This window comes from Agriterribacter sp., assembly GCF_035445465.1.
In the GTDB taxonomy this organism is placed as follows: domain Bacteria; phylum Bacteroidota; class Bacteroidia; order Chitinophagales; family Chitinophagaceae; genus Agriterribacter.
The window spans coordinates 57,672-109,837 of record NZ_DAOMQT010000015.1; the positions used below are offsets into that span (position 1 = coordinate 57,672).

General features: G+C 42.2%; 42 protein-coding genes, 1 tRNA gene and 1 riboswitch (1 of these 44 only partly in view). Of the genes, 20 read left to right on the forward strand and 23 right to left on the reverse strand.

What is annotated here, in order from left to right; all coding sequences use genetic code 11:
• Positions 1-675, reverse strand: the 5' portion of a protein-coding gene (locus PLE34_RS09975) for a hypothetical protein (RefSeq protein WP_324556394.1). The gene continues 1,515 nt to the left of window position 1, outside the view; the window shows 675 of its 2,190 coding nt (coding positions 1-675); it begins with the start codon at positions 673-675; its stop codon lies off the left edge, out of view.
• Positions 676-895: 220 nt separating this feature from the next.
• Here PLE34_RS09975 and PLE34_RS09980 point away from each other — a divergent pair, with 220 nt between their 5' ends.
• Positions 896-1,576, forward strand: coding sequence for a response regulator transcription factor (locus tag PLE34_RS09980; protein ID WP_324556396.1), 681 nt, complete (start codon positions 896-898; stop codon positions 1,574-1,576).
• Positions 1,577-1,718: 142 nt separating this feature from the next.
• Positions 1,719-2,768, forward strand: a complete 1,050-nt coding sequence (locus PLE34_RS09985) for a sensor histidine kinase (protein WP_324556397.1) — start codon at positions 1,719-1,721, stop codon at positions 2,766-2,768.
• Between the two features lie 246 nt (positions 2,769-3,014).
• Here the strand turns inward: PLE34_RS09985 and PLE34_RS09990 are convergent, their stop codons facing one another.
• The gene (locus PLE34_RS09990) at positions 3,015-3,644 is read right to left on the reverse strand and encodes a polysaccharide deacetylase family protein (protein ID WP_324556399.1); all 630 of its coding nucleotides are present in this window, start codon (positions 3,642-3,644) and stop codon (positions 3,015-3,017) included.
• A 152-nt stretch (positions 3,645-3,796) separates the two neighbouring features.
• Here PLE34_RS09990 and gltX point away from each other — a divergent pair, with 152 nt between their 5' ends.
• Positions 3,797-5,341 carry a glutamate--tRNA ligase gene (gltX, locus tag PLE34_RS09995; RefSeq protein WP_324556401.1) on the forward strand — a complete coding sequence of 515 codons (1,545 nt, stop codon included), beginning with the start codon at positions 3,797-3,799 and terminating at the stop codon, positions 5,339-5,341.
• A gap of 181 nt (positions 5,342-5,522) precedes the next feature.
• Here gltX and PLE34_RS10000 read toward each other — a convergent pair whose 3' ends face one another.
• The 3 genes from PLE34_RS10000 to tnpA form a co-directional block, all read right to left on the reverse strand.
• Complete coding sequence (locus PLE34_RS10000; protein WP_324556403.1) at positions 5,523-5,747, reverse strand: hypothetical protein; 225 nt, start codon at positions 5,745-5,747, stop codon at positions 5,523-5,525.
• Between the two features lie 27 nt (positions 5,748-5,774).
• Positions 5,775-6,092, reverse strand: a complete 318-nt coding sequence (locus PLE34_RS10005; protein WP_324556483.1) for a KilA-N domain-containing protein — start codon at positions 6,090-6,092, stop codon at positions 5,775-5,777.
• A 219-nt stretch (positions 6,093-6,311) separates the two neighbouring features.
• Complete coding sequence (gene tnpA / locus PLE34_RS10010) at positions 6,312-6,755, reverse strand: IS200/IS605 family transposase (protein ID WP_324556404.1); 444 nt, start codon at positions 6,753-6,755, stop codon at positions 6,312-6,314.
• A 614-nt stretch (positions 6,756-7,369) separates the two neighbouring features.
• Here tnpA and PLE34_RS10015 point away from each other — a divergent pair.
• The 5 genes from PLE34_RS10015 to PLE34_RS10035 all read left to right on the forward strand — a co-directional run bounded on the left by PLE34_RS10015 (position 7,370) and on the right by PLE34_RS10035 (position 17,238).
• Positions 7,370-11,920, forward strand: a complete 4,551-nt coding sequence (locus PLE34_RS10015; RefSeq protein WP_324556407.1) for a DEAD/DEAH box helicase — start codon at positions 7,370-7,372, stop codon at positions 11,918-11,920.
• The gene (locus tag PLE34_RS10020; RefSeq protein ID WP_324556410.1) at positions 11,917-12,786 is read left to right on the forward strand and encodes a hypothetical protein; all 870 of its coding nucleotides are present in this window, start codon (positions 11,917-11,919) and stop codon (positions 12,784-12,786) included. The genes PLE34_RS10015 and PLE34_RS10020 overlap by 4 nt, the downstream gene beginning before the upstream one ends.
• Before the next feature lie 27 nt (positions 12,787-12,813).
• Positions 12,814-13,935, forward strand: coding sequence for a hypothetical protein (locus PLE34_RS10025; RefSeq protein ID WP_324556413.1), 1,122 nt, complete (start codon positions 12,814-12,816; stop codon positions 13,933-13,935).
• 139 nt (positions 13,936-14,074) lie between these two features.
• The gene (locus PLE34_RS10030; protein ID WP_324556415.1) at positions 14,075-14,902 is read left to right on the forward strand and encodes a universal stress protein; all 828 of its coding nucleotides are present in this window, start codon (positions 14,075-14,077) and stop codon (positions 14,900-14,902) included.
• A gap of 389 nt (positions 14,903-15,291) precedes the next feature.
• A complete protein-coding gene (locus tag PLE34_RS10035) occupies positions 15,292-17,238 on the forward strand; it encodes a RecQ family ATP-dependent DNA helicase (RefSeq protein ID WP_324556417.1) in 1,947 nt (648 codons plus the stop codon).
• A 164-nt stretch (positions 17,239-17,402) separates the two neighbouring features.
• Here PLE34_RS10035 and PLE34_RS10040 read toward each other — a convergent pair whose 3' ends face one another.
• Positions 17,403-18,953 carry a helicase HerA-like domain-containing protein gene (locus PLE34_RS10040; protein ID WP_324556419.1) on the reverse strand — a complete coding sequence of 517 codons (1,551 nt, stop codon included), beginning with the start codon at positions 18,951-18,953 and terminating at the stop codon, positions 17,403-17,405.
• A 54-nt stretch (positions 18,954-19,007) separates the two neighbouring features.
• A complete protein-coding gene (locus PLE34_RS10045) occupies positions 19,008-19,379 on the reverse strand; it encodes a co-chaperone GroES (protein ID WP_324556422.1) in 372 nt (123 codons plus the stop codon).
• A 122-nt stretch (positions 19,380-19,501) separates the two neighbouring features.
• Between PLE34_RS10045 and PLE34_RS10050 the strand changes: the two genes are divergently transcribed.
• On the forward strand, positions 19,502-20,200 hold the full coding sequence (locus tag PLE34_RS10050; RefSeq protein ID WP_324556425.1) for a response regulator transcription factor: 699 nt from the start codon (positions 19,502-19,504) through the stop codon (positions 20,198-20,200).
• A gap of 102 nt (positions 20,201-20,302) precedes the next feature.
• On the forward strand, positions 20,303-20,512 hold the full coding sequence (locus PLE34_RS10055) for a hypothetical protein (protein ID WP_324556427.1): 210 nt from the start codon (positions 20,303-20,305) through the stop codon (positions 20,510-20,512).
• Positions 20,513-20,605: 93 nt separating this feature from the next.
• On the opposite strand, the gene mqnC is transcribed toward PLE34_RS10055, so the two are convergent.
• Complete coding sequence (gene mqnC / locus PLE34_RS10060; RefSeq protein ID WP_324556429.1) at positions 20,606-21,733, reverse strand: cyclic dehypoxanthinyl futalosine synthase; 1,128 nt, start codon at positions 21,731-21,733, stop codon at positions 20,606-20,608.
• Positions 21,734-21,883: 150 nt separating this feature from the next.
• Between mqnC and PLE34_RS10065 the strand changes: the two genes are divergently transcribed.
• The 3 genes from PLE34_RS10065 to PLE34_RS10075 all read left to right on the forward strand — a co-directional run bounded on the left by PLE34_RS10065 (position 21,884) and on the right by PLE34_RS10075 (position 25,690).
• The gene (locus PLE34_RS10065) at positions 21,884-23,083 is read left to right on the forward strand and encodes an aspartyl protease family protein (RefSeq protein ID WP_324556432.1); all 1,200 of its coding nucleotides are present in this window, start codon (positions 21,884-21,886) and stop codon (positions 23,081-23,083) included.
• Between the two features lie 68 nt (positions 23,084-23,151).
• On the forward strand, positions 23,152-24,390 hold the full coding sequence (locus PLE34_RS10070) for a M16 family metallopeptidase (protein WP_324556434.1): 1,239 nt from the start codon (positions 23,152-23,154) through the stop codon (positions 24,388-24,390).
• A 19-nt stretch (positions 24,391-24,409) separates the two neighbouring features.
• Positions 24,410-25,690 carry a M16 family metallopeptidase gene (locus PLE34_RS10075; RefSeq protein ID WP_324556436.1) on the forward strand — a complete coding sequence of 427 codons (1,281 nt, stop codon included), beginning with the start codon at positions 24,410-24,412 and terminating at the stop codon, positions 25,688-25,690.
• Positions 25,691-25,806: 116 nt separating this feature from the next.
• On the opposite strand, the gene PLE34_RS10080 is transcribed toward PLE34_RS10075, so the two are convergent.
• From PLE34_RS10080 to PLE34_RS10095, 4 genes are all read right to left on the reverse strand, one after another.
• Positions 25,807-26,715 (reverse strand): hypothetical protein, encoded by a 909-nt coding sequence (locus PLE34_RS10080; protein ID WP_324556438.1) that lies wholly within the window; start codon positions 26,713-26,715, stop codon positions 25,807-25,809.
• Between the two features lie 43 nt (positions 26,716-26,758).
• A complete protein-coding gene (locus PLE34_RS10085; protein WP_324556440.1) occupies positions 26,759-28,498 on the reverse strand; it encodes a SusD/RagB family nutrient-binding outer membrane lipoprotein in 1,740 nt (579 codons plus the stop codon).
• Positions 28,499-28,525: 27 nt separating this feature from the next.
• Positions 28,526-31,681, reverse strand: coding sequence for a SusC/RagA family TonB-linked outer membrane protein (locus tag PLE34_RS10090; RefSeq protein WP_324556442.1), 3,156 nt, complete (start codon positions 31,679-31,681; stop codon positions 28,526-28,528).
• A 322-nt stretch (positions 31,682-32,003) separates the two neighbouring features.
• Positions 32,004-34,349 (reverse strand): efflux RND transporter permease subunit, encoded by a 2,346-nt coding sequence (locus tag PLE34_RS10095; RefSeq protein WP_324556444.1) that lies wholly within the window; start codon positions 34,347-34,349, stop codon positions 32,004-32,006.
• Between the two features lie 106 nt (positions 34,350-34,455).
• Here PLE34_RS10095 and recO point away from each other — a divergent pair, with 106 nt between their 5' ends.
• Entirely contained in the window at positions 34,456-35,190 is a 735-nt protein-coding gene (gene recO / locus PLE34_RS10100; RefSeq protein WP_324556445.1) for a DNA repair protein RecO, read from the forward strand.
• A 206-nt stretch (positions 35,191-35,396) separates the two neighbouring features.
• Here recO and PLE34_RS10105 read toward each other — a convergent pair whose 3' ends face one another.
• The 7 genes from PLE34_RS10105 to bshA all read right to left on the reverse strand — a co-directional run bounded on the left by PLE34_RS10105 (position 35,397) and on the right by bshA (position 42,160).
• Positions 35,397-36,434, reverse strand: a complete 1,038-nt coding sequence (locus PLE34_RS10105) for a 2-oxoacid:ferredoxin oxidoreductase subunit beta (protein ID WP_324556446.1) — start codon at positions 36,432-36,434, stop codon at positions 35,397-35,399.
• Positions 36,435-36,574: 140 nt separating this feature from the next.
• Positions 36,575-37,282, reverse strand: coding sequence for a DUF4197 domain-containing protein (locus tag PLE34_RS10110; protein ID WP_324556448.1), 708 nt, complete (start codon positions 37,280-37,282; stop codon positions 36,575-36,577).
• Between the two features lie 44 nt (positions 37,283-37,326).
• On the reverse strand, positions 37,327-38,637 hold the full coding sequence (locus PLE34_RS10115) for a pyridoxal phosphate-dependent aminotransferase (RefSeq protein WP_324556451.1): 1,311 nt from the start codon (positions 38,635-38,637) through the stop codon (positions 37,327-37,329).
• Between the two features lie 335 nt (positions 38,638-38,972).
• Positions 38,973-39,059, reverse strand: a tRNA-Ser gene (locus PLE34_RS10120).
• Positions 39,060-39,118: 59 nt separating this feature from the next.
• Complete coding sequence (locus PLE34_RS10125) at positions 39,119-40,165, reverse strand: asparaginase (protein WP_324556454.1); 1,047 nt, start codon at positions 40,163-40,165, stop codon at positions 39,119-39,121.
• Between the two features lie 3 nt (positions 40,166-40,168).
• Positions 40,169-40,942: a TatD family hydrolase gene (locus PLE34_RS10130; protein ID WP_324556456.1), complete on the reverse strand. Its 774-nt coding sequence runs from the start codon at positions 40,940-40,942 to the stop codon at positions 40,169-40,171.
• Positions 40,943-40,987: 45 nt separating this feature from the next.
• Positions 40,988-42,160 carry an N-acetyl-alpha-D-glucosaminyl L-malate synthase BshA gene (bshA, locus tag PLE34_RS10135; RefSeq protein ID WP_324556459.1) on the reverse strand — a complete coding sequence of 391 codons (1,173 nt, stop codon included), beginning with the start codon at positions 42,158-42,160 and terminating at the stop codon, positions 40,988-40,990.
• A 78-nt stretch (positions 42,161-42,238) separates the two neighbouring features.
• On the opposite strand from bshA, the gene PLE34_RS10140 reads away from it, so the two are divergent.
• A complete protein-coding gene (locus PLE34_RS10140; RefSeq protein WP_324556462.1) occupies positions 42,239-42,631 on the forward strand; it encodes a hypothetical protein in 393 nt (130 codons plus the stop codon).
• A 13-nt stretch (positions 42,632-42,644) separates the two neighbouring features.
• On the opposite strand, the gene PLE34_RS10145 is transcribed toward PLE34_RS10140, so the two are convergent.
• Together PLE34_RS10145 and PLE34_RS10150 are read right to left on the reverse strand one after the other, a co-directional pair.
• The gene (locus tag PLE34_RS10145; RefSeq protein WP_324556463.1) at positions 42,645-43,364 is read right to left on the reverse strand and encodes an SAM-dependent methyltransferase; all 720 of its coding nucleotides are present in this window, start codon (positions 43,362-43,364) and stop codon (positions 42,645-42,647) included.
• A 66-nt stretch (positions 43,365-43,430) separates the two neighbouring features.
• Positions 43,431-44,192, reverse strand: coding sequence for an EI24 domain-containing protein (locus PLE34_RS10150; RefSeq protein WP_324556466.1), 762 nt, complete (start codon positions 44,190-44,192; stop codon positions 43,431-43,433).
• An 88-nt stretch (positions 44,193-44,280) separates the two neighbouring features.
• Here PLE34_RS10150 and PLE34_RS10155 point away from each other — a divergent pair, with 88 nt between their 5' ends.
• The 3 genes from PLE34_RS10155 (at position 44,281) to porT (ending at position 46,591) form a co-directional block, all read left to right on the forward strand.
• Positions 44,281-44,886, forward strand: a complete 606-nt coding sequence (locus tag PLE34_RS10155; RefSeq protein WP_324556468.1) for a DNA-3-methyladenine glycosylase — start codon at positions 44,281-44,283, stop codon at positions 44,884-44,886.
• A 245-nt stretch (positions 44,887-45,131) separates the two neighbouring features.
• Entirely contained in the window at positions 45,132-45,875 is a 744-nt protein-coding gene (gene ubiE, locus PLE34_RS10160; RefSeq protein ID WP_324556470.1) for a bifunctional demethylmenaquinone methyltransferase/2-methoxy-6-polyprenyl-1,4-benzoquinol methylase UbiE, read from the forward strand.
• Positions 45,848-46,591, forward strand: a complete 744-nt coding sequence (gene porT, locus PLE34_RS10165; protein ID WP_324556472.1) for a type IX secretion/gliding motility protein PorT/SprT — start codon at positions 45,848-45,850, stop codon at positions 46,589-46,591. Before ubiE ends, porT begins: the two co-directional genes overlap by 28 nt.
• Before the next feature lie 270 nt (positions 46,592-46,861).
• On the opposite strand, the gene PLE34_RS10170 is transcribed toward porT, so the two are convergent.
• Both PLE34_RS10170 and gyrB read right to left on the reverse strand, forming a co-directional pair.
• Positions 46,862-47,068 (reverse strand): hypothetical protein, encoded by a 207-nt coding sequence (locus PLE34_RS10170; RefSeq protein ID WP_324556474.1) that lies wholly within the window; start codon positions 47,066-47,068, stop codon positions 46,862-46,864.
• Positions 47,069-47,174: 106 nt separating this feature from the next.
• Positions 47,175-49,157: a DNA topoisomerase (ATP-hydrolyzing) subunit B gene (gyrB, locus tag PLE34_RS10175; protein WP_324556477.1), complete on the reverse strand. Its 1,983-nt coding sequence runs from the start codon at positions 49,155-49,157 to the stop codon at positions 47,175-47,177.
• 103 nt (positions 49,158-49,260) lie between these two features.
• On the opposite strand from gyrB, the gene PLE34_RS10180 reads away from it, so the two are divergent.
• Positions 49,261-50,217, forward strand: coding sequence for a helix-turn-helix domain-containing protein (locus PLE34_RS10180; protein ID WP_324556478.1), 957 nt, complete (start codon positions 49,261-49,263; stop codon positions 50,215-50,217).
• 96 nt (positions 50,218-50,313) lie between these two features.
• Positions 50,314-50,566, forward strand: a riboswitch (cobalamin riboswitch).
• A gap of 141 nt (positions 50,567-50,707) precedes the next feature.
• Positions 50,708-52,166: TonB-dependent receptor plug domain-containing protein (locus tag PLE34_RS10185; protein WP_324556480.1), on the forward strand; the 1,459-nt coding region annotated here is incomplete at its 3' end.

Consider the following 52,166-nt stretch of genomic DNA (forward strand, 5'->3'; position numbering starts at 1 on the left):
TGCGGCGTAATCGTACAGCTGGTTGGGATTCCGGTACGCTGCCACCCTTACAAGACTGTCTGCAAAAGGAACGCTATAGTACTGCTCCAGCATGGCCAGCGTTTTATCAGGATTTTTCTGACAGAACTTCCTGAACAAAATGACCCGCGACGCCTCAAATCCCTGGTTCTCATACATCGCGCTTCCGCTGCCATTAATATTGATGTTGCCTACTTCGTAAGAGGCGTTTTCAACAATAGAGCGGATATCCTGGTTTTTGATATCCGCCGCCATCAGGGCTTTATAGTTTTCCAGTAGCTCCTGTGCAAGTACGGCATTAAAGGTTTTGGTACGCCAGCCGGCATTGAATCCCCGGAGAAGATTTTCCAGTCCGCTCAGGTATTTAACTTTTAGCCTGTGATCGAGCCGGGTACCTGATTCTATGGAATCTTTCAAAATATTTACCTCTTTTATTAATGCATTGGTAACTAATGTATTAATAGCCTTATTGGCTGAAGCATTAACCCATTCACCGTTTCCGCCGTTAAAACGGAGGGCAAGCTGTTGCTCTTTCTCAATATTTTCATGATAACGAACCCGGGCTATATCAACTTTCTTTTTTAAAGTATCAATATGGGCGTTTGCAGCTTCAGAAAAGAGAAATAGTAATAGGAGTATAGATATCGTCTTATACATATAATATTGAACTGCTACAAAATTAAGGATAATAGCTGAAGGAGGCTTGTTGCCCTGGTTCCGAACAAAAAGCACTTATTTAAGGCCACCAGTACCTCTACCACCTAACGTTAACCAAGAGAATTTAGTGCCAAACCCCGGAAATGGATTAACAATTTCATAATCCGGGCTTTTAGGTGGGTATACCCGCCGGGATTATTTTTGCGTAAACATATTGTTAATGGATCAGAAAGGGAAGAAAATACTGATTGCTGATGATGAACCGGATATACTGGAAATTATCAGCTACAACCTGGGAAAGGAAGGATATGAAACCATTACGGCAAAGGACGGAGAGGAGTCCCTTCACAAAGCAAAGCTTTTTAAACCCGATTTGATTGTGCTGGATGTTATGATGCCCAATAAGAACGGCATGGAGGTTTGTAAAACACTGCGGTCATTACCCGCCTTCCATGATACCCTTATTATATTTCTTACGGCTTTAAATGATGAACTATCGCATATCAGGGGGCTGGAGTATGGCGCAGACGATTATATAAGCAAACCGGTAAGTCCTAAAGTATTGGTTTCCAAGGTAAACGCCCTGTTCAGAAGGGTTCAGAAACCTGAAAATGATAAAATTTTGCAGGTGGGAAATATTACTATTGATCCCGTAAAATTCATTGTTCTTGTTGATGAAAGGGAGGTAACATTAGCCAAAAAAGAATTCGAGCTGCTTCACCTGCTGGCTACCAAACCGGGAAGGGTATTCCTCCGCAATGAAATCTTAAGCCAGATATGGGGAACGGAAGTAATTGTAGGCGACAGAACAATTGATGTGCACATCAGGAAGATACGCCAGAAACTGGGCATAGATTGCATTACTACCGTAAAAGGAGTAGGGTATAAGATTGTAATTTAAAAAAGGTATAAACTGCCAACCCACCCCCGCCCCGGAACCGTATATTATTTTTTGCCGGCTGCACATAATAAGGTATATTAAGCAGCACCTCCGGAATAAAACGGGGGAATGCTGCCATCTGATACCATAATAATTATACAGTATGCTCACTACAAAAAATATATCTCCCCGCCAGTTGGCGGGTTTTACGGCTTTCTTTATCGCACTTCCGGTTGCCGCCGGCATATTTTTCCTGAAGCCCTTATGGTGGGTGTTTTTACTGGCTTTTGCCATCATTATGAGCGGAAGCTATGCGCTCATATTATATACGCTTCAGCGGTTCATTTACCGGAAAATAAAACTCATATATAAATTCATTTATCAAACAAAAGCCAGTAAAAGAGAGGAGTTCTATTACAAAAGCCTCCTTCCCCAAAAAAGCATAGATGAAGTAAGCGCGGATGTAGAAAAATGGGCCGAACAAAAGAAAAAGGAAATAGAGGTATTAAAAGCAAATGAAGCTTTCCGTAAGGAGTTTTTGCAAAATTTTTCGCATGAGTTAAAAACGCCCATTTTTGCCATACAGGGATATATAGAAACCTTATTGGCCGGCGCTATTGAAAACCCGGAGGTAAGCACAAAATTTCTTAGCAACGCATCCAAGAATACTACCCGGTTAGTAAACCTGCTGAGCGACCTGGACGCCATTACGAAATTAGAGAGTGGTGAGCAAATATTGTATAAAGAGAATTTTGTAGTGCAGGATCTGATACGTGAGGTGTTTGATTCACTTTCATTACTGGCTGCTAAAAGGGATGTTAAACTGGCCATAAAGAAAGGCTGCGAAACACCCATCACCGTTTTTGCCGATAAAGAAAAGATAAGACAGGTGTTTATTAATCTTACAGACAATGCTATCAAATATGGCAAATCAAGCGGTAATGTAACGGCCAGCGCCTATATAACAGATGAAAAGCACGTGCTGGTAGAGGTTAGTGATGACGGTATTGGCATCAGCGAAGAACATATTCCGCGTATAGCTGAAAGATTTTACCGGACAGATGCGGCCAGAAGCAGAAAGGAAGGAGGAAGCGGGCTGGGACTGGCTATTTGCAAACATATTATTGAAGCGCACGGACAAAGTATCCATATCCGGAGCAAACCGGATGTAGGTACTACTTTCGGTTTTACTTTGAATGCAAAAAAAGACTAATACCGGGAAAGAAAATCAAATCAGGTAAAAGAGCCATGTGAAATTACGTGCATTACCGTAAAAATACGGCGTAAAGGCTTGACAGGCCTCATTTTAAACATGAAAAATCTTGCAAAAATCAAAAAACATTGTAATTTAGTCCTAGTTTTCATAGGGTACGGATTAAAAACGGGCCAGGGTTTCCACCCAGGCCCAATTTAATAATATGTTTTTTTCTGATCTGTCTTTCTTCTGAAAACAAGGTTTTTACAAATTAATTTTCTCAAACCTGTATCCTTGTTCTGCAAAATGTATTAATACTTTCGGTAATGCATAGGCTAAGTTTGTCCATGCTTTTTCACTGTCGTGAAAAACAACAATGCTGCCCGGCTTAGCGCCCAATATTACATTTTTTAAACAGGTTTCGGGTGTAACCTGCGTATCAAAATCCGCGCTCAGTACCGACCACATAATTACCTGCATTTGAAAAGCATTCCTCACATGTTTGATCTGCCATTTGGATATTTTTCCATAGGGTGGTCTGAATAAAGAAGAATCAATATATTCCCTTGCGGCGGTAATATCTTTCAGATAAGCCAGGTCATTCGTTTTCCATCCGTTCTTATGATTAAATGTATGGTTTCCGGTGCTGTGTCCTTCATTTAAAATCCGTCGGTATATATCAGTATGCTCTGCCACATTTTTGCCAATGCAAAAAAAAGTGGCTTTTGCATTGTGCTTCTTTAATTCATCCAATACAAAAGGGGTGGCCTGCGGATGGGGACCGTCATCAAAAGTGAGGTATATTACCTTTTCATTTTTATTGGGCGGCATTTCCCATACACATGCCGGGTACAGCTTTTTCAACCACCACTGTGGTTTAATTAAATAAAACATCAGCTGATTTTTATAGAATTAATCCGTTTACTATCCATTTTGCCACAGTCTTACATCATTGATTTATCCATTGCTTTTTCTATAGCACTCAAAAGAAGGCTAAGGTAATTGTATTCCAGCAAGATTGATTTATCCGTCTTACTTTTGCGTTTATGCCAGCAACAAAAAAAGTACGGGTACGATTTGCGCCAAGTCCTACCGGGGGACTGCACCTGGGCGGTGTAAGAACTGTTTTGTATAACTACCTGTTTGCAAAGCAGCACCAGGGAGATTTTATACTGCGTATTGAAGATACCGACCAGAGCCGCTATGTGCCCGGAGCGGAGGAATATATTTTCAATTGTTTGAAATGGACAGGGCTGGAGCCTGATGAAAGCCCCATCCATGGCGGGGATTACGGGCCTTACCGGCAAAGTGAAAGAAAAACCCAATACAGGCAGTATGCCGAACAGTTAGTAAAGAACGGATATGCCTACTACGCATTTGACACGCCTGAAGCGCTGGAAAAAATGCGGATGGATTTTAAAACGGATCAGAATCCTTCCCCGCAATACGATCATACCGTACGGCCTGCCATGCGCAACTCCCTTACCCTGCCGGAAGGCGAAGTAAAAAAATTATTAGATGAAAATACCAGGCATGTGATACGCATTAAAATGCCGGAAAATGAAACGGTGAGCTTTACCGACATGATCCGTGGTGAAGTAAGTTTTAATACTTCGGTGGTGGATGATAAGGTATTGCTAAAAGCAGATGGCATGCCCACCTATCACCTGGCGGTGGTGGTGGACGATTACCTGATGCAGATCAGCCATGTTTTCAGGGGAGAAGAATGGCTGCCCAGCGCTCCCGTGCATATTTTGCTATGGAAATATTTATTTGGCCCGGATGCTATGCCGCAATGGGCGCACCTGCCGTTAATACTGGGGCCACACGGAAAGCTCAGTAAAAGGGATGGCGCTAAATATGGCTTCCCGGTTTTTGCCATGACCTGGAACGACCCCAAAACCAATGAGCTTACGGAAGGGTTTAAGGAAAAAGGATTTTTGCCCGAAGCGTTCATTAACCTGCTGGCTGTATTGGGCTGGAACGATGGCACGGAGCAGGAAATATTTACCAAAGCGGAACTGGTTGAAAAATTTTCTATAGAAAGAGTACACAGCGGCGGCGCGAAATTCGATTATGAAAAAGCGAAATGGTTCAATCATGAATGGATAAAGAAGTTACAGGTTACAGGTTACGAGTTACAGGTGAAGGAGCTATTGGAAAATAAGGGCATAGCCATAACAAACCAGGCGCAATTTATACAGGTATTGGAATTGGTGAAAGAACGCTGCGTTTTATTAACCGATTTTGTGGAGCAGGCTGGTTTCTTTTTTAAGGCGCCCGAAAAATATGATGTAGACGCCGTAAAACCAAAATGGAATGAAGCCAAACAGGTGTTCTTCGCTGAACTGATCCGCAGCTTTGAATTAAACAGCAACTGGAATGCGCATGACTTAGAAACCGGCTTTAAAGAAATGGCGGCAGCGCATCAGATCAAACCCGGCGAACTGCTGCTGCCGCTGCGTATTATGCTGGTAGGCGGCAAATTTGGACCGGGTGTGTTTCATATTGCTGAGCTGTTGGGCAAGGAAGAAACGGTTGCAAGGATAAAACATTTTCTGGCATTGTTAGGTGAGAAAAAGGAAGAATAGCAGATACCGGCCGATGAAAGGCACTGACTTTTAAGCTAAATAACAGGTTCGTGGGACATAGGGGCTGGTGGGACACAGAAGATGCGGAAAGTCGCCGGTGTTATCGGTGTCCCCCGATATGAGGGGCTACTGCTTAAAATAAACATGCTTCTAAATAATTTTAGACAGCATCTACACGCTGTCATTCGGTTCCGTAATGTTCACGTTGAATAGCAGCTACGATTTCCTTATCTGTAACCGTACTAAAATCAGCCTCAGCAGTTACGGATTTCCACTCTTCTTCCAATTCCTTTCTGAACAGTTTTATATAAGCCAACTTCAATTCTACTTCATCCATATAGCGGAGCTTATCCACAATCAGGGCAAAAACAGAAGGTTCCTGCCTGGCGGCCTGCTTCGTTTTCATACACAGCGTTTGTATTTAATATACAAATTAGTTACAGGGTTGTAATGCCGGAAGAAAAGCTGCAAGCATTGGTTTGTAGTAGTAATAATTCAAAAGCTTCAGCACAAAACCCGGCAGTCCACCGTTCATTTTAAAGTGGTCAAATTTGACCACTTTAAAACCGGGGTTATATAATTGCTCCCATGTGCCCAAAAATTCAAGCGTGGATCTGCCACGTATCCAGTTTTTAATAATATCCGCTGCCTGGGACTCACCCTCTCTGGTTTTGGCAATATCGGTTAAACAAATACAATCATCTTCTCCTGAAGTGATCACGGCAATATCAATGTCCTGTACTTTAATGATGGATGTTTTTTCATAGTGCTTTTTATAGTATTAGCAATTCGCATCTGAATATATAGAATCATTATTGCTTAACATATTTCCCGGCTAAAAAATGGACTAATGAATATTCTGAGGTTGCCGGAGCAAGCCCGAAGGGCTTACATTTGAATAGCCCCGGGTGTAACCCGGGGTAAAAGGCGGAGAAAATGCCACAACCCTGAAAGGGTTGAATGGAACAGTTTAAAGCAGGTATTTCTCATTAAATTCAACACCGTTTTCTATCAGCAACCTCCTGAATTCATCATGGAATGTTTCTTTTTTGTGATGCTCCTTTTGGTTTTTAATATAATTGATAACAGCATCTTTTTCTTTTATGGAGTAGGTAAAAGCACCATAGCTTTCCTGCCATCCCTCAAAACCCGGAAACAAACCACTATCCTTCATCCAGCCATTGCTTGCTATTTTTATATCCTTAATATAATCAGCAAGTGATGTTGAGGGATGGAGGTCTGAAAAAATATGAATGTGATCTTCTGCTCCATTAATACGGTAAAGTTTACATTTCTTATTCCGTATAATTCCCCAAATATATTTGTAAAGCTGTTCGCAATTTTGTTCAGCAATAGTCATTTTGCGGTGCTTTGTGCCAAAAACAATCTGGTAAAAAATCTGACGATAGCTCATGGTGTTTAATTCATTGGTTATAGTTATAGTACGTTGTAATATGAAGCTGTAATTTACATTAACCTTCCAACATTCAACCCCGCAAGCGGGGTTGTTTTAACCCGCTACTGTCACCCCCAACTTTGTTGGGGGCTAATCACATTCAAGCCCTTCGGGCTACAATACAATATCCGGCGCCTCAAATTATTAAGAGCCGGAAAATGCGGGCCTGATGCTTGAAGAAAAGCTGCAAGCATTGGTTTGTAGTAGTAATAATTCAAAAGCTTCAGCACAAAACCCGGCAGTCCACCGTTCATTTTAAAGTGGTCAAATTTGACAACTTTGAAACCGGGGTTATATTGTTGCTCTCCAAAGATTAGAAGTAGATATGCTCGCAATTTTTATATCTTTAAACAGTAATTGCTTACTATTTGCAAGAATACCAAGTCTTACAAATAGCGTAAGCCAATGAACAGATCGCCAACAACCCTATCGAATCAAAATATTCAAATTATTAGAGATAAAGGGCAGACAGTTTAACGCTTCAGTAAGTCGTATACCCGAATTTACACTTGACTTGCTTTTACCTGATAGTAGCGTGTCTCCTTATCTCTTTTGTTAAAAGCTTAAAAGCAATGCAGTTTAAAGCAGGATATATAGCCGACACTATTGCTAAAGTCATTACGACCTTCAAAAGTTCTTTAAACAAGCATTTACCTCAGGATAAAATCAAATTTGATCAAATAAACGGACTTCTCCAGCATGTTAGTGCTTTCGAGGTTGAATTTCCTTACCACCATAATCCTAACTTCAAAGGACTTCATCCTGTTTTAGTTACGCTCAACAACATAATAACAAGAGGTCTCCCAACTAGATCTCCAATTGTACTAGAGAATATTTTTGCTGAGATAGGATTAATTGACTTCAACACAGATGAATCTGTGATTAATTTTCCTGAATCTATAATCCCAATCAATTACAAAACCGTTTTTGAGTTGCTTCACATTATAGAACCGAAGCTGGAAATTAACCGTGCAAATTATGGTGGAAATCCCGGAAGCAATTTAGAATGGGAATTTATCGAAAAACATCCCTTTTTAAAGCAGATTCTTGAATCACAACGAGATTTCTCAACAATAAATGAAAGGTTAGTTGGCGGCAGAACTGTTGACTTTTGTTTTACCAGTCCTTATTTGCATTGGGTTGAAGCTAACAAATGTTATGAGAGAATTGGCCGGATATTTGAAATTGATGGGCACAATAATCATTTTATATCTGAGGGAAGATACTACGATGGATATAGGGATGCAATTGCGGAAAAAGAGAACTTTGAAACAATACGCTTTACGGTTGATACAATTACACAGCGTAATTCAGATTTTGAAGTGTTGATTGGAAGAGAAGTTTACCAGCATTTCAAGAATAATTTTGAAAGAGACATTTCAAAATGTCTTACAGAATATTCTTTGATTTTTATTCCGTTCGCTGTTGCGAGAATTCAAAAAGCAATTCTTGAATTTCTTTTGGTTCATCCTGAATTTTTCAAAAAGGAGAAAATAAAACTTGCAGTAGTTGAAAGAGATTTTCCTTGCGGAGCAGCAGCAATAAAATCATTGCAAGAGTTATTTGAAAACCTGAATGCTTTGCTAGATGAAAAGGACAAATTGCCTTTACCAGAAATTGAACTAACGATCTATGAAACCGAAAAATGGGTGATTGACAGAAAACTTCATTTCAATGCTAACATCCAGAATGAAAAATTCTTTTCCCAAAATTACTTTGACATTGTTGTTGACCATTCTATTTTAAGGCGCTCAAACATTTATAATGAAACAGATTTTCACCAACATAAGGAGAAAACTATTAAAATCCGTTCCGCACATTACTATGATACTTCGTTTGGAAGATCAAGAAGGACTTATTGCGCGGACCTACTTCATTACAAACAGTTAGTCAGGAAAAAGGCTGATGGCTCATACGAACCAGTTAAAAAGTATGGAAGTAACATCAATTTTTTTATTCAAAACATTTTCAGAAAGGTAAGTTTTAGAGAAGGACAACTACCTATCATTTCGAGAGCCTTAGAGCAAAAGCCAGTGATTGGTCTGTTGCCAACTGGAGGTGGAAAATCATTGACCTTTCAACTACCTGCATTTTTGCAGCCAGGGCTTTGCTTAGTAGTTGACCCGATTAAGTCTTTGATGGAAGATCAGGTAAGGGTTCTTAAGCAAAACTGGATTGACTGTTGTGATTTTATTAACTCAAATCTGAGGAGAGAGGATAAGGTCAAAAAGTTGGTAAATTTCAGATATGGAGAGACTATGTTTTTATTTATTTCTCCTGAAAGATTTGTAATGCAAGATTTCAGAAACATCATTCAATCTATTGATACATCGGAGTTTGGACTTGCTTTTTCTTACTGCGTAATTGATGAAGTTCATTGCGTTTCTGAATGGGGCCATGACTTCCGTTCAACATACTTGATGCTTGGCAAGAATGCCCAAAAATTTGCAAAGACAAGAAACGGCAAATCCGTTTCTCTCATTGGTCTAACAGCCACTGCCTCATTTGATGTGTTAGCAGATATAGAAAGAGAATTGAAAATTCGGCAAGAAGAAGCTAATGATGCGATTATTTCTATAGATAATACAATCAGACCAGAACTCTTTTTTAATATTATTGAAAATGAAAAGCAACCAACAACTTATCCTGTAGAATCGCAAGACCTCAAGAACCTAATAGGAGCATCGAAACAAGAATTATTGAACAACCTTTATGAAAATTTAATAGAGCATTTGAAATCAATAAATGAAGAGGTTGTACACTTAGGTCTTGAACAGCATTTTACTGACTTTGAAATTGATACGTCTACAGAAAAGGGAATAGAATTTTTTTTTAAAAGGATTACAAAATCTCATTCCTATGGTACGTTTTATAATCTCGTAACAATCATTTTTTGTCCGCATATAACAGGAAGCTTAGGAATTACCCAAGAAGCAAATAGCCATCCTAATGGTAGAGAGGTATTTGAAAACCTTATTGTTCCAGATGGATATAAGGGTTATTTTATGGGAGGTGATGACAGAATACCTAAAGCTGTTGTTGAAAAAATTCAAAATTACTTTTTAAACTTTCTTGAAGGGAAAGTCAATACAATGGTTTGTACAAAGGCCTTTGGCATGGGGATAGACAAAGAAAACATTAGGTCAGTCAACCACATAAACTTTTCATCTTCTCCTGAAAGCTATATTCAAGAAGCGGGGAGAGCCGGCAGAGATAAAGCTAAATCTATATGTACCATCTTTCTCGATAGCAAAAAATATTACACGACACGCCAAGATTTTTTTATCAGCCACAATCCAAAACTATTTCCAACGCGAAATATTCGAAAAAAAGCAAGGGAAATAATTGAGGCATATAGTGATTTTCTAAACCGCATACAAAAAAAATATTATCAAACAGAGCAAAGCTTGTTGAATGAATTTAATAAAATAGGAGTTCGAATTGAAAAAAAGGAAATCAGTGAATTTAACTTGGATAAATCAATCCACGATTATTTTCACAACAATAACTTTAAAGGAATTGATACTGAAATTTGTCAATTACATAGATTGTTTAATTACAATCAAGGCATCAATACATCTCAATTGAAACTAATTGTTGAAAAATACAATTTTGAAAATGATGATGCAATTAATCTAAATCTTACAATAGAAGGTCCGTATCAAGGGAATATGCTCGTCAACAGTTCAACAGGCGCAGCTATAGGAAAGATTAGAACTACTGTAAATCCACCTTTCTTTACTATAAATGGATTGCCTGCTAATCAAAGTCCTGATTCTGAAAAAGCAAAACATGTGCTATCTTTTATTATAAATGAGTGGCGAGAGTCTAATCAAGGATATGCTACACTTTTTGAATTTCTTACTGAAAATATCATTGAGGGCTTGAACAAAGGATTATCGCTAATTGAATTCTATAATAAATCCGATAGAGAACAGTTTGAATTTAAGGTGCCAACAAATTTTGAGCAATGTAACATAGAAGCAAGGATAGCCAGGGACATAAACCTTGGTCCGTTAGCACTTTTTAGTAATTATAATTCAACTGAGGACTTTTTAACCAGCGTATCAAATGCGTCATACAATTTTGAAGATTTCATTCTAAGAGTTGAAGAAATATGGGATGTGAATATTTTTGACACACCAGTATTCGCTAAGAATCGAAAGCTGTATAAAGAATTGTATTATTCTGATATTAAAATGTCGGATGTCTCCAGAATGCTGTATAGGTTTTATTCAGTGGGCTTTATAGATAATTATACAGTTGATTACAACTTGGGACTCTTTACCTTTAATATTCTCAAAAGAGAAAAGGCATACTTTATTGAAAAAACAGAAGAGCACATGCTAAAGTATCTTTCCCGGACTGAAACATTAAAAAAAATAGAAGAACTAATAAATGAGACTGCCGATTTGGATACATTTGAAACCATTAAAAAATGTATTCGAAAAGTTTTGGAATTTACATATGAAGACATTGTTCGTAAGAGAAAAGAAGGAATTGATGAATTGTTTTCTTTTATAACTAACTCTCAAAAGAAAGCTGCAGGAATAATAAACGAAACATCTTTTAGAAGTTTCTGGTATAACTACTTTTTTAAGGAAGAAATGTATTACTATTTCAATGCTAAATACTCAAGACCCGGGTTTAGGATTAACAATGAGCCTTATTCGCTTACAGATGATACTGATAAAGGGCGAACTTCAAGTTGGGAGGATTTTATTAAGTATGCCAAATTACTAGTTGATCAAAGCCGATTTATTGCAGAATGCAAGATGATGAGAGGCTCCTGCAAAAGGATTTGGCGAACTCTTGCAAAACAAGATTATGAACATGAATACACACTTAAAATTCTATATGCCTTTGCAACGTTTGGATTAAACAATAAGTTCTATTACAGCGAAGCAGAAGATTACTTAATAGAAGGTTTTTGTGCATTCTATAAAGAAACCAGTGATTATGATAGTTTGAAAAGAAACTTGCAGGATTTTGAAATATTAATTTTACGCGCTACAAATAATACAGAGTACAAATCATATTTGGATTCAGCTATGCACCATATAATGTTATTGGTGAATAGCGAGTATACAAAAAACACTATCAAAAAATTGGAAATCGCATGAGTTTAATTGACCGACAATCAGAGCTATTGGACAAAAGTCTTGGGGAACTTGAAAAGTTGAAGTCAGAAGTTGGACGACTTGAAGAAATCAGAAAGCAAATAGAAGAAGCAAAAAAGGGGGTTGATGATTTGCCTAAAGAATTTGAAGTGGCATTTAATAAAGTGGTAGAAATCTCTAAGCAAGTAACCGAAAGTTTAGGTCTTTCAACTAAAACATACTTAGACGGCAACAATACTTTGTTTACTGAGAAGCTAAAGGAACTTTCAACAAGGGCGAATGAACTGCAAAGGGAAATCTTAAGGCTTGCAAATACTGACCTCAATAAATTGTTTCACGACTTACAGAATACTTTCATTGAGCAATTAAGGAAGGATTTATCCGAAGAGCTTAAGAAAATTGACAGCAAATCACAGGAACTGCAAAGGAAAATTGACGAATTGAAACGGCAAGTAGAGAGACTTGAGAGTGTTGATCTTGACAAGTATTTCGACAAGCTACAAAAGACTCTCTCTGAAATTTTCGGAGCTATTAATGGAATCAATATTACTCTGGCTTCACTTACTCGCACTTTGACAGGTGTTGTTCAGATGCTTGGAACAATTCAAAATACCATTGACAGTAATCACAAAGAAGTAAAACAGGTAATTAGCTCATTCCGTGAGGAAACTTCAAGCCATTTGAGTAATCAGGACAACGAGGTAAAACGAAATGTTGAACTCCTAGAAAGCAAGACAAAACTATTGGCAGAGCAAAATGATTTGTTGAAGAAGGAAGTCAAAACAAACAGAACAATCCAAGTGGTCTTACTGGCAATAATTTTATCTATACTCATTTATGTAGCAGTAAAACAATATAATACAATATAATATCTTTTTCATTCATTAATCAGCCCCATGCCCACCCCCACCGAAATATCCAAAGCCATCGCCGCCATAGAGCGTACTTATCCGCCCGATGATCTGATTACTACCTATAAAGATTTTCTTAAAGTGCGGCATGTGCTGCCGTATTACTCGTATAATCCGAAAGTGCTGGTATCGCTTGTAGATTTGGCCTGCAGCCTGTGGTACAGTAAAGCGCGTGTGAACAGGTTGTTGCTGGTATCGGTTATCAAGCAGTATGGCTCTAAGGTAAAAGCGGTGAAAGATTATTATGGGCGCTCAAAGGCAGAGTTACATCCCTTTCCGGTGGAGGTAAATAAGAAAATTTGCTGGCTGTTTCAGCGAACCTTTGATATTGAGCTGCCCGTTAACCGCACGCAGGCGGAAACCATCAAAGTATTATGTAACAGCGTGTTGATCAACGCGGCATTGGGTGCCGGAGAAGAACAGTGGCTCTGCAGCAATATAGAAAAATCGTATATGCTGCTGAACAGGGTGCTGCGCTATCCCGTTGCATCGAAAGTGATTAGCCAGTGGGCAAAAGCCAATTACCTGAACAACGCTTACAGGGATCGCCGGGCGGAAATGGCAGGCTGGCTGCTGGATGAAGACCCGGACTTTATAGTAGATGAACAAACTCTTGCAGATGATTTTGAATACCTGAATAAAAAAGACAGGGAAGCGATAAGGCACTATAACGAAGAACTGCAGGCCAATACCATTATAGAAAACGAGCTGAGTGAGGTGCTGAATCCACAGCAGGACCAAGACCCGGAAACGATTGAATGGGAACTGCGGTTCGATCCTTTAGACAGGCACAGGGATTATGTGGTGAGTCCGCCGCAACTGCAGCTTACCAAACGTTTTTATCCTGTTCCCATTGACCCTTTATCATACCGGCAGTACAATATGGATCTGCCCGATTTCGAAAGCTTAACTAAGGAATTTTACGACAATATCTCCTATATGCAAAACACTACCATGCTCTGGGCGATCACTTACTCGCGGTTAGATATGCCGTGTAAGACAGCCCTGCTCAAAAAGCATTACAGCGAAGCAACCAGCAACAGCTTCTTTTATATTTGCCGGCGGTTGCAGTCGGTTGAGCTGTTGCAATGGCTAAGCAGGCAATAACAGTATACAGCATCCGGTTATGATGCCCGGTTGATATTACCACCTGATAACAATCACTTCATCTCCTCACATAAATCAGCGGCTGCAAGCGGGTATTTCGTATCTTCAAAATTACATTTGTTCATTAAACTACATATTCATGAAAAAGATCATTGCCCCGGTAGATTTTTCAGAACCTTCAGTAAACGCGGCGAAATACGCTGTTCAGTTGGCAGCAGACCTGCCCGACAGCACTGTTACCCTATATTATGTGTATGAAACGATTATTGCGGGCTCTGATGGCACCCCTTTGCTGATTGATCCGGATGCCAGGAAGAATGTGGCTATTATGGCTTTAAATAACCTCAAAAGGGAAATGGAAGCCATTTCAAAAGTTCCGGTTGATGTGGTAGCGGAAGAAGGCCGCCTGGCACCCTGCCTCGAAAAATATGTGAAACAAAATGAGGCCGACCTTATTGTAATGGGCATTACCGGTAGCAGCAAAATAGAACAATTGATTATCGGCAGCAATACGCTGAATGTGATCAGCAAGGATATTTGCCCGGTTTTTATTGTACCCGGCAACGCGTCTTACAAAAAAATAGATCGCGTTATCTTTACTTCCGACCTGAAAAATGTGGAATCTACCACCCCTTTACGGCCCCTAAAGAAAGTTTTGGATCTGCTTCAGCCGGAGCTGTATGTAGTGCATGTAACCGCAACCCACACAGCCGTACCCGAAGCAGAGCTGGAAGAAAAAAGAAAGCTGGAACCCCTGCTGAAAGATTATAACCCGCATTTCTTTTTTGTACTGGAAGAAAATTTTACAGCGGCAGTAGATAAGTTCGCAGAAGAGTATAGCGCGGATGTTATTATTACCGTTCCGCGTAAGCATACCTTCCTGTCGGGCCTGTTCAAAAGCAGCAATACTAAAAAGCTGGCCTACCACAGCAGCTTGCCCATACTGGCGCTGCATTCGTGGGAATAAGGGGATGCAGCGGATAGTACGCTAAGTTAAGAAACCCGAAGTCGAAAACCCGAAATCGGGAGGAGGCTGGCTTTCAGCGATTAGCTTTGAACTATGCGCTTTGGGCAGTAGAAAAAAGGAGTACTCATTCTATCGTTAGTAATAACTCCCCTGACCGATACCTGATTGCTAATTGCCGCAACGGATATTCCCTGAAACCTGCAACCTGTAACCCGCAAAAACACCAGGAACCAAATCACAAAAGCCAAACCTGTCCGTCGTGGTAGATACAAATGAACCCTTTCTTCCACTGCGGGCAGGCTGCTGCTAATGACAGATAAACTTTTATTTGTTTCTTGCCATTTGGCTTCTTGGTGCTTTTACTGATATTTGCCCTTTACAATTCATTTTTGGCAGATATACATTCTATACTACAATCCAACTGGGGTTATACTGCGTTCCGCCCGATGCAGGAAAGCATCATACAATCTGTATTAAACGGCAGGGATACCTTAGCCATTATGCCCACCGGCGGGGGTAAATCCATTTGCTTCCAGGTACCGGCCTTAGCTTCAAAAGGCATTTGCCTGGTTATAACGCCATTGATCGCATTAATGAAAGACCAGGTACAAAACCTGAAGGAAAAAGGGATACTGGCGCTTAGTATTCATTCGGGAATGCCGTTTGCCCAGGTGAAGAAAACCTTAGACAACGCATTATACGGCAATTATAAATTCCTGTATGTATCGCCCGAACGCCTGGAGACGGATTTCTTTAAAGATTATTTACCCGCTTTGCCCATTAACCTCATTGCGGTAGATGAAGCCCATTGTATTTCGCAATGGGGTTACGATTTTCGTCCTGCTTACCTCACTATTGCGGCCATACGTGAAGAAAAACCCGGCGTGCCCGTGCTGGCACTTACAGCGTCGGCAACCAAAACCGTGCAGGAAGATATTTGCGATAAGCTGCTGTTTAAGGAAAAGCAAATATTTCAGCAATCCTATGAAAGACCTAATCTTTCCTACAGCGTATTTAACACAGACGTAAAAATGAATAAGCTGCTCCAGGTCATTCAAAAGGTACCGGGCAGCGGAATTGTATATTGCCGGAGCCGCAAACGCACCAAAACAATAGCCGAATTGCTGCAACTGCACCATATTAGCGCCGATTATTACCACGCCGGCTTATCGCACGATGACAGGAATGAAAAACAGGAAAACTGGCTGAAGAACAAAACCCGCATTATGGTATGCACCAATGCCTTTGGAATGGGCATAGACAAACCCGATGTAAGAACAGTGGTGCATGCAGATATCCCCGATTGCATAGAAAGTTATTACCAGGAGGCCGGGCGGGCAGGCAGGGACGGACAAAAATCGTACGCTGTATTATTATACACTAACCAGGACATCGAGGATCTGCAAAAACAGCCTGATATCCGCTTCCCTTCTTTTGAAGACATTAAACATGTTTACCAGTGTCTGGTAAACTATCTCCAGTTACCGGCAGGTTCGGGCAGGGATATTTTTTTTGATTTTGATATGGAAGCGTTTACAACGCTTTTTAAGCTAAATGTACTGTCTGCTACTTATGCCATCAAAGCGTTGGAGCAGGAAAGCATCATTGAATACAACGAGCAGCTTTTTATTCCTTCAACAGTGGTTTTTTGCTGTGGAAAAGAAACCCTTCAGCAGGCAGAAAAAGATTACCCTGCGCTAACGCCCTGCATTAAGTATCTGCTTCGTTCCTATGGAGGTATTTTTGATATTGCTGTGCCGGTGAGCGAAAAACAAATAGCGAAAGGCTTGAAAAAAGACAGCAGTGAGATAAAAAACATCCTGTTGCAGCTTCAGTCCAGGGGACTCATTCAATACCAACCCCGGAAAGATGCTCCTCAGATCCGGTTCCGGAGTAACAGGGTAATAACCGACAACCTTACGATTAACACGGCCAATTATCAAAAAAGAAAGGCTGTTTTAATGCAGCAAACAGACGCCATTATCGGCTACGCTAAAGATATACAGCGTTGCCATGCGCAAATTATAGCCAATTATTTTAATGATCATTCCGCGAAGCCATGCGGAATTTGTGATAATTGTATCCAAAAGAAGAAGGCAAGGCTTTCTAACGATGCTTTTTCGCTATTGCAGGCGGATATCACAAGCGCGCTTATGCAGGGGCCTTTAAGTATCAACGAACTGATGCGGCGGCTCCGGATAACGGATGCACAAACAATATGGAAGGTAATTGAGCATTTACTGGCTGAAAACTACATAGAGATGAGCGAAGCGGGGTATGGCGGAAAAGTAAGTATAAAAAAAAAGGGCCAGGATAGAAATCCAGCCCGTTTTTAAAATCCAATATCCTATGAAAAACCGAGTCAAAGATAATGAGGATAGTTGTTCAAACAATACCCTTTTAGTGGTATGCACTTAATTTTTTCTACCAATTACCTGTAAGGTTTTCACCAAAAATGGAATATCTTTTTCCTTTTTTTAATAAAGATTTCTTAAAGCGTTCAGAACCAGCTTGTTTTCTTTTTTGAACTGCTCCTTCCTCCTAATCCAAGCGCTCCCAATAAGCTTCTGGTAATAATAGTAGCAGCGGTTCTTTGCACCTGCCTCGATACAGGATTATCTAAAACTTTTTCAATAACAGAAGGTTCGGGCTTTGAAGCAGGTTTTTGTATGGTTTTTTCGGCTGATTTTTTTTCCGCTTCGTCTAATTTAGCAGATAATATTTCATAAGCACTTTCACGGTCAATGGGTTGTTCATATTTTTTTACCAGTTTGGATTGCGCCGTTAAGGTATTGATCTCTGCATCGGTTAATACATCCATTCTCGACTGTGGCGAGATAAGTAAAGTATGGACCAGGGGGGTGGGTATTCCCTTTTCATTGAGCATGGTTACCAAAGCCTCGCCAATGCCCAGTTCTGTTATCAGATCATTTACCTTATAATAATTGGTCTCGGGATAGTTTTCCGCGGCCTGCTTAATGGTTTTGCGGTCGGCGGCAGTAAATGCCCGCAATGCATGCTGCACTTTTAAGCCTAACTGGCTTAAAACAGATGCGGGCACATCCTGTGGGTTTTGCGTACAAAAGAAAATACCCACTCCTTTGGAGCGTATCAGCTTAATGATGGTTTCTATCTGCTGAAGCAAAGCGCTCGTTGCCTCCTGGAATACTAAGTGGGCTTCATCAATAAATAATACCAGCTTAGGCTTATCTAAGTCGCCGGCCTCAGGTAAAACCGCATACAGTTCGGCAAGGAGCTGCAGCATAAAAGTAGAGAACAGCTTGGGGCGGTTCTGCATGTCTGTTACTCTAAGTATATTAATGATCCCTCTTCCGTCATCGCTGATACGCATTAAGTCATCCACTTCAAAAGAAGGCTCTCCGAAAAACACATCAGCGCCCTGCTGCTGCAGCTCTATGATCTTCCGCAATATAGTGCCTGTGCTTGTGGTAGATATTTTACCATATTGTTTTTCAATATCAGGCTTTCCTTCATTGCTGATATACTGAAGCATTTTAATAAAATCCTTCAGATCAAGCAGGGGTATCTTCTGGTCATCGCAATATTTAAAGATCAGTGCCACCAGTCCCTGTTGCGTATCGTTTAATCCGAGGATCTTTGAAATTAACACAGGGCCAAACTCACTAACGGTAGCCCGCAACCGAACACCTTTCTCCCCGCTAAGGCTCATCAGTTCAACCGGAAAAGATGCGGGAACATATTCCAGCGCCATTTTACCATACCGCTCTTTAATTTTATCGTTAAATGCACCGGCTTCTGCCAGTCCGCTTAAATCGCCCTTGATGTCCATCAGCAATACCGGCACACTGGCGTTGCTTAACCCTTCGGCAATTACCTGCAGGGTTTTGGTTTTTCCTGTTCCTGTAGCCCCTGCTATTAACCCGTGCCGGTTCATTGTTTTTAGCGGCAAATGAACAAGGGCTTCGCTCAGCACTTCACCGTTAAGCGTAGCGGCGCCTAATGCAAAGCTTTCGCCCCTGAATGTATAACCGGCATTAACGGATTGTATAAATGCATTTTTATCAGCCATGTTCAATAATTTTAGGGAAAGTTAAAGGATTAACGCAACCGGATAAACTTATTCTTATATATCCTCTTCTCTTTCCAGCATTAATATAGCGCTTTGCGGAACGATGAAATACTTTTCATCTTCATACATTACTTCTGTTGCCCCGCTCAGTAAAAAAATGGCCAAATCGCCTTCCCTTGCCTGGAGCGGAATATATTTTACCTGCTCTTCTTCGGTTTTCCAGGGTTCATTTTCAACGGGCATCGGAATAGCATAACCCGGGCCGTGCTTAATTACATATCCCTGCTGTACCCTTTCCTTTTCCTGCACGCCGGGCGGAAGATACAAGCCACTGGCGGTTTTTTGATTAGATTGCAGGGGTTTTATTAAAAGCCTGTCGCCTATTACGATCAGCTTTTTAAACTTGTTTTCCGGTGTTAACCGCATGATTGGTATATTTAACTGCAAATTTAAAGATTCGTATATTTAATAGCTTTAACAAAAGTTTATTCGCGTTTTATTATAAAGCGGAAACTAATTATATTTATTTGTCACTAAATGTTTGAATTATGGAAGCACAAAAGCACAAAATATTGTTATGCGAAGACGATCAGAACCTGGGGCTGGTATTGAAGAATTATCTTGAGCTCAATGATTATGATGTAACCTTAGAAAGAGACGGGCGCCTGGGCTTAGCTGCTTTTCAGCGCGAAAAGTTTGAGCTTTGTCTGCTGGATGTAATGATGCCTAACATGGATGGCTTTAAGCTGGCCGAGGAGATCAGGGATATTAACCCGGATATTCCCCTGTTTTTTCTTTCCGCGAAAACGATGAAGGAAGATATCATCCAGGGTTATAAATTAGGCGCCGACGACTATATAACCAAGCCTTTTGACAGTGAAGTACTGCTGCTGAAAATTAAAGCTATACTTAAACGCAATGACGATCTGAATAAGGATGCCGCCAACATAGAGTTTGATCTGGGTAACTATCATTTCAATCCTAAATTACGCGAGCTCATTATTGCAGGAAAAACACAAACCTTATCGCCCAAAGAAAATGAATTGCTGAAAATGCTGGCAGAATATAAAAACGACTTGCTGCCCAGGGAAATTGCATTAAAGCGCATATGGGGCAGCGATACCTACTTTAACGGAAGAAGCATGGATGTGTATATTGCCAAGCTCAGAAAATATCTTAGGGAAGATCCCAATCTTGAAATAGTGAATATACACGGCAATGGATTCCGGCTGGTGGTAAGTGAATGAGGATTAGTATAATTTTGATTTATCAATAGTTTTTATACAAACTGAATAAGTATGATAGCTTCGGGACGAAAAATGAGCCTGATAATCTAAAGTAAATATGGTATGCAAACAGTAACTATAGATATTCTTAATAATAAAGCTATAAAATTGCTGCAGGATTTAGAACTGCTGCAACTTATCCGCATGCGAAAAGATAAAACGCAATCCACAACTACAGTCAACTGGACTGCCAAATATAAAGGGGCGATGACTAAGCAGTCCCTGACCGATATTGACAATCAGTTAAATGAACTGCGTAACGAATGGGATTAAAATATTGTCAGACTGAAGATTATTAATCCGTGGGGTCTGTAAAAACGCTGAATATACAAGAGCTTTTTCTCACGTTTCACGTTTGACACAGCACTAATAATCAATCAACTGCTCCTCTATTAATTCAGGTATCTCGCGCCATTCATATTGCTGGTTCCGCAATTGGGGTTCGAAGCCTCCTTCCCGTATGGCATCCTGGATGGATTTGTAGGTAAACCGGTGAGGCGCACCCGCAGCGCTTACCACATTTTCTTCTATCATAATGCTGCCAAAATCATTGGCGCCTGCATGTAAACAAATTTGCGCTGTTTTTTTACCTACCGTAAGCCATGAAGCCTGTATATTTTTTATATTGGGAAGCATAATGCGGGAAAGCGCGATCATGCGAATATATTCTTCAGCAGTGGTAAGATTATGCACACCACGTATGCGGGTAAGCAAAGTATCCACATCCTGGAAAGTCCACGGAATGAATGCCAGAAACCCTTTCGCATCTTCCGGTTTCCTGCTTTGCACTTCACGGATCTTTACCAGGTGCTCAAATCTTTCCTGCAGGGTTTCTACATGCCCGAACATCATAGTGGCGCTGGTAGTAATATGCAGCTTATGTGCTTCATGCATGATATCGAGCCATTCCTGCGCACCGCATTTCCCTTTGCTGATCAGCCTTCTCACCCTGTCTGTTAATATTTCTGCACCGGCGCCCGGTAAAGAATCAAGTCCCGATTCCTTTAATGCTTTCAGCACATCGTGATGGCTCATTTTTTCAAGCTTGCAGATATGTGCTACTTCGGGAGGACCGAGCGCATGCAGTTTGATATCGGGGAATTCCGCTTTTATTGCACGAAAAGTGCCGGTATAAAAATCAAGCCCTAATTGCGGATGATGCCCGCCCTGCAGCAGCAGTTGATCGCCCCCGTATTTTATGGTTTCTTTTATCTTTTTGCGGTAGGCAGGCATATCCGTTATATATGCGTCCGCATGACCCGGGATACGGTAAAAATTACAAAATTTACAATTGGCGATACAAACGTTAGTGGTATTCACATTCCGGTCTATCTGCCAGGTAACTTTCCCATGGGGAACATGCTGCTTTCGCATCTCATCGGCTGCGTACATCAGCTCTGTTAACGCAGCGTTCTCATACAAAAATATCCCTTCCTCCACGGTAAGGAACCCGAATCCCATCGCTTTTTGTAAAACATCTCCAACATTCATCATAGTTAAGGCTTCTTCACATAAAAAATGAGCGTAGCACCATAATGTATCGTTTTAACAGATATACTATGCTGTATCTGCAAAAGTAATAAGATTATGAATGATGAGCGGGCGGATTTTCTATACAAAAAGAATTAAATTTATGAACTACATATGAAAATAATATTTGCCTGTTTTGCATTTATAGCTACAATAATGCCTCCGGCTGCAATCATGGCCAGCCACAGGATCGTTTCCGGCGAACCTGCAAAGCTGATCACGCAATTTAAATTTCAGCAGTTCAGCGGTGGCGTGGTCATCATTCAGGCCCGGGTGAATCATTACCCCGATACGTTGAATTTTATATTAGATACAGGAAGCGGCGGCATTTCACTTGATTCCGCTACTGTAAATGAATTGTCTATACCCACACAGCCATCTGAAAGAACCATCCGCGGCATAGCGGGTATACGCAAAGTGAATTTTTTATACAACGCCACGCTTCATTTACCCGGGCTTTCGTTAGACAGTCTTAATTTTCACGTGAATGATTATGAAATTCTTTCCAGCGTATACGGCGTTAAAATAGATGGTATAATAGGCTTTAGCTTTTTTAGCCGGTTTATTGTTCATTTTGATTATGACAACCTGCTGCTGTCGGTGTATTCACAGGGCGATTTTAAATATAAACGCGGCGGTTATATGTTAAAACCATTACTCACTTCCATCCCTATCATGCATGCAGATTTCAGGGATGACAGGCGGCTTAATTCACGATTCTATTTTGATTCCGGGGCGGGGTTATGCTTCCTGCTTTCCGATAGCTTTAGCAGAGACAGTGCTGTGCTTAATCCAAAGAAGAAGCCTGTGCTTACGCAGGCAGAGGGGCTGGGCGGCAAAATGGAAATGCGCTTAACCACGGTAAAGGAAGTGCGGATAGGTCCCTACCGTTTTCGTAATGTGCCTACCTATATTTTTGAAGATATCTATAACATTACAGCTTATCCTTACCTGGCAGGACTGGTAGGTAATGATTTGCTGCGGCGCTTTAATGTAACGCTTAATTATGCCAAACGCGAAATACATCTCGTACCCAATTCACATTACCGCTCTCCTTTCGATTACGCATACACGGGTTTAGGCATCTACGTTGTTGAAGGCAGGATACAGGTGGAGGATGTAATAGCCGGCTCGCCCGGTGAGGATGCAGGGTTTAAAACCGGCGATATTGTAGTAAGCGTAGGTAATAACATTTCGAATAATATTCAAACGTATAAAAACCTGCTGCAGGTACCCGGCCAACGAATAAAGATTATTGTAAACCGTAACGACAGCCTTATTGTGCTTACGCTAAAACCTGCCAGTATTCTCTGATTTAAAACGGTTTTCCATATATTCCTCCTAATTTTGCAATCCTTTCTAAGCTACAGGAATTTTTAACTATGATACCATTTGAACAGTTTGTTCTGCAAAACGGATTAAGGGTTGTGGTGCATGAAGATCATGCTACGCCTATGGCAGTTGTAAATGTAATGTATGATGTTGGGGCAAGGGATGAGGATCCTTCAAAAACAGGATTCGCACATTTATTTGAGCACCTGATGTTTGGCGGCTCTGTTAATATACCATCGTACGACGAACCGCTGCAGCGTGCGGGCGGAGAGAATAACGCCTATACCACCAATGACCTTACCAATTACTACTGCCAGTTGCCCGCAGAAAATATTGAAACCGCCTTCTGGTTAGAAAGCGACAGGATGCTGAGCCTCGCTTTTGGCGAAAAAAGTTTAGAAACACAACGCAAAGTAGTAAGCGAAGAGTTTAAAGAACATTACCTGAATAAGCCTTATGGCGATGTATGGCACAAAATGCGCAGCCTTGCCTATACAACGCATCCTTACCGGTGGATGACAATCGGAGCGGAGCTTAGCCATATTGAAAACGCAACGCTGGAAGATGTTAAACGTTTTTTCTTTAAGCACTACCGGCCGTCAAATGCCATACTTACAGTAGCCGGGCATGTTACCACAGCACAGGTAAGGCAGCTTGCCGAAAAATGGTTTGGCGATATTCCGTCGGGAGAGAAATACATTCGTCATCTTCCCCTGGAGCCCGTACAAACTGCTCCCCGCAAACTAGAAGTTCACGCCAATGTGCCCGCAGACGCATTTTATAAATGCTGGCATATTTGCTCACGCACAGACCGCCGGTATTACGCAACCGATCTGCTTACTGAAGTATTGAGCGGCGGTGGCTCCTCGCGGCTGTTTCAATCGCTGGTAAAAGAAAAACAGCTCTTCAGTAATATTGGCTGCTACCACTTCGGAAGCATAGATGCCGGACTGGCAGCCATTGAGGGCAAGCTGGTGAAGGGCGTGAAAATGGAAGATGCCGAAGCGGCGGTAGAGGCTGAGCTCCAAAAAATAAAAGGTACTTCTGTGGAAGAAAAAGAATTACGGAAAGTAAAAAACAAAACGGAAAGCCTGATTATTTTTGAAGATATGAGTTTGATGAACAGGGCAGGCAGCCTTTCTTTTTATACCTTATTGGGCAATACCAATATGATCAATGAAGAACTAGAGCGGTACCAGTTGGTTAGCGCTGAGGAACTGCGGCAGGAAGCCGAAATTATTTTTGACGCCAATAACAGCATTACCATGTATTATTTTGGTAATCATTAAAAAACAGAATGTATTGACCATGGTGAACAGGCAATTTGCTCCCGGAATTAAGGATGCCATAAATTATACACTTGAACTAAAGCCCTTCCGGAAGTTTATTTTAAGCAACGGGGTTGCCGTATATGCCATTGATGCGGGCGTTGAGGAAGTAGTGCAATTGGAACTGGTTTTTAACGCGGGTAACTGGTATGAACATCAGAATATGGTGGCTTCAACTACCAATCACATGCTCAAAAACGGCACTTCCCGGAAAAACGCGTTCAACATTAACGAACATTTTGAGTATTACGGTTCCTACCTTAACCGTGCCTGTTATAATGAAACGGCTATGCTTAGCTTACACAGCTTAACCAAGCACCTGCATGAGCTGTTGCCCGTTATACAGGAGCTGATCACCGAGTCTGCTATGCCGGAAGCGGAACTGGATATTTACAGGCAAAATATGAAACAAAAGCTTGAGGTGAACCTTAAGAAATGCGATTTTGTGTCTAACCGGTTAATTGATGAATATTTGTTCGGCATCAATCACCCCTATGGCAAGTACAGCTCTTCCATAGCTTATGACGCATTGCAGCCTGAGCAACTCCGCCGGTTTTTTGATCAGTATTATGTAAACGGGAACTGCACTATATTTATCGCAGGCAGGCTGCCAAATAATATTGAACTGCTATTGAATGAAAATTTCGGAAGCTTACCGTTAAACAAAGCGCAGTTACCGCATATCACGCATCCCGTAGAAGCGGCCGCAGAAAAAAAATACAGGATCATTAATGATAAGGAAGGTATCCAGGGCGCCATTCGTATAGCCAGTCATTTTCCCGGCAGGCATCACCCGCATTTTACCAAAGCGCAGGTACTGAATACGCTGTTTGGCGGTTATTTCGGTTCAAGGCTTATGAGCAATATAAGAGAAGATAAAGGATATACTTATGGTATACACAGCTATATGCAAAACCATGTGCAGCAAACGGCATGGATGATCAGTACCGAGGCCGGCAAAGAAGTTTGCGAAGCCACCATTGCGGAAGTATATAAAGAGATGCAGGCATTGCGTGAAAAAGCGGTACCGGAGGAAGAGTTGCTGCTGGTAAAGAATTATCTTATCGGAACCATACTGGGCGATCTTGACGGACCCTTTCATATTATAGGCAGGTGGAAGAACATTATATTGAATGAGCTGGGTGAAGATTACTTTTATACCGCTGTTGCCGATATAAAAAATGTTACCGCTAAGGAGATACAGGAACTGGCTAACCAATACCTTCATCCCAACAGGTTTTATGAGCTGGTGGTGGTGTAGGGAAATTTATTGTTCCTTTACCAGGGTCTGCGAAAAATTGTAAATAAGTTGTACAAATATTTAAGGGGCTGATAAATCAGCCCCTTAAATATTAAAAGTATAATATAACCAGTTACCTATAATTTAATTATAAAGTCGCCGCTTCCAAAGCTTCCCTGGTCAACTGTCCAGGTAAGGGTTAAATTTATTACGTTGTTACATGCATCTACTGTACCGGTTCCCTGTACAGCAAGGTTAGTATAGGAAAAGAACCAGGGTGCAGGATCTATTATCTGTTTATCTACAGTAGCTATGAACGATTTAAAATCAATTTTAATTTTCATAGACTCTGACGGCGTTTGATTCAGCCCTGTAACTTTCAATACATTGGGTTCTTCCAGTGTTATCGTTACAGGATAAGAATCTTCCCAGAAATAAGGATCATTAGCCGTGAAGCTGCCTACAAAATTTTCAATCTCTAACGGACAAACAGCATTGTAAATAATATTTGTTTTTGAATCGGGCCAGTTATTAACATCAGAAGATGCGGTAATGGGAGAGCTGCTTTTTGCAGGACTGCTCTTGTCTGGTAAGGCAACAAATCCCGGTATTACTGTTCCGTCTTTCAATGTAAAATCTGCCCTTATCTCGAACTTATAGCCCGGAACGATCTCTTCTATGGCTATATTGAACAAGTTAGCCAGATCCGCACCGGTAATATCAAAAGTTGCAGGGAAAGTAGTAACCCCCGTTTTAAACTTCCTGATATCTTTATAGTTATTATTCATTACTATGCTCACATCGGCTGATTGCGGAACGGTTTTTTGATCATCCGGAAAATACAAATCCAGCGTAAATTTACTTTTAAAATCCTCGGGTTGCTGAATAACAAGGTCTCCGGCCGGATCAAGTGCGAACTTGGGAACCGGGGCAATGTCCATTACCGGAAAATTCGGTATTTTATCCGGACCGTACTCCTTTTTACAACTGGTAAGCAGCAGGAGCGGCAGCGCAAGAACAATTAATATTGCATTTATATTTTTCATCTTATATATTCTTTAATATTTAAAATAGGTATTCCTGATTTTTTTAATTCATCCAGAACACTTTAAAGCTTGCAGGCGTTTTTTGCGCCGGAGCATTTTTGTTTAACTCCAGTTCGCGCTGGCTCCAGGGCAAAGTTACCGGGTACGATCTGCTGGTAATTACAGGTATGAGCGGCGCCTGGTCTAATTCAATATTTCCCGTGAGCGGGGGCTGAAAAAAGCGATCGGGCGCCATTTCAGGATTATTGGGATCAAAAATTACCGGATACTTTGTTCTCCTGTAATCATTGTAGCAATCCACTGAATTACCGCCAAAGTTGGATATCCATTTCTGGGTTAAAATGATTTCCATTTGCTTATCTGCACTGCTGCTTTCAAATAAAGCAACCACTGCATCAATAAAATCACTGGCTTCATCTGTTCCTGCAAGCTTTGGTACGGTTTGATTAACCGTTCCCGCTTTGGTCACTACGTAATCTACCTGTGCTATTGCGGCATTTAATGCGGCTTTTAACTTATCTTTTGCGGCTGCGGGTCCACCTGTTACTACACCAGCCTGTATCAGTTCAGCCTCAATAAATAACCGGTCTGCATAAGTAAGCATTCTGAAAGGCGCTGCCCCGGTACCGCTACCCGCTGTTACACCACTTCCTCCGCTACCCTCTCCGTCATCATAACGTCCGCCGGCAGGGTAAATACCCATCACCGTGGTAGATTTATCGTGCGACTTATCCCTGTTAGGACCAGTGGAACCAAAAACAATGCTGGAAAAGCCACCGTCGCGGTATTCTATTTGATTACCTTCTATATTACCCTCGTCGGGCTGTAACTGGTTAAAAAAGTAATAGGGAACCCGGGGATCTTCAATTCCGGAGAATACGTTAAAGTCTTTTGTCATTCCGTTAATATCTTTCATATTGTATCCCTTCATGATCTCATAAAACCAGGGGCTTATGTTAATAGACCGTTGTGTTGCATAATAATCAGCAAAAAACGGGCTTCTCTCGTTCGGTGAAGCGGCGGTACCATAAGGGAAAACAAAGGAGGTGGCAGTGGAGCCGATCAGCTTGCCGCCGGATAGCAATTCATTTACCGGGCCGGAAACATCCTGAACCAGCCTAACCTGGTTATACAACTTTAATTTGATCGTATTTGCTGCATTTATCCAGGCATTTACATTTCCACCATAAATCAGGTCATCACTTCCGGGTTTATTAGGATTTTCCGCTGTGGTATTGTTTAAGTCGGCAATACCTTCATCTATTAATGTAAACAACTGCGGGTAAATATCTTTTCCCTGGTCAAACGCCGGCGCACCAAAACCCGCACCCCCCTGGTAGTCGTTGGATTCGGAAAAAGGAATATCGCCAAAAACATCTACAAGCTGACTATATGCATAAGCATTCATGATTTTTGCAATACCGCTGTAGATTGTATTTTCCGACTCTTCAGCACTTTTAATGATCTCTTCGCAATTGCGGATCGCATCGGTGTAAATATTATTCCATGCTGTATTCAGGTTCACCCCTTCAGTTCCGTACTTATCCGGATATTCCCGCATAGTGATCTGATGCGTATAAACCGAAAGCATATAGCTAAATCCACCTGCGCCATCAACGCCAAAACCCAGATTATCGGCAAGCGCCTTTTGGGCATTTGGCAACAATTTAGCCTCAGCCATTTCTGTGGGATTGTTAGGATCCGTATTCACATCAAGATATCCTTTTGTGCAAGACAGGGAAAACAGGAGGATACCAGGTAATATATATTTTAAGTATTTCATGTTTCTAAATATTTTAGTTCATACAGATTAGAAAGTAATTTTCAGGTTAACTCCCATTCTCCTGGTTGTAGGTGCCGCTGAAAATTCAAATCCCTGAATTGAATTTGAATAGGTACTTACTTCAGGATCAAAGTTTGAAGACCGTGGAACGTTGGGAGCATAATGCCACAGGTTTCTTCCTGAAACACTTAACGTAGCGCTGCCGATGGGAAATTTGGCAAAAAGGCTTTTAGGCAAATTATATCCAAATGTAAGCTCCCGGAAATGATAAACAGTGGCATCATATATAGACCATTCATCCTGCCCGTTGATGGCAAAAGTACCTGCAGTACCTCCACCCGAGAAAAATAAATCATTAGTGCTCAAACGGGTAGCGTTCCTAATGGGCTGGCCTTTATCATCCAGTAAAGGAACCAGGTCATCTGCATCGCCATATACCCCGGGAATGATCCACGAGGTTTCCCTTTCTTCTGTATCTTTTAATACCCCGCGTCCCAGCATTGAGTTTAAAGTAATTGAATACAAATCGCCGCCCTTGGTCATATCAAAGACAGCATTCAAAAAGAACCCTTTATACGTTATGGTATTAATTAACCCGGCTTTAAAGTCAGGATTGGGATTGCCGATCATTGCCGGTTCTTTAGCATTAAGTACCATTCCGGTGCTCGGGTCAATCAGCAAATTGCCATTATCATCTCTAGCGCTGATTGATCCCCTGATATAGCCATAGGGTAATCCCGGCTCAAAATAGGGCCCGATATCAGTGAAAACGCCACCGCGGCTTAACCTTAAAAGTCCTTCAGACAAGCTCTCTACCGTTGATTTTATTTTGGTAAAAGTTCCCCTGATCTCCCAGTTAAAGTTCCTTGTACTTACAGGCGTGCCGTGCACTTCTATTTCCCAGCCCTTATTGCTAATAGATCCAAAATTAGCGTAAGCTGTTTCATACCCCGTTGAAGCAGGCACATCTATAGGCGCAATTTGATTGGTTGATCTCTTATCAAAATAGGTTACATCAAAACCAAATCTTCTTTTAAAGAACTCAAGATTTGCTCCAAACTCATATTCTGTAGTAAATTCAGGCTTAAGCGTGGCATTAGCTGCTGAAACTGAAGCGGAGGCCAGTGCCTGTCCCAGAAATGGATCTCCCACTACATATGTATCCTGCAGGTAATAGGGGTCGGCATCTCTGCCCACTTTAGCCCAGGCTGCGCGAATCTTTCCGTAGGAGAATACATCACCCTGGATATTCAATGCGTCTGAGAAAACGAAGGAAGCAGATGCAGAAGGGTAAAAATAGCTCCTGTTCTCCTTTGGAAGTGTTGACGACCAGTCATTTCTTCCGGTAAGGTTCAGGTAAAGATAGTTCCTGTATCCTAAAGTTAGATCCGCAAAGGTTCCCCACAACCGCCTGATAGAAGAATTAGTGGCGTTAATGGTCTTGTCTTTGGTATTTGCTAAGGTATATATACCAGGAGCAATTATCCCTTTTCCGTTTACTTCTGATTCTCTGTATGTTCTTTGGTTTACGTTATGTCCAATAATTGCTTTGATCGAAAAATCCTCATTTTTTAATCTGGGAGTGATATTTATTAAAAAATTGGACTCTATAGACTGGATACGGTAATTTCCCTCAACAATGTTCCCTATTCCTTCCGCGGCGCGGGAGCCTATATCCGTAATTTCAAGCCGGTTGGCATTATAGGTGTTCGTTCCTATCTGATAGGATGCGCTTAACCACCTGTTTATATCATAATCAAGCGATAAGCCGGCTATATACCTGTCGGTTTTGGTAGTGATGGTATTGTGCTCATTTGCCCATCTCGGATTATCATATTGCGCTTTACTGGTAGATACCGGTAATCCGTTAGCATCTTCATAAGGCAGGTTTAAATCCCAGTTCCTTGCCAAAAATAAAGAACGTGCAAAAGAGGAAGACACTCCATCAATCTGGTTTTCACCAAACATGCTGCCTTTTTGTCCCGTATTGCCATAACTAAAGTTTCCACGAATGGTAAGTCCGTTCTCTAATTTAGTAACCCCTCCTATCGCAATATTGTTTCTTTTGAAATTAGAGCTGGGAACATAACCACTATGCTGTAAGGTGGTTGCGGTAGCGCTGAGCGACGACCTTTCATCTCCGCCATTAACAGATATTGAGTTTTCGGTAACCACCCCTGTTTCAAACAGGTCTTTTACGTTATTGGGGTACGCCCTATAAGGCACATTTGCTCCGAACATATCGGGGAAAGCATTTAAATAATCCGGCCATGTGGGGATAGAATCTCTTGTGCCAAATTTTTGTCCCCAGGATCCATTTGCTGCTGAATACGTAAAAGCAGAACCAGCACCATAACTATTTTGATATTCAGGAAGATTGGCTACGTTTTCAAACGACAAAGAACTGCTGTAAGTAACTTCCGTTCCTTTCTTTGATCTTCCGGCAGAGCCTGATTTTGTTTTAATAACCAAAACACCGTTAGAGGCCCTGGAGCCATAGAGTGCAGCAGCAGCAGAACCCTTCAGGACTGAAATAGACGCAATATCATTAGGATCTATTGAAGAAAGCCCGTTCTGGTAGGCGCCGCCACCTTCAAGCTGGTGCGATGTAACAAGCTGAGAGTTGTCGTAAGACACCCCATCCACAATGATCAGGGGTTCATTACTTCCAAAGAAGGAAGTGTATCCACGAATATTAACACGTGTGGCTGCACCCGGTGTACCCTCTCCCTGGCGGATATCAACACCCGCTACTTTGCCCTGCAACCCTTTTAGCATGTCGGGTTCAGAGTTTTGAACCAGCGTACCCGGACTAACTTTTGTTACCGAATACCCGAGCGCTTTTTCTGCCCTGCTAATACCCACAGCCGTAACCACCACTTCCTGCAGGTTGGCTGCGGGCTGTAAGGTGATGCCCAAAACATTCTGATTACCTACCCGTACCTCCTGCTCTTCAAAGCCGGCGGCACTTACTGTAAGCACGTCATTGGAACCTACCACAATGCTAAAGTTTCCATCCTGGTCTGCAGCAACTCCTGTAGTGCTCCCCTTTATCGTTATTGTAGCAAAGGGAACCGGGCCACCACTTTCGTCTGTTACGCGTCCTGTTACGGTTTTTGTTTGAGACCAGGCTATTACCGAGCATAGTAATAGCATAGCCAGCAGTGATAAAATTTTTCTCATGTTTTTTGTTTTAAATGAAGCTGCAAAGATACAGAGAATTGAGAAAATAAATTTTTTGTTAAATCTCTCAGATTTAACCCTGTATACAGTTTCAGACAACAATCCATAAGGTTTTGCTGCTTTTTTTAAAGCCCCGGAAGAGGCAAAATATTCAATATTTAAAATATTATTATTTTTTATAATTTATAGTGAACTAATTAATAATTTTATAGTAAGCAATGCCTGTAAGATATGACATCATGGCAATTGCATTTATTGCTTTCTATAGATAGGTAATTCCAGTATCGTGCTATGCAGCCCTTAACAGGTTCTTGCGAAAAACTCAAATAGGTCTCGCCTGCTTTGGCCGGTGTAAAACAACCAATAATACCGGTAATAACACCAGGTTGGTTATTGTAGCGGAAAGAAGGGTAAGTGACGTAAGCCACCCAAGCGCTTTGGTGCCACCGAAACCGCTGAAAATAAAAATGCTGAATCCCGCAATTAATACCAGGGAGGTATAAATAATACTGATGCCTGTATGATGGATAGTTTGCAGGATAGTAGGTTTAACCATATTATTATTAGCCGGTAATTCCTGACGGTAATTAACTAAAAAACGAATCGTTACATCTATAGCAATACCCAAAGCAATGCCGAATATTAAAACTGTTGATGGTTTAAGCGGAATGCCTGCCCATCCCATAATACCGGCGGTAAGCATGAGCGGAACAATATTAGGGATCAGGGAGCAGATCAATATTCTTACCGATTTAAAAAGATAGAGCATGCAGAGGGCTATCAGTAAAAATGCCCACATGATGCTTTCCTGTAGCCCGCTTATAATGAAACGGCTTCCTTCCAAGAACGTAACGCTGGTACCGGTAAACTGTACATTGTATTTTGTTGAGTCAAAAAGCACATCCGATCTTTTTTTGATATCGTCTAATATGGGCGGCAGCTTTTTGCTTCCCACATCAGCCATGTTAACGCTAATACGGGTTTTTTGCCGGGTACTGTCCATAAAAGCGTTCATAAGCTGCTGAAATGTATTTGTACTACCGGCACTGTCGCTGCCTTTATTCACTTTCAGGTAGTCATTCACAAATGCCCCATCAAAAGCATTAGGCAGGGCATAGTTGGCGCTATCTCCATCATAAAACCCCTGCTTCGCAAATTTTAATGCTTCAACAAGCGATAAAGGCCGGGCCATTTCGGGCCTGGCGGCAATGTACTGTGAGAGTGAATCTATTTTCTGAAAAATATCCAGCGCCTTCATACCCACAAAGCCGTATTTCTTTTTTGTATCTACAATAATCTCTAAGGGCATAATGCCTTTAAAATGCTTTTCAAAAAACTTCAGATCAGTATAAATTTTATCGGTTTGGGGTATATCATCAACCATATGCCCTACCGATACCAGCCGGAACATACCTGAAATGGAAAATATAATAATCAAACCGGTAACCATATAAATCGTCCTGGTATGATTGAATACCCATTTCTCCACCAGGGTAAGCACGTTATCCAGCCACTTTGTTTCGAGGTATTTTACATGTTTGATTTTAGGGGCAGGTAAATAGCTCAGCGCCGCGGGAATAGCAGCCAGTGAAATAAAAAAGATAGCCATTATGCTAATGCCCGCTACCATGCCAAACTCCTTTAATATGGCGCTTTTGGTTAAAGCAAATACAGCAAACCCGATAGCGGCTGAAATATTACAAAACAGGGTTACAATACCCATGCGGCCTACCATTTCCACGAGTGCACTCTGCTTTTCGCCCGTATTAAGCCATGCCGTATGATATTTATTCAGAAAGTAAATACAATTGGGGATACCAATGACTACGATCAGCGGAGGTATTAATGCCGTTAGCAAGCTGATGTTATATCCAAAAAGGTGCATGATGCCCATGCTCCATATTACACCTGTTATTACTACTCCCAATGACAGTACCGTAGCGCTTACCGACCTGAAGAACAGCATGAGGATTACAGCAGAAATTAAAACGGAGCCAATCAGGAACCAGCGCATTTCCTTTTCTACCTTAATGGCCATATTGGTGCGTATGAGCGGTAGCCCGCTGATATGTATTTCAATATTATGCTTTTCACCAAAATCGTAAGCAAGCGACTCAATTTGTGCAATTACTTTTTCCCTTGCTTTGGAGCCCAGTACCTCTTTGTTGATGCGTACGCCAATAAGGTAGGCCTTCGTTTCAGGATTGTACAGCAACCCTTTATAAAAAGGGAGGGAATAAAAAATATCAACAGCGCTGTCAATGTCGTGCCGGGATAATGTTTGTTGAGGGAACACCGGTTTTACATCTAACTTTTGGGTACTGTTGTTTTTAACGAGATCAACCGCCCCGGCCACGCTTAGTACGCCTTCTACTTTATCTATCGCTTTTAATGCTTTACACAACCCGGCGTAATCATTAAATACCTTTTCTTCAAACAGACTATCCGTTTTGCAGCCAATAACCAGCATATTACCATCATCACCAAACTGTTCTTTAAAATCAAGGTATTGTTTATACAGCGGGTTATCCACAGGGATGGTTCTCACAAACTCGTAACTGATACTTACCTTCAAAGCATGATACAGCATGAAGGCTGTGCTAACCAATAATACAACTAAAAGTGCCAGGCGATAACGCAATACAAACTTCCCGATCTTTTGCCACATGATGTTGCAGTTGAATTTTACGAAAATGCAAAGAAACTTATTTTTTGGGGGGCATCGCTGTTTTTTTAAAATGGAGCTTTATATCTTAGCTTTACCCTTCAATTATATGGTTCATACCACAAAGGGCATCGTGCTGCGTACTGTTTCCTATGGCGAAACCTCGGTGATAGCGCTGTTGTATACCGAATTGTTCGGACTACAGTCCTACATCGTTAATGGCCTGCGCAGTGCTAAAAAATCTTCCGTAAAAAGCAATTTGTTTCAGCCTTCCGCTATTCTCGAAATGGAGGTGTACCATAATGAATTAAAGAACCTGCAAAGAATAAAGGAAGTAAGGTGGCATTATCTTTACCAGCAGGTTTTTTTTAATATACCCAAAAATGCCGTAGCGCTTTTTATAACAGAGTTACTGCAAAAAGTGATCAGGCAACCTGAACACAATCCCGATCTGTATAACTTTATTGAAGATGCGTATATACAATTAGACAGGGCGGATACCAGGGTTACCGCGGGTTATCCTTTATTTTTTGCCCTGCACCTCACTTCGTTTTTTGGTTTTGGTATAAGAGATGAATACACGTCACAAAAGAAAATATTAGACCTCCGTGAAGGAGAATTCGTGAAAGCGCTTCCCGTACACCCTTATTACATAGAAGAACAAGCCAGTGCTGTTATATCACAACTGCTAAAGGTGATGCATCCCTACGAACTGCATAATATTAACCTGCCCCTTACTGTTAGACGGGAGCTGCTTGAGTATATATTACAATTTTACGCTTTGCATATACAGGATTTCGGAACAATGAAAACACTTCTCGTGCTGCAGGAAATACTGGCATAGAAGGATACAAAGCAGCAGGAACCTTAAATCCGAAGCAGGAAATTCGAAATCCCAAATACAATCATAAACTACAAACGATAAACCACAAATCAAAAACGCGGAAGAAGGCTATCAGCTATGAGCAGCGCAAAAAAAGGCACTCAGCCAATCGCTAAGAGTTAACCGCCGATAGCTCACACCTGACTGATACTTTATCGCTGCAATCCCTATGCTATTTCCCAAACCTCCCTTCCTCTTAACAGCTTATCTAAATCGCCCCGGCCCTTAGCGGCTATCGCTTCTTCTATCTGCATTGCCATTACATCTTCATAACAGGCTCTTTCCGTTTCATAAAAAACACCAAAAGGACGTGGCAAATGCCCTTCTGCGGAAGGGTCATCAAACATCCTTACAAGAACCTGTGCTTTATAAAAATCCTTTTCATCGTGTATCCAAAGATCGTCTTCATTTAAGCCATTACCCAGTTCAACGGCAACCGGCTTAAAGCCATCTAATTTTATGCCTTTGTTCTTCGCGGCACCAAATATCAGCGGCTTTCCCTGTTCCAGAAAAATGGATTGTTCGGGTTTGGAACTTTTATCCGTGAACATTTCAAAAGCGCCGTCATTAAAAATGTTGCAGTTCTGGTATATTTCTAAAAAGGAGGCGCCTTTATGGGCGTGGCTGCGTACCAGCATCTCCTGCAAATGCTTTGGGTCGCGATCCATACTGCGGGCAACAAAAGTAGCGTCTGCTCCCATGGCCAGCGCCAGCGGGTTAAAGGGGTGGTCTATACTGCCTAAGGGGGTTGATTTGGTAATTTTATGCTGTTCGGAGGTAGGCGAATATTGCCCTTTGGTTAACCCGTATATCTGGTTATTGAACAATAACATGTTTACGTCAAAATTACGGCGTAACAAATGAATGGTATGATTGCCGCCAATACTCAGGGCATCCCCGTCACCCGCAACGATCCATACACTCAGCTCCGGCCTTGAAGCCTTTAAACCGGATGCAATGGCAGTAGCTCTTCCATGAATGGAATGCATTCCGTAAGTATTCATATAATAGGGAAAGCGCGATGAACAACCAATACCTGAAATAATGACTATATTTTCCCTGGGAACGCCTATGCCGGGCATTACTTTCTGTACCTGCGCTAATATGGAATAGTCACCACAACCCGGGCACCATCTTACTTCCTGGTCGGTAGTAAAATCCTTTGCGGTTAACGTGGGTTGGGAAGAAAGGGCTGTTGTACTCATGATCATTGAAATAACAGCAAAATTAAGACTATACGATCACAATGTGCCCCCAAACGGCTTCCCTTATGGTAACATTCTCCTAAAATCGTAAATGGAAAACAAAAGCAGGTGCCAGCCCTGCAGATTGACCTGGCTGTGTTTTATTGCCGGGTATTGCTGCCAAAAACTTTTTTGAGCAGGTCGGTTACCCTTGCGGCAGGGTCTTGCCTGATCTTCAGCTCCTCCTGTCCTACTTCATAAAAAATCCCTGCCAGCGATCTTTCAGTAACATAGGCAGCCAGGTTGGTATTTACCGGGTTAGCTGCAAATTTATTATATGCCGTAAATACATCATTCCAGTATTTGGTAGCGTCTACCTTCGTTAATGCTTTTTCAATAACAGGGCGAAAAGCATTGGTCAAAGGAAGCGTGGTTTTACCCCTGAAATAATCGGTAGCTGCATAATCTCCGCCTTTTAGTATGCCAAGGGCATCCGTAATGGTCATTTCTTTGATAGCATTAACAAAAATAGGTGTAGCAGATTTGGCCGCATCCTCGGCGGCCCTGTTCATCGAGAGCACAGCTTTATCCACGAGGCTGCCCAGCCCGATATTTCTTAACGTGCTTTCTACTTTCTGAGCTTCTTCCGGCATCAGTATCTTAACGGCGGCATTGCTAAAAAACCCATCGGCCGCTGCCAGTTTTCCGGTACCGTTTTGCGTTCCGATGCGCAGGGCTTCTTTTAGGCCGGACGCTATTTCGGCAGAAGTTAAACCGGTTGAGCCGGTATTCATTCCGCTTAACACCTGCTGCGCGGTTTCGCAGCCGGTTAGTAAACAAAACGCGGCGATTGTTAGTAGTACTTTCATAAAAGTTATTGCAGGTTTTTGAAAAGGATGGTATGGTAATAAAACTATTTCAGTTTACGCAATGCCAGAGCCAGTGAGTTAAGCATGGCATCAATTTCTTCTTTTTTACAGGCTCCCACGCTTAGCCGGTACCAACTGGAATCTTTTGACGCGCCGAATGCATAGAACGGAACGAGGGCAATACCCGCTTCATTGAGCAGGTAGCCGGTAACATCTTTTTGCTGCTCAAGCAGGTGCTCCGAGGCTGTTTTCATGCCTCTCGCTGTTATCCTAACGGTAAGATAAATGGCCGCCTGGGGCGCAATGGCATCCACCGGCAATCCTTCCGCTTTCAACCGCATAAAGCCATCGTATATGCTTTGCAGCCGGAGTGATATTTCGGCTTTAAAGTGCTGCAGGTAATTATTAACTTCATCGTATTGCAGCAGGAACCGGGCTACCGCTTTTTGCTCCGCCATAGGCGCCCAGGCGCCTACATGCGAAAGGATGGCTTTCATTTTGCTCATGATCGCCTCCGGCCCCATAGCCCACCCTACTCTTACACCTGTGGCAGCAAAGCATTTGCTTATGGCATCAATGTAAACCGTATAGGCTTTCATTTGCGGGCGGAGGGATACCGGGTCGTAATGCCGGATATCGCCATACGTAAGCTGCCAGTACATTTGATCGTACAACACATATAGCTTTTTTTCTCCTGCCCCACGTCTTTTATTTTCTTCCAGTACCATATCGCAAATAGCCTCAAGCGCCTCCTTGGTAAAAGTAGTGCCTGTTGGATTTTGGGGCGAGCAAAGGGCTAATATTACCGCATCTTTAATATGCGGTGCGATATCTGCTGCCGTTGGCATGAAATTATTTGCGGCGCCGGCTTCTACTTCGCAATGAATGCCTTCAACAAAATGCGTATAATGATTGTTGTTCCAGGAAGGAACGGCGTAAATGATCTTATCGTCTTTATCAGCGATCGTTCTAAAAAAGGCGTAGATCAGCGGCCGTCCACCGGATGCTACCAATATTTCGGAGGTATTGTATACCAACCCTTCTTTCTGCTGCAGGAAAGCCGCAATAGCTTCCCGAAGGTCAACATTGCCTTCTGCCGCCGGGTAATTGGTATAATGTTTACGGTAAGCGGCTATAATTTCATTCTCCAGCTCTTTTGGGATGGGAAAAATGTCAGGATCAAAATCGCCAATCGTAAAATTGTATATTTTTTCTCCCTGTTTTATTTTCTCCCGTATTTCACCACCCAGTTTAACGATTTCCGAGCCAATTAAGGTTTCTGCAAGCTGCGAAAAATGCTCCTCAGGCGTAACGGTGTCCTGAACCAATTCCTGCTGTTGTGCTTTACTTTCCATATTGCGCAAAATTACCTCCTGCAAAGAGAGGAGCCAAGATTATTTTGAGGGGGGTATTCGGTAATGACTGAGAATGAAGTCACATATAAAAACCTGCCTACGCTTTGCAGCAGCCGTAGCTTTACCGCAGGCTGCAAAGCTTCGGCGGACGAAGGCGGAGAGGGTGGGATTTCTTTCAGTGATCCCCAACGCCTGCGGCGGGCGGGCTTAAGCCGGTAAATGACCGTTCGCTTCGCTCACTTCCATTTTTGTTTCCACTCACTTTGCAAAGCAGACTTTGCACGCTCGTGAAAACAAAAATGCCCCGCTGATGCGCGGGGTCATTTACTGGCTTGCGGAGAGGGCGGGATTCGAACCCGCGATACAGTTTCCCGTATACACACTTTCCAGGCGTGCTCCTTCAACCACTCGGACACCTCTCCTTTTTTTGAAGGACTGCAAAAATAGCATTATTAGCCATTGGCCTCAAGCATGGATACATTTATTTTTCCGTAAGCTCCCCTTTTAAAGAAGTTTCTAATAGTTGCCTTACTTTTTCTGCGGTCAGCCCCTGTTGTCCCAGTAATACCATCAATTTGGTAACTGCCGCTTCAAAAGTTATGTCGTGCCCGCTAACAACCCCTGCTTCCAGGAGATGCGCGCTGGTTGCATAGCGTCCCAACTCCACCGATCCGCCATCACATTGCGTTCTGTCTAACACGATCACACCCTCATGAATGGCCCGTTTCAGCTCAGCTATAAACCACGGCGCCGTAATCGTATTTCCATTACCAAAAGCTTCCAGGATCACTGCTTTTAACCCGGGCGTTTCCAAAAGAGCATGTACCACAGCGGTTGTAATGCCGGGAAACATTTTAAGCACGGCTATATTGCCATTTAACCGGGTATTAATATGGAAGGGCTGCTGCGGGTGTTGCAGGATGAGGTGGTTATTATATTTTATATCTATCCCCGCTTCAGCCAACGGGGGATAGTTCAGCGAATTAAACGCCTCAAATTTTTCTGTATTATATTTTTTCGTGCGGTTTCCCCTGAACAAATAATAGTCGAAGTAAATGCATACTTCCGGCACCAGCGCTTTACCATCTTTTTTTGCCGCGGCAATTTCCATAGCAGTAATAATATTTTCCCTGGCATCGGTTCGTATTTCGCCTATAGGTAACTGGGAGCCGGTAAGAATTACGGGCTTACCTAAGTTATCAAGCATAAAGCTCAATGCCGAAGCGGTAAAAGCCATGGTATCGGAGCCATGCAGTATAATGAAGCCGTCATAATCTGCGTAACGGGAATAAATAATATCCGCCAGCTCAATCCAAATCTCCGGCGACATATTGGAAGAGTCTATCGGCGGATGAAAAGCGTGCATATCAAAGGTATACCCCAGTTTGGCGATCTCCGGTATATGGTATTTTATTTCGCGAAAACCCATAGGAACCAAGGCGCCTGTGGCATTGTCAAAAGCCATCCCAATGGTACCCCCGGTATAAATGATGAATAATTTTGCGCCGGGCGAAGAAGCAGCGGACATATTTTAACCCTTATTTTGAAAAACGAAAGTAGCATTTGCGGTGGTGATCCGCGCAATTTCTTCGGGAGAAGTGTTTTTGATTTCCGCCAATGCCGCTATAATGTATTTTAAATACCCGCTTTCATTTCTTTTGCCGCGTTTGGGCACGGGCGCCAGGTAAGGTGCATCGGTTTCCAGCACTATGTGGTCAAGACTGATATGCTTTAGCACTTCGGGCAGCCCCGATTTTTTATAGGTAAGCACGCCCCCGATGCCGAGGTAAAAGCCAAGGGAAATGATCTGCTCCGCTTCTTCCCGGCTTCCGCCAAAGCAGTGAAAAATCCCTTTCAGCGCGCTGCCTTTGTATTCCGATACCACGTCAATACATTGCCGCATGGCATCTCTTGTATGTATTACTATGGGTAACCCGTATTGCAGCGCCAATGCTGTTTGCCGCCGGAATGCTTCATACTGCTCTCTTTCAAAAGTCCGGTCCCAGTAAAAATCAAGTCCTATTTCACCAACGGCCGCAAAGCTCCTTTTTTGTAACCAGCTTTCTACTGCCTGTAATGCTTCTTTATAATCCGCATTAACGGAGCACGGATGCAACCCCATCATAGCGATACAAACACCGGGGTATTTTGCTTCTAACTGCAGCATCGCTTCAATGGAAGAACGATCAATATTGGGAAGAAAGAATTGCCGGACACTTTCCTGCTGCGCATTCGCAATTACCTGTTCTATATCATTTTCAAATTCCTCCGCATACAGGTGGCAATGGGTATCAATAATGGTCATGGTTTTTCTTTACGTCTCCGTTTTGATATTTATCGCTTTGCCTTTTCACTTCTGTGCTTCAATTACTTCATTCTCTTTATGCTTTCCTTTACAAAACCCTTCATACAATCTTTCATACAAATGTTCATATTGTGGCACAATACGGGTAATATCGAAGTTCTCTGCCTGTTTTTTTGCATTAGCTTTAAACCTGTTAAATGTATTTTCATCTTTCAAAATATCTATAGCATACCGGGCCATTTGATCCGTATCTCCCACATTCCCCATAAAACCATTTTCTCCCGGTGTTATAATTTCGGGCAAACCGCCTACATTGGTAGACACTACAGGCGCCCCGCCGGCCATGGCTTCCAGCGCCGACAGACCAAAGCTTTCGTATTCCGACGGCAGTAAAAACAGGTCGGCTATAGCAAATATCTCTTCCATATCCTGTTGTTTGCCTACAAAGCGTATTACGTCGCACAAGTTCAATTCCCTGCATAACGCTTCGGCCATAGGCCTTTCCGGGCCATCGCCTACCAGTAACAGCCTGGACGGTATAACATCGTTCAGTTTTTTGAAGATGTGAATAACATCGTCTATGCGTTTTATTTTCCTGAAATTAGAAGCATGTAATACGATGCGCTCATTATTAGGCGCAATTACCTTACGGAAAGCGTCAATAGGCTTTTTACTGAAGCGCTGCACATCCACAAAATTGTAAATCACTTCTATATCCTTTTCAATCTTAAACGTGCGGTAGGTTTCTTCTTTCAGGTTTTCCGACACGGCAGTTATGGCATCGCTTTGGTTGATGGAAAAGGCAACTACTGGCGCATAGGTTTTATCGCGGCCTACCAGGGTAATATCCGTACCATGCAGCGTGGTAATTACCGGCACATATTTATTCTCCTTCTGAAGTATCTGTTTGGCCATATAGGCGGCAGAAGCATGCGGAATGGCATAATGCACATGCAAAAGATCGAGCTTGTTATTTTTTACCACGTCAACCAAAGTGCTGGCCAATGCCGATTCATAGGGAGGATAATCAAACAAAGGATAGGTGGGAACTCTTACTTCATGATAGAACATATTAGCCCTGAAGCCTGTAAGGCGTACAGGCTGGCGGTAGGTTATAAAATGTACATTGTGATCCTTATCAGCAAGCGCCATGCCCAGTTCCGTGGCCAAAACACCGCTTCCGCCAAAAGTAGGGTAGCAAACGATTCCTATATTCATGTGTTTATTTTATGGTAAAGGTTAAGCGAAGGTAATTATTCAGCTACATTTACTAAATTGTTGTTTCAAACACCATGTATGAAAAAATTCCTTCGTATTTCATTGTTGCTGATAGTAGTTGTGTTGGCCATATTTATTTATGTGCGTTATTATTTTGTTCTGGGAGAAGGAGTGAAATCGGGTGAGCTGAACTATTGCGTAAAAAAGGGATATGTATTTAAGACCTACGAAGGAAAGCTCATTCAAACAGGTATCCGCTCCCTGTCTCCCAATACCATACAGTCTTACGATTTTGAATTTTCAGTAACCAATGAAAACGTAGCCAGAACATTGATGTCCAATTCGGGAATGGTATTCGACCTGTACTACAGGGAATATAAAGGAGCGCTTCCCTGGCGGGGATTCAGCCGGTACATAGTAGATAGTATTGTGGCCATGAAAGATCCCAGAACAGGCAACCTTGTACGGTAATTGTACGCCGGTTTTAACTTTCGCCCACTATAAAGATTGCCGGCTTTTTATGAAGATCGGGCTTATCTTTTTTCCATTCGGCAATCGTTCTCGTTTTAATATACTCTTCCGGAGCAGTAAGGGATACCGCTATACATAAGCGGGTAAAGGGATTGCAGGTTTTAAGGAGGGTGTCGAGCAATTGATTGTTCCGGTATGGCGTTTCAATAAATATTTGTGTGCAATGTTTTGTAACCGCTTCGTTTTCTATCGCCTTTACCGCCTTTGCCCTCGCTGCATTGTCTACCGGTAAATAACCGGCGAACCTGAAATGTTGCCCGTTCATACCGCTGGCCATCAATGCCAGAATAATTGAATTAGGACCTACCAGCGGCTTCACCCATGCGCCGGCAGCCTGGGCGGCTTCAACTAAAACTTGACCGGGATCGGCAATGCCCGGACAACCTGCCTCGCTAATAATGCCTACCGTTTTGTTATGCTTTAATGCCGCTGTAAAAACAGACCGTACGGCTTTTTCTGTTTTATGAATAGTATGCCATTCGTAATCGTCAATCACCATCTCTTTCCAGATGCGCTTTAAATAGCGGCGGGCGGTTCTTTCATTCTCAACAAAAAAAACGGAGCAGCATTTTACGGCATCAACAATATAGGCGGGTATAGCATCTATTCCCTGCTCATCAATTACAGAAGGGATTAAATAAACGGTTCCATTACTCGTGGGGGATATAATCATTATTTTGGATTTGAAATTAGAAATTTAAGATTTGAAATGCGAAAGAACCTTCAAATCCTAAAAGTATTATTCCCCTTCTTTGGGATGATAGAGGCTGAGCGTTGCCGCTATTACGGCATAGGCAGGAGCCAGAACCCAGCCAATGCCAATCAGTCCATGCATCAGGTAAAATATAAGTCCGTTGCCGATAGCAAGACCTTTATGCTTGCCTATGAACTCAATGCTTTGTCCGGGAGAAAGTTTTTGCCGTTCACAACTGTAGTCCAGCATGGAAAATCCATAATAATAACACTCTATCAGTAAAACAACTAACGGGGTTATCCAGCCCACTATGGGCACAAAAGAAATGATAAGCAGGGTAAAAGTATATACGGTTTGCCACAAAACGTTGCGCATGGCCAGCTTTATACCCCGCACCATATCCTTCATCAACTGCGGAAAACTGAAAGGGTATTCCTTTCCTTCAATAATGGATTCCGTTTTTTCACTCAGGTAACCAAACAAAGGCGAGCCTGCAATCAGCCATATGTATTTGAACCAGGAGAAATACAGCATGATGAGGATAAGCCATATCATTATCCCTCCCAATGCAAAGAAAAAGCCCAGCAGGCTGCTTTGCATTTTATCTACCCATGCTTTTAACCCGGTTTTAATGCTCAGCAGCTCAATAACATGCGTGGCGCTTTTGCCAAAAAAATACATGCCCACCACGAACAATACCGCATAAATTAAACCCGGTATTATAATCCATTTCCACAGGTTGTGCTTGCGAATAAACTGGTGTGCTTTAAAATAAGACTGAACAGCTATTATGATCTCTTTAAGCAAATGGATTATTTTAAACGATTTTAGTAAACTTGCCGCTACAACGCTCAATGATCAAACTTAATGAAATTCTTTTGCTTAATTTCCCCTGATGAAGAAACTGGATTATAATTTTTACAATCGTCCCAACGTAGTGAAAATTGCCAGGGAATTATTAGGCAAGGTATTAGTTACGGATTGGGGAAGCGGATTAACATCGGGGAGGATTGTTGAAACGGAGGCTTACAATGGCATAACAGACCGCGCTTCGCATGCCTATAATGGCAGGCGAACTGCACGTACAGAGGTAATGTTTAATGACGCGGGCAAGGGATATGTGTATTTATGCTATGGCATCCACCATTTGTTTAATGTGGTTACAAACGTTAAAAACACTCCTCATGCCATATTAATAAGAGCGGTAGAGCCATTGCAGGGCATAAACATTATGCTGCAAAGAACAGGAAAGCGAAACCCGGACCGCACCCTAACCTCCGGCCCGGGTAATGTATCCAAAGCTCTTGGCATCCTTACCCGGCATAGCGGTGTAAATCTTATTGATAACACAATTTTCATTGCCGATGACGGATTTACGCTTCAGCAAAAAGATATCATCGCCACCCCGCGCATTGGAGTGGATTATGCGGGCGAAGACGCGTTGCTGCCCTACCGGTTTTTTATCAGGAATAATATATATGTAAGCGGAAGAAGACATTGATTTTTGTTTTGATACTGGTCTTCAACATATAGGCACAATAGGATCATAGGAAAACATAAGGTTATATTAAAAACAAGGTGTACCTATATTTCTGTGCTATGTGGTAAATATTCAGAAACAGAAAGAATAACAAACTGGTTTTCATTTCCTAACATCCAAAATTCACGTTAAGAATGCGTTTAATTAGCGTTGCATACTGCATAAATCCGTATTCATCTGATTATTGTTTTACTTTTGCTCCCCGGATGACAAAATTTGACCATGATAGCGTAGTTCCCTACAAAGAATCGGCGTTAACAAAAAAACAGCAGGTAGCTGAAATGTTTAACCGGATCGCGTTTCGCTACGATTTTATGAACCGGTTCCTTTCTGCAGGTATAGATATTGGCTGGCGTAAAAAAGCTTTAAAGCAACTGGCAGAAGAAAAGCCTAAAGTTTTATTAGATGTTGCCACCGGAACGGGTGATATTGCCATCATGGCATATGAATTGCTTAAGCCTGATAGCATCATTGGCATTGATATATCGGAGAAGATGCTGGAGATAGGAAAAGAGAAAGTGTTAAAATCAGGACTGGAGCAGCATATTCAGTTGCAAAGCGGTGATAGTGAAGCAATAAACTTTCCTGAAGGTTCGTTTGATGCAGTAACAGTGGCCTTTGGCGTCCGGAATTTTGAGCACCTGGAGCAGGGACTGGAAGAAATAAAAAGAGTATTGAAGCCGGGTGGTAAATTAGTAATATTAGAATTTTCAAAACCTAAAATAACAGGCATAGCACAACTTTACAATTGGTACGTAGGGATCGTAGCGCCGCAGATGGCTTCTATTGTTTCAAACAACAGGAAGGCCTATCAGTATCTGAATAAATCGGTGCAGGGGTTCCCGGAAGGAAAAGCTTTTGTGGATATTTTAAACAACGTTGGATTCCGAAACACATCATGCAAAAAATTAAGCCTGGGTATTTGCAGTATTTATTGCGGTGTAAAATAATAGTAACGGTTATTATTGCATCTGGTTTTGTTACGCCTTCTTTTGCACAGCTTCGTGGCAATATCAATCTTCCCAATCACGACGAAAAGCCTTATTATTTTGGTATAGTGCTTGGCTACAATACTTCGCATTACCATATATCACATGCCCCATCCTTCCTGAACCAGGATAGCATACAGGGTGTAAATGGATTGAACAGCGGCCGGATCCATTTGGGGATCATGGCTAACCTGCAGCTGTCGAAGCGCTGGGATGTGCGGTTTTATCCTTTGAACCTTATTTTCAGCGAAAAGAAGTTCCGTTATGATCTTCAATACCCCGACCTGGGTGAGAGTGTCCTGCAAAAAACACAAAAAGTAGAATCCATCGTAATGAGCTGGCCTTTGCAGGTGAGGTTAAAAAGCGACCGCATCGGAAACTTCCGGGTATATACGCTTGCGGGAATAAAGTTTGATTATGACCTGGCTTCCAACTCGGGCACCTCCAACTCGGAAAACCTGTTGAAGGTGAAAAAAACCGACTTTGGCGTGGAAGCCGGGATCGGTTTTCAATTCTTTAATAAATATGTTATTGTATCTCCTGAAATCAAAATCAGCCACGGCTTAAATAATGTGCATTCCAAAGACCCTTCGCTCAAATACTCCAATGTTATAGACAAACTGAACTCCAGGATGATCCTGTTTTCATTGCATTTTGAAGGAGGAGGGCTGCTTTAGGCAAACTGCCGCTGAAGCTAATGCTTAGTAATCCTAATATGCCGTATTAGGCTGTGAAAAGTGAGGGGATAAAGGGGGCTGCCTAAAAGGCAATATTTTACTGCGAAGGCGCAAAGAAAATAAAACCAGAAGATCAGGACTTTGTGTCCCTGCCTGCAGGCTTGAGTCTTAGTGGCACACCTTCTACACCATTCCTTTTGAGGCAAACTCTTCTCACCTCTGAGGACATATACTATACAACAATATATTGCAATTAACCCGGCACCAGCGTTACCAGCCCTGTTTGGCTGTGCCCGCTTTAATAGCAGCTAATGCCTTGGCTTCACCCAGCAAAGTGGTAAGCTTATTACCCTTGCCGTCATGGCCTTGCGCCATGTAAGCCCCTTTAGAGGTTTTTGTAATTACTGCGTCCATGATCGGAACGTTCTTCTCTTTTGTTTTTACATTATATGCGGTTAAAGTTGCATTGTCTGACATAAAAATACATTTGATGGTTAGTAAAGTAATGATTTATTCTATGGATGAACAAGTAATTATTGTTCTAAGATAATAATATTTCACCATCCATAAATGCTAAAGTTATCTATATATCAAGATTTGCATATTTGGCATGAGACTCAATGAACTCTCTTCTTGGCGCCACTTCATCACCCATCAGCATGCTGAATACACGATCTGCCTCAGCCGCACTCTCAATGGTTACCCTTTTTAATGTGCGGGTTTCGGTGTTCATAGTGGTTTGCCATAACTGTTCGGCGTTCATTTCACCCAAGCCTTTATAGCGCTGTACATTAACGCTGTCGTCTTTTCCTCCGCCAATTTTTTCCACCAATGCTTTACGTTGCTCCTCTGTCCATGCGTATTCCGATTCTTTCCCTTTTTTTACCAAGTAAAGCGGGGGCATGGCAAGATATACATAGCCCTGCTCTACCAGCTCTTTCATATACCGGAAAATAAACGTAAGGATCAATGTGGCAATGTGGCTGCCGTCTACATCGGCATCAGTCATAATAATCAGCTTGTGGTAGCGGAGCTTAGATATATCCAATGCTTTGGGATCTTCCGGTGTTCCTATTTTTACGCCTAAGGCGGTAAACATATTGCGGATTTCCTCATTGTCATAAATCTTGTGCTCCATTGCCTTTTCCACGTTCAGTATTTTTCCTCTTAAAGGCAGTATGGCCTGAAAGCGCCTGTCGCGGCCCTGCTTGGCTGTTCCACCTGCAGAATCACCCTCTACCAGGAAAAGCTCACATTTTTCAGGGTCACGGTCGGAGCAGTCGGCCAATTTCCCCGGCAGTCCACCCCCTGTTAACACACTTTTGCGCTGAACCAGCTCTCTTGCTTTTCTGGCAGCCGCACGGGCCTGCGCTGCCAGTATTACTTTGGAAATAATGATTTTGGCATCTTTGGGATTCTCTTCTAAATAACTTTCCAATACCCTGCTTAAAGTGGTATCCACCACACCCATTACCTCGTTGTTACCCAGCTTGGTTTTGGTTTGTCCTTCAAACTGCGGCTCGGGAACTTTTACGGAAATAACAGCGCTCAGCCCTTCCCGGAAATCATCTCCCTCAATCTCAACCTTGGCTTTTTCAAACATGCCCTGCTTTTCTCCATAGGCTTTAAATACACGGGTAATGGAACGGCGAAAGCCCGCCACGTGCGTACCGCCTTCAATGGTATTGATATTGTTTACATAACTGAAAATATGTTCGTGAAACCCGGTATTGTACACCATGGCTACTTCTACCGACACATTGGTTACCGGCTCAAGCGCTTCACCGTATATAACTTTAGGCAGCAGCGGCTGGCGGTTGCCATTTTTATCCAGCATTTCAACAAATTCCGCTATGCCGCCTTCACTATAGAATTTTTTGCTATAGGTAATGCCATTATCATCCTTTTCCCGCAGGTCATTTAAAATAATGGTTAGCCCTTTGTTAAGAAAAGCCAGTTCCCTTAAACGGCCTTCCAGGATATCCTTGTTATAAACGGATACGATAAATATAGACTGGTCTGGCCAAAACCGAACCAGGGTGCCGGTTTTATCTGTTGTGCCTATTTCACGTACAGGGTATTGGGGTATCCCTGTATGATATTCCTGCTCAAAGATCTTTCCTTCACGGGATACCGTAACGTGCATAACAGCGCTCAGTGCATTTACGCAGCTTACCCCCACTCCATGCAATCCGCCTGAAACCTTATAGGTATTCTTATCAAATTTGCCCCCCGCATGCAATACGGTCATTACCACTTCGAGTGCGCTGCGCTTTTCCTTGGTATGCATACCTGTGGGTATGCCCCTGCCATCGTCTTCAACACTTACGGAGTTATCTTCATATATGGTAACGGTAATGTTTTTACAATACCCCGCCAACGCTTCATCTATGGAATTATCTACTACCTCATATACTAAATGGTGTAAACCTTTGGTGCTGATATCCCCGATATACATAGCGGGACGTTTGCGAACTGCTTCTAAACCTTCAAGAATTTGTATACTGTCTGCACCATAGCCGGTTATAGGAGAAGGAGTGGCCAAAGCCTGTGTTTCATTGCTCATAAATCTTTCCGAATCACTTTTGCTGATCAAAAAAAATATTCGTGCAAAGGTACTAAAATTAGGCTGCGCAGGCAATTTTAATATCCTTTTTAACGGCTAAACAATGTATATTTGCAAACTTATGCTGCAGGCGCCTAATATATTGGATTTAGCACAAAAGCATCCGGTGATGCTCAATGATTTGAATATTTTGCAGGAAAAAGAGCGTCAAACCCCGGGGGCTGTTCAATACACCATAAAACGTTACAGCCGCATACCCAAGTGGAATGCAGAAGATATGGGCATGATGGTGTATCACTATAAAAAAAACGAACCTGCTGCCAGCTATCTTGAACTGCGGTTCTGTGTGAGTGGAAATGTATATTGCAGGGGTAAGGAACAGGAATGCCTGAATTGCAGGAACGGACTCACCAAAGCCTGCTCGGAAAAGGAAGAGACCATTGATGTAATGAATTTCACCTTTTTGCCTGAACATTTGCTGCAATTCGTAAAAAATCCCCGCTCATTCGATTTCACCAATGAAGTGCTTTGCTTTAAGCACCCTTCTTCTTTTACGAAAATCCTTCCGCTCTGCAGCCGTGTGAGGGTTATATTAGAAAGCCTGTTAAACAATACATATACCGAAAGCTTCGAAAATATTTACATTAACGCACAAACCCAGATGCTGCTGCTGTACAGCTTAGAGTGCATGCTGGGAAATAAGGAAGAAGAAGCCTTTAGCTGTAAGTTCCTGGCCAATGAATCAGACAGAGACAAGATACTGAAAGCGCGGGAAGTGTTGTTGGCGCATATTGGTGAGCCCATCACCATTAAAGATCTGAGCCGTAAAGTGGCCATCAATGAATGTTACCTGAAAAAAGGGTTTAAAGAGATCTTTGGCACCACTATTTTTGATTTTTACCAAAGCCAGCGTATGGAACATGCTAAGTACCTTTTGTATGAAAAGGGATTAAGCGTAACCGAGGTGTCACTCATGCTCGGCTATTCCTCCATATCGCACTTCTCTACCGCTTTTAAAAAACATACAGGCTTAAAGCCCTGTGAATTACTGCTGAGGTAAGTGCTGAGCTGTCAGATGCCATCAGGCGAGTAGCTACAAACGATAGGTGGAAATCTCCTTCGGATTTTCTTTTTTGGTTTTTCCATTTTCCGTAATCATCTTTGCCTTGTATTTGGTTGGCGCCGCGGCGCCATTAAAAGGGAAGTCCGGTGTAAATCCGGCGCTATCCCCGTAGCTGTAAGGTTTAGTGAGTTGGGATTAGGCAATAGTCGGTGTGTATTTCTCACGCACTATTCACTATTCACCATTCACCTGTTGAATCTTCATACCACTGTGGCGCCCCAGGCGCCACGGGAAGGTGTTCAACAGTAAACCAAGCCAGAAGACCTGCCAGATCCATTTCTTAATCAAAGGGCTTTCGGGTGAAAAGCCGGAGATGAAAATGACTTAATGCATTAAGCCGTTTCTTTTCCTTTCACCATGTCCCTATTCGCTCAATTAATTAAACTCCCGCAGGGAACAGCAAATGAACAAAACACAATTAGGGCTTATGATGATGCTTGTAATGAGCAGTCATGCAGTATGGGCACAGGAAGACAGCACCCGCGCTACATCATTAAATGAAGTAGTGATCACCGCTACGCGCTTTTCCAAAAAAGTAAGTGAAACAGGCAAAGTGGTAACCGTAATCAATAAGCAGGATATAGAAAGAAGCAACGGAAAAGACATGGCGCAGTTGCTCAGCGAGCAGGCAGGTATATTGGTTAATGGCGCCTATAGCAACCCGGGAAAGGATAAGAGTATTTACCTGCGGGGCGCAGGAACAGACTACACGGTTATTCTTGTAAATGGTATTCCCATAAGCGATCCTTCCGGTACCGGCGGGGCATTTGATATCAGGATGTTTCCTCTGGAGCAGGTGGAGCGTATTGAGATCCTTAAAGGTGCGCAATCTACTTTATATGGTTCAGACGCTATCGCGGGTGTTATTAATATCATTACAAAAAAAACAATCAACAACCCGGTGGAAGCCTACGGAGGCATGGCAGCAGGTTCCTATAAAACATTTAAAGCCGATGCGGGGATAAACGGAACCGCCGAAGGATCGTCCTATAACATTGGTTTTACCCATTATAAAACGGGAGGCATTTCTGAAGCGGCCGACACCACTGCGGGTAAACTATTTGATAAAGACGGATTTACGCAAAACGCGTTCCACGCTAATTTTGATGCCCGTGTGGCAAAAGGCCTGCACGTTAAACCCTATTTCCGGTATACGCACTTTAAAGGAGGATATGATGGCGGGGCTTACACGGATGCCGACAGCAAATATGAGGCGCAATTGCTTACCACCGGCGCCCAGGCACATTACAACTTTGTCAATGGTGGTTTAACCGCTTTTTATAATTACGATGAAGTGAACCGCAGCTTTACGGAAACATATGGGGTGTATCCTTATAAAGGAAGTAAAAACAGCGCGGAACTGTATGCCCATTATTCTTTTAGCCCGCATATACAATTATTAGGAGGCATTCATTACAACAAACAAAAAATGAATGATGAAACCGCTACCCCCAAAAATCCAACGGCGGAGTTAACAAGCCCATACCTGTCTTTTTTTGTGCGCGACCTGGGCGGTTTTAACCTTGAGCTGGGCGGGCGGTACAATAAGCATTCCGCGTATGGCGATAATTTCACTTATAGCATCAATCCTTCCTATACTTTCAATAACGCGGTAAAGATTTTCGCCAATTATGCTACTGCATTTAAAACGCCTTCGCTGCAATCGCTTTACGGGCCCTTCGGCGCCAATGCTGATCTTGAGCCCGAAACCTCCGCTACAGCGGAAGCGGGTATACAAACCACTTTATTGTCGGGCATAATAGATGCAAGAGCGGTATACTTCAGGCGAACCATTGAAAATGTAATTGTATATGGGCCCTCTTTCCAACTCATCAACCTCAATAAACAAAAAGATCACGGCTTTGAATTTGAACCCACTGTTTATA

What these genes read in the sequence shown, in the direction of transcription:
- PLE34_RS09980 (WP_324556396.1), top strand. Translation starts at nt 896, where the DNA reads ATGGATCAGAAAGGGAAGAAAATACTGATTGCTGATGATGAACCGGAT.
- PLE34_RS09985 (WP_324556397.1), top strand. Translation starts at nt 1,719, where the DNA reads ATGCTCACTACAAAAAATATATCTCCCCGCCAGTTGGCGGGTTTTACG.
- PLE34_RS09990 (WP_324556399.1), bottom strand. Translation starts at nt 3,644, where the DNA reads ATGTTTTATTTAATTAAACCACAGTGGTGGTTGAAAAAGCTGTACCCG.
- gltX (WP_324556401.1), top strand. Translation starts at nt 3,797, where the DNA reads ATGCCAGCAACAAAAAAAGTACGGGTACGATTTGCGCCAAGTCCTACC.
- PLE34_RS10000 (WP_324556403.1), bottom strand. Translation starts at nt 5,747, where the DNA reads ATGAAAACGAAGCAGGCCGCCAGGCAGGAACCTTCTGTTTTTGCCCTG.
- tnpA (WP_324556404.1), bottom strand. Translation starts at nt 6,755, where the DNA reads ATGAGCTATCGTCAGATTTTTTACCAGATTGTTTTTGGCACAAAGCAC.
- PLE34_RS10015 (WP_324556407.1), top strand. Translation starts at nt 7,370, where the DNA reads ATGCAGTTTAAAGCAGGATATATAGCCGACACTATTGCTAAAGTCATT.
- PLE34_RS10020 (WP_324556410.1), top strand. Translation starts at nt 11,917, where the DNA reads ATGAGTTTAATTGACCGACAATCAGAGCTATTGGACAAAAGTCTTGGG.
- PLE34_RS10025 (WP_324556413.1), top strand. Translation starts at nt 12,814, where the DNA reads ATGCCCACCCCCACCGAAATATCCAAAGCCATCGCCGCCATAGAGCGT.
- PLE34_RS10030 (WP_324556415.1), top strand. Translation starts at nt 14,075, where the DNA reads ATGAAAAAGATCATTGCCCCGGTAGATTTTTCAGAACCTTCAGTAAAC.
- PLE34_RS10040 (WP_324556419.1), bottom strand. Translation starts at nt 18,953, where the DNA reads ATGGCTGATAAAAATGCATTTATACAATCCGTTAATGCCGGTTATACA.
- PLE34_RS10045 (WP_324556422.1), bottom strand. Translation starts at nt 19,379, where the DNA reads ATGCGGTTAACACCGGAAAACAAGTTTAAAAAGCTGATCGTAATAGGC.
- PLE34_RS10050 (WP_324556425.1), top strand. Translation starts at nt 19,502, where the DNA reads ATGGAAGCACAAAAGCACAAAATATTGTTATGCGAAGACGATCAGAAC.
- PLE34_RS10055 (WP_324556427.1), top strand. Translation starts at nt 20,303, where the DNA reads ATGCAAACAGTAACTATAGATATTCTTAATAATAAAGCTATAAAATTG.
- mqnC (WP_324556429.1), bottom strand. Translation starts at nt 21,733, where the DNA reads ATGATGAATGTTGGAGATGTTTTACAAAAAGCGATGGGATTCGGGTTC.
- PLE34_RS10065 (WP_324556432.1), top strand. Translation starts at nt 21,884, where the DNA reads ATGAAAATAATATTTGCCTGTTTTGCATTTATAGCTACAATAATGCCT.
- PLE34_RS10070 (WP_324556434.1), top strand. Translation starts at nt 23,152, where the DNA reads ATGATACCATTTGAACAGTTTGTTCTGCAAAACGGATTAAGGGTTGTG.
- PLE34_RS10075 (WP_324556436.1), top strand. Translation starts at nt 24,410, where the DNA reads ATGGTGAACAGGCAATTTGCTCCCGGAATTAAGGATGCCATAAATTAT.
- PLE34_RS10080 (WP_324556438.1), bottom strand. Translation starts at nt 26,715, where the DNA reads ATGAAAAATATAAATGCAATATTAATTGTTCTTGCGCTGCCGCTCCTG.
- PLE34_RS10085 (WP_324556440.1), bottom strand. Translation starts at nt 28,498, where the DNA reads ATGAAATACTTAAAATATATATTACCTGGTATCCTCCTGTTTTCCCTG.
- PLE34_RS10090 (WP_324556442.1), bottom strand. Translation starts at nt 31,681, where the DNA reads ATGAGAAAAATTTTATCACTGCTGGCTATGCTATTACTATGCTCGGTA.
- PLE34_RS10095 (WP_324556444.1), bottom strand. Translation starts at nt 34,349, where the DNA reads ATGTGGCAAAAGATCGGGAAGTTTGTATTGCGTTATCGCCTGGCACTT.
- recO (WP_324556445.1), top strand. Translation starts at nt 34,456, where the DNA reads ATGGTTCATACCACAAAGGGCATCGTGCTGCGTACTGTTTCCTATGGC.
- PLE34_RS10105 (WP_324556446.1), bottom strand. Translation starts at nt 36,434, where the DNA reads ATGAGTACAACAGCCCTTTCTTCCCAACCCACGTTAACCGCAAAGGAT.
- PLE34_RS10110 (WP_324556448.1), bottom strand. Translation starts at nt 37,282, where the DNA reads ATGAAAGTACTACTAACAATCGCCGCGTTTTGTTTACTAACCGGCTGC.
- PLE34_RS10115 (WP_324556451.1), bottom strand. Translation starts at nt 38,637, where the DNA reads ATGGAAAGTAAAGCACAACAGCAGGAATTGGTTCAGGACACCGTTACG.
- PLE34_RS10125 (WP_324556454.1), bottom strand. Translation starts at nt 40,165, where the DNA reads ATGTCCGCTGCTTCTTCGCCCGGCGCAAAATTATTCATCATTTATACC.
- PLE34_RS10130 (WP_324556456.1), bottom strand. Translation starts at nt 40,942, where the DNA reads ATGACCATTATTGATACCCATTGCCACCTGTATGCGGAGGAATTTGAA.
- bshA (WP_324556459.1), bottom strand. Translation starts at nt 42,160, where the DNA reads ATGAATATAGGAATCGTTTGCTACCCTACTTTTGGCGGAAGCGGTGTT.
- PLE34_RS10140 (WP_324556462.1), top strand. Translation starts at nt 42,239, where the DNA reads ATGAAAAAATTCCTTCGTATTTCATTGTTGCTGATAGTAGTTGTGTTG.
- PLE34_RS10145 (WP_324556463.1), bottom strand. Translation starts at nt 43,364, where the DNA reads ATGATTATATCCCCCACGAGTAATGGAACCGTTTATTTAATCCCTTCT.
- PLE34_RS10155 (WP_324556468.1), top strand. Translation starts at nt 44,281, where the DNA reads ATGAAGAAACTGGATTATAATTTTTACAATCGTCCCAACGTAGTGAAA.
- ubiE (WP_324556470.1), top strand. Translation starts at nt 45,132, where the DNA reads ATGACAAAATTTGACCATGATAGCGTAGTTCCCTACAAAGAATCGGCG.
- PLE34_RS10170 (WP_324556474.1), bottom strand. Translation starts at nt 47,068, where the DNA reads ATGTCAGACAATGCAACTTTAACCGCATATAATGTAAAAACAAAAGAG.
- gyrB (WP_324556477.1), bottom strand. Translation starts at nt 49,157, where the DNA reads ATGAGCAATGAAACACAGGCTTTGGCCACTCCTTCTCCTATAACCGGC.
- PLE34_RS10180 (WP_324556478.1), top strand. Translation starts at nt 49,261, where the DNA reads ATGTATATTTGCAAACTTATGCTGCAGGCGCCTAATATATTGGATTTA.